52 protein-coding genes and 1 other RNA gene (1 of these 53 only partly in view) are annotated in these 56563 nt (G+C 67.5%); 29 read left to right on the top strand and 24 right to left on the bottom strand.

Going from position 1 to position 56563, the window contains the following annotated elements:
- Window positions 1–80: 80 nt before the first annotated feature.
- Window positions 81–1562, bottom strand: a complete 1482-nt coding sequence (locus M9799_RS02710; RefSeq protein WP_231044304.1) for a Ppx/GppA phosphatase family protein — start codon at window positions 1560–1562, stop codon at window positions 81–83.
- A 1190-nt stretch (window positions 1563–2752) separates the two neighbouring features.
- On the opposite strand from M9799_RS02710, the gene M9799_RS02705 reads away from it, so the two are divergent.
- The 8 genes from M9799_RS02705 to phoR all read left to right on the top strand — a co-directional run bounded on the left by M9799_RS02705 (window position 2753) and on the right by phoR (window position 13032).
- On the top strand, window positions 2753–6070 hold the full coding sequence (locus tag M9799_RS02705; RefSeq protein WP_263725585.1) for an autotransporter family protein: 3318 nt from the start codon (window positions 2753–2755) through the stop codon (window positions 6068–6070).
- A gap of 118 nt (window positions 6071–6188) precedes the next feature.
- Window positions 6189–7229 carry a phosphate ABC transporter substrate-binding protein PstS gene (gene pstS, locus M9799_RS02700; RefSeq protein WP_231044305.1) on the top strand — a complete coding sequence of 347 codons (1041 nt, stop codon included), beginning with the start codon at window positions 6189–6191 and terminating at the stop codon, window positions 7227–7229.
- 108 nt (window positions 7230–7337) lie between these two features.
- A complete protein-coding gene (pstC, locus tag M9799_RS02695; RefSeq protein WP_231044306.1) occupies window positions 7338–8336 on the top strand; it encodes a phosphate ABC transporter permease subunit PstC in 999 nt (332 codons plus the stop codon).
- A complete protein-coding gene (gene pstA, locus M9799_RS02690; RefSeq protein WP_231044307.1) occupies window positions 8333–9232 on the top strand; it encodes a phosphate ABC transporter permease PstA in 900 nt (299 codons plus the stop codon). Before pstC ends, pstA begins: the two co-directional genes overlap by 4 nt.
- Window positions 9233–9248: 16 nt before the next feature.
- The gene (pstB, locus tag M9799_RS02685; protein ID WP_231044308.1) at window positions 9249–10034 is read left to right on the top strand and encodes a phosphate ABC transporter ATP-binding protein PstB; all 786 of its coding nucleotides are present in this window, start codon (window positions 9249–9251) and stop codon (window positions 10032–10034) included.
- Between the two features lie 13 nt (window positions 10035–10047).
- The gene (phoU, locus tag M9799_RS02680) at window positions 10048–10749 is read left to right on the top strand and encodes a phosphate signaling complex protein PhoU (protein ID WP_231044309.1); all 702 of its coding nucleotides are present in this window, start codon (window positions 10048–10050) and stop codon (window positions 10747–10749) included.
- Between the two features lie 17 nt (window positions 10750–10766).
- Window positions 10767–11474 (top strand): phosphate regulon transcriptional regulator PhoB, encoded by a 708-nt coding sequence (gene phoB / locus M9799_RS02675; RefSeq protein ID WP_231044310.1) that lies wholly within the window; start codon window positions 10767–10769, stop codon window positions 11472–11474.
- A gap of 199 nt (window positions 11475–11673) precedes the next feature.
- Window positions 11674–13032, top strand: a complete 1359-nt coding sequence (gene phoR / locus M9799_RS02670) for a phosphate regulon sensor histidine kinase PhoR (RefSeq protein WP_231044311.1) — start codon at window positions 11674–11676, stop codon at window positions 13030–13032.
- Here phoR and M9799_RS02665 read toward each other — a convergent pair.
- From M9799_RS02665 to trxA, 5 genes are all read right to left on the bottom strand, one after another.
- Window positions 13027–14388: an MATE family efflux transporter gene (locus tag M9799_RS02665; RefSeq protein ID WP_231044312.1), complete on the bottom strand. Its 1362-nt coding sequence runs from the start codon at window positions 14386–14388 to the stop codon at window positions 13027–13029. The genes phoR and M9799_RS02665 overlap by 6 nt on opposite strands.
- Window positions 14385–16097 (bottom strand): hypothetical protein, encoded by a 1713-nt coding sequence (locus M9799_RS02660; protein WP_231044313.1) that lies wholly within the window; start codon window positions 16095–16097, stop codon window positions 14385–14387. The genes M9799_RS02665 and M9799_RS02660 overlap by 4 nt, the downstream gene beginning before the upstream one ends.
- A gap of 132 nt (window positions 16098–16229) precedes the next feature.
- The gene (locus tag M9799_RS02655; RefSeq protein ID WP_231044314.1) at window positions 16230–16487 is read right to left on the bottom strand and encodes a type B 50S ribosomal protein L31; all 258 of its coding nucleotides are present in this window, start codon (window positions 16485–16487) and stop codon (window positions 16230–16232) included.
- 151 nt (window positions 16488–16638) lie between these two features.
- Window positions 16639–17901, bottom strand: coding sequence for a transcription termination factor Rho (gene rho, locus M9799_RS02650; protein WP_231044315.1), 1263 nt, complete (start codon window positions 17899–17901; stop codon window positions 16639–16641).
- A 264-nt stretch (window positions 17902–18165) separates the two neighbouring features.
- Window positions 18166–18498: a thioredoxin TrxA gene (gene trxA, locus M9799_RS02645; RefSeq protein ID WP_231044316.1), complete on the bottom strand. Its 333-nt coding sequence runs from the start codon at window positions 18496–18498 to the stop codon at window positions 18166–18168.
- 238 nt (window positions 18499–18736) lie between these two features.
- On the opposite strand from trxA, the gene M9799_RS02640 reads away from it, so the two are divergent.
- The 3 genes from M9799_RS02640 to M9799_RS02630 all read left to right on the top strand — a co-directional run bounded on the left by M9799_RS02640 (window position 18737) and on the right by M9799_RS02630 (window position 22084).
- The gene (locus tag M9799_RS02640) at window positions 18737–20083 is read left to right on the top strand and encodes a TIGR03862 family flavoprotein (RefSeq protein WP_231044317.1); all 1347 of its coding nucleotides are present in this window, start codon (window positions 18737–18739) and stop codon (window positions 20081–20083) included.
- 358 nt (window positions 20084–20441) lie between these two features.
- On the top strand, window positions 20442–20948 hold the full coding sequence (locus M9799_RS02635; RefSeq protein WP_231044318.1) for a hemerythrin domain-containing protein: 507 nt from the start codon (window positions 20442–20444) through the stop codon (window positions 20946–20948).
- Window positions 20945–22084 carry a glutathione-independent formaldehyde dehydrogenase gene (locus tag M9799_RS02630; RefSeq protein ID WP_231044319.1) on the top strand — a complete coding sequence of 380 codons (1140 nt, stop codon included), beginning with the start codon at window positions 20945–20947 and terminating at the stop codon, window positions 22082–22084. The genes M9799_RS02635 and M9799_RS02630 overlap by 4 nt, the downstream gene beginning before the upstream one ends.
- 134 nt (window positions 22085–22218) lie before the next feature.
- On the opposite strand, the gene M9799_RS02625 is transcribed toward M9799_RS02630, so the two are convergent.
- Both M9799_RS02625 and ffs read right to left on the bottom strand, forming a co-directional pair.
- The gene (locus M9799_RS02625; RefSeq protein WP_231044320.1) at window positions 22219–22977 is read right to left on the bottom strand and encodes a type 1 glutamine amidotransferase domain-containing protein; all 759 of its coding nucleotides are present in this window, start codon (window positions 22975–22977) and stop codon (window positions 22219–22221) included.
- Window positions 22978–23414: 437 nt separating this feature from the next.
- Window positions 23415–23511, bottom strand: an RNA gene (gene ffs / locus M9799_RS02620) — signal recognition particle sRNA small type.
- A gap of 167 nt (window positions 23512–23678) precedes the next feature.
- Here ffs and dnaX point away from each other — a divergent pair.
- The 4 genes from dnaX (at window position 23679) to M9799_RS02600 (ending at window position 27079) form a co-directional block, all read left to right on the top strand.
- Window positions 23679–25607 carry a DNA polymerase III subunit gamma/tau gene (gene dnaX, locus M9799_RS02615; protein WP_231044321.1) on the top strand — a complete coding sequence of 643 codons (1929 nt, stop codon included), beginning with the start codon at window positions 23679–23681 and terminating at the stop codon, window positions 25605–25607.
- A 20-nt stretch (window positions 25608–25627) separates the two neighbouring features.
- On the top strand, window positions 25628–25960 hold the full coding sequence (locus M9799_RS02610; protein WP_231044322.1) for a YbaB/EbfC family nucleoid-associated protein: 333 nt from the start codon (window positions 25628–25630) through the stop codon (window positions 25958–25960).
- Between the two features lie 85 nt (window positions 25961–26045).
- Window positions 26046–26636: a recombination mediator RecR gene (recR, locus tag M9799_RS02605; RefSeq protein WP_231044481.1), complete on the top strand. Its 591-nt coding sequence runs from the start codon at window positions 26046–26048 to the stop codon at window positions 26634–26636.
- Window positions 26637–26665: 29 nt separating this feature from the next.
- Entirely contained in the window at window positions 26666–27079 is a 414-nt protein-coding gene (locus tag M9799_RS02600; protein ID WP_231044323.1) for an MAPEG family protein, read from the top strand.
- Window positions 27080–27089: 10 nt separating this feature from the next.
- On the opposite strand, the gene M9799_RS02595 is transcribed toward M9799_RS02600, so the two are convergent.
- Window positions 27090–28598: a transglycosylase SLT domain-containing protein gene (locus M9799_RS02595; protein ID WP_231044324.1), complete on the bottom strand. Its 1509-nt coding sequence runs from the start codon at window positions 28596–28598 to the stop codon at window positions 27090–27092.
- Entirely contained in the window at window positions 28598–29371 is a 774-nt protein-coding gene (gene gloB / locus M9799_RS02590; protein WP_231044325.1) for a hydroxyacylglutathione hydrolase, read from the bottom strand. The genes M9799_RS02595 and gloB overlap by 1 nt, the downstream gene beginning before the upstream one ends.
- A gap of 19 nt (window positions 29372–29390) precedes the next feature.
- Here gloB and M9799_RS02585 point away from each other — a divergent pair, with 19 nt between their 5' ends.
- Entirely contained in the window at window positions 29391–30194 is an 804-nt protein-coding gene (locus M9799_RS02585) for a class I SAM-dependent methyltransferase (RefSeq protein WP_231044482.1), read from the top strand.
- 11 nt (window positions 30195–30205) lie between these two features.
- Window positions 30206–30655, top strand: a complete 450-nt coding sequence (gene rnhA, locus M9799_RS02580; RefSeq protein WP_231044326.1) for a ribonuclease HI — start codon at window positions 30206–30208, stop codon at window positions 30653–30655.
- Window positions 30656–30662: 7 nt separating this feature from the next.
- Here the strand turns inward: rnhA and M9799_RS02575 are convergent, their stop codons facing one another.
- From M9799_RS02575 to M9799_RS02550, 6 genes are all read right to left on the bottom strand, one after another.
- Entirely contained in the window at window positions 30663–30992 is a 330-nt protein-coding gene (locus tag M9799_RS02575) for a thioredoxin family protein (protein ID WP_231044327.1), read from the bottom strand.
- Between the two features lie 142 nt (window positions 30993–31134).
- The gene (gene moeA, locus M9799_RS02570) at window positions 31135–32424 is read right to left on the bottom strand and encodes a molybdopterin molybdotransferase MoeA (RefSeq protein ID WP_231044328.1); all 1290 of its coding nucleotides are present in this window, start codon (window positions 32422–32424) and stop codon (window positions 31135–31137) included.
- Entirely contained in the window at window positions 32421–32990 is a 570-nt protein-coding gene (mobA, locus tag M9799_RS02565; RefSeq protein WP_231044483.1) for a molybdenum cofactor guanylyltransferase MobA, read from the bottom strand. The genes moeA and mobA overlap by 4 nt, the downstream gene beginning before the upstream one ends.
- A gap of 58 nt (window positions 32991–33048) precedes the next feature.
- Window positions 33049–34197 carry a GTP 3',8-cyclase MoaA gene (moaA, locus tag M9799_RS02560; RefSeq protein ID WP_231044329.1) on the bottom strand — a complete coding sequence of 383 codons (1149 nt, stop codon included), beginning with the start codon at window positions 34195–34197 and terminating at the stop codon, window positions 33049–33051.
- 80 nt (window positions 34198–34277) lie between these two features.
- Window positions 34278–34874: a DUF2889 domain-containing protein gene (locus M9799_RS02555; protein ID WP_231044330.1), complete on the bottom strand. Its 597-nt coding sequence runs from the start codon at window positions 34872–34874 to the stop codon at window positions 34278–34280.
- A gap of 93 nt (window positions 34875–34967) precedes the next feature.
- Complete coding sequence (locus M9799_RS02550; RefSeq protein ID WP_231044331.1) at window positions 34968–35711, bottom strand: Crp/Fnr family transcriptional regulator; 744 nt, start codon at window positions 35709–35711, stop codon at window positions 34968–34970.
- 203 nt (window positions 35712–35914) lie between these two features.
- Between M9799_RS02550 and ppa the strand changes: the two genes are divergently transcribed.
- The 4 genes from ppa to M9799_RS02530 all read left to right on the top strand — a co-directional run bounded on the left by ppa (window position 35915) and on the right by M9799_RS02530 (window position 40980).
- Window positions 35915–36442 carry an inorganic diphosphatase gene (gene ppa, locus M9799_RS02545; protein ID WP_231044332.1) on the top strand — a complete coding sequence of 176 codons (528 nt, stop codon included), beginning with the start codon at window positions 35915–35917 and terminating at the stop codon, window positions 36440–36442.
- Window positions 36443–36603: 161 nt separating this feature from the next.
- Window positions 36604–38412 (top strand): methyl-accepting chemotaxis protein, encoded by a 1809-nt coding sequence (locus tag M9799_RS02540; RefSeq protein ID WP_231044333.1) that lies wholly within the window; start codon window positions 36604–36606, stop codon window positions 38410–38412.
- A gap of 171 nt (window positions 38413–38583) precedes the next feature.
- Window positions 38584–39099: a chemotaxis protein CheW gene (locus tag M9799_RS02535; protein ID WP_231044334.1), complete on the top strand. Its 516-nt coding sequence runs from the start codon at window positions 38584–38586 to the stop codon at window positions 39097–39099.
- 138 nt (window positions 39100–39237) lie between these two features.
- Window positions 39238–40980: a methyl-accepting chemotaxis protein gene (locus tag M9799_RS02530; RefSeq protein WP_231044335.1), complete on the top strand. Its 1743-nt coding sequence runs from the start codon at window positions 39238–39240 to the stop codon at window positions 40978–40980.
- A 13-nt stretch (window positions 40981–40993) separates the two neighbouring features.
- Here M9799_RS02530 and M9799_RS02525 read toward each other — a convergent pair whose 3' ends face one another.
- Window positions 40994–42220 carry a GNAT family N-acetyltransferase gene (locus M9799_RS02525; protein WP_231044336.1) on the bottom strand — a complete coding sequence of 409 codons (1227 nt, stop codon included), beginning with the start codon at window positions 42218–42220 and terminating at the stop codon, window positions 40994–40996.
- Window positions 42221–42291: 71 nt separating this feature from the next.
- On the opposite strand from M9799_RS02525, the gene M9799_RS02520 reads away from it, so the two are divergent.
- Entirely contained in the window at window positions 42292–43938 is a 1647-nt protein-coding gene (locus tag M9799_RS02520; RefSeq protein WP_231044337.1) for an NAD+ synthase, read from the top strand.
- A 46-nt stretch (window positions 43939–43984) separates the two neighbouring features.
- Window positions 43985–44323, top strand: coding sequence for a P-II family nitrogen regulator (locus tag M9799_RS02515; RefSeq protein WP_231044338.1), 339 nt, complete (start codon window positions 43985–43987; stop codon window positions 44321–44323).
- 236 nt (window positions 44324–44559) lie between these two features.
- Here the strand turns inward: M9799_RS02515 and M9799_RS02510 are convergent, their stop codons facing one another.
- From M9799_RS02510 to M9799_RS02485, 6 genes are read right to left on the bottom strand one after another with little or no spacing between them, the layout of a single operon-like run.
- Window positions 44560–45162, bottom strand: a complete 603-nt coding sequence (locus M9799_RS02510; protein ID WP_231044339.1) for an LOG family protein — start codon at window positions 45160–45162, stop codon at window positions 44560–44562.
- On the bottom strand, window positions 45159–45542 hold the full coding sequence (locus M9799_RS02505) for a diacylglycerol kinase (protein WP_231044340.1): 384 nt from the start codon (window positions 45540–45542) through the stop codon (window positions 45159–45161). Before M9799_RS02505 ends, M9799_RS02510 begins: the two co-directional genes overlap by 4 nt.
- A 16-nt stretch (window positions 45543–45558) precedes the next feature.
- Window positions 45559–46053 carry an RDD family protein gene (locus M9799_RS02500; RefSeq protein ID WP_231044484.1) on the bottom strand — a complete coding sequence of 165 codons (495 nt, stop codon included), beginning with the start codon at window positions 46051–46053 and terminating at the stop codon, window positions 45559–45561.
- A 38-nt stretch (window positions 46054–46091) separates the two neighbouring features.
- Window positions 46092–46964: a DUF3106 domain-containing protein gene (locus M9799_RS02495; RefSeq protein WP_231044341.1), complete on the bottom strand. Its 873-nt coding sequence runs from the start codon at window positions 46962–46964 to the stop codon at window positions 46092–46094.
- 27 nt (window positions 46965–46991) lie between these two features.
- Window positions 46992–47441, bottom strand: a complete 450-nt coding sequence (locus M9799_RS02490) for a DUF3619 family protein (protein WP_231044342.1) — start codon at window positions 47439–47441, stop codon at window positions 46992–46994.
- Entirely contained in the window at window positions 47438–48007 is a 570-nt protein-coding gene (locus tag M9799_RS02485; RefSeq protein WP_231044343.1) for an RNA polymerase sigma factor, read from the bottom strand. Before M9799_RS02485 ends, M9799_RS02490 begins: the two co-directional genes overlap by 4 nt.
- A 303-nt stretch (window positions 48008–48310) precedes the next feature.
- Between M9799_RS02485 and M9799_RS02480 the strand changes: the two genes are divergently transcribed.
- The 6 genes from M9799_RS02480 (at window position 48311) to pbpG (ending at window position 56097) form a co-directional block, all read left to right on the top strand.
- Entirely contained in the window at window positions 48311–50089 is a 1779-nt protein-coding gene (locus M9799_RS02480) for an acetolactate synthase 3 catalytic subunit (RefSeq protein ID WP_231044344.1), read from the top strand.
- Window positions 50090–50220: 131 nt separating this feature from the next.
- Complete coding sequence (gene ilvN / locus M9799_RS02475) at window positions 50221–50712, top strand: acetolactate synthase small subunit (RefSeq protein WP_231044345.1); 492 nt, start codon at window positions 50221–50223, stop codon at window positions 50710–50712.
- A gap of 52 nt (window positions 50713–50764) precedes the next feature.
- Window positions 50765–51781: a ketol-acid reductoisomerase gene (ilvC, locus tag M9799_RS02470; RefSeq protein ID WP_231044346.1), complete on the top strand. Its 1017-nt coding sequence runs from the start codon at window positions 50765–50767 to the stop codon at window positions 51779–51781.
- A 242-nt stretch (window positions 51782–52023) separates the two neighbouring features.
- Window positions 52024–52857, top strand: a complete 834-nt coding sequence (pssA, locus tag M9799_RS02465) for a CDP-diacylglycerol--serine O-phosphatidyltransferase (RefSeq protein WP_231044347.1) — start codon at window positions 52024–52026, stop codon at window positions 52855–52857.
- 237 nt (window positions 52858–53094) lie between these two features.
- Entirely contained in the window at window positions 53095–54762 is a 1668-nt protein-coding gene (gene leuA, locus M9799_RS02460; protein ID WP_231044348.1) for a 2-isopropylmalate synthase, read from the top strand.
- A 225-nt stretch (window positions 54763–54987) separates the two neighbouring features.
- Window positions 54988–56097 (top strand): D-alanyl-D-alanine endopeptidase, encoded by a 1110-nt coding sequence (gene pbpG, locus M9799_RS02455; RefSeq protein WP_231044349.1) that lies wholly within the window; start codon window positions 54988–54990, stop codon window positions 56095–56097.
- A gap of 167 nt (window positions 56098–56264) precedes the next feature.
- Here pbpG and M9799_RS02450 read toward each other — a convergent pair whose 3' ends face one another.
- A protein-coding gene (locus M9799_RS02450) for an IclR family transcriptional regulator (RefSeq protein ID WP_231044485.1) crosses the window boundary here: on the bottom strand, window positions 56265–56563 show its end. 520 nt of this gene lie beyond the right edge of the window; the window shows 299 of its 819 coding nt (coding positions 521–819); its start codon lies off the right edge, out of view — the gene reads right to left on this strand; its stop codon occupies window positions 56265–56267.

Here is a 56563-nt window from a genome sequence, read left to right as displayed (position 1 = left end):
GCAGCGGGTGCTTTTTCATTCAAGGCACCCGCGCAGCAGGTGCTTTTTCATTCAAGGCACCCGCGCAGCAGGTGCTTTTTTTATTGCCAGTCCAGATCCAGCTGCCAGGAGGTCCTGAGCCAGGCCTGCTGCTCTTCCTGCAGCAGGAAAGCGGACTGGGGATAGGCCTGGGACCAGGCGCTGCTGGCGCTGAGCCTGAAGCGCTGGCCCTCGGCGGCGATCCGCAGGCTGGCGAGTTCGGGCGGGCGCCGGGCATGGCACAGCAGCACCGCCAGGCGCAGGGCCAGCAGTGAATGGACGCGCTGGGGCTCGGTCAGCATTTCGGGCTCCAGCTTGCGCAGCTTGCCGCGCTGCCCGCACACCAGCTGGGCCAGCAGCCCGCGCTCGGCCTGGGTGAAGCCCGCGGCCGAGGTGTTCTGCAGCACGTAGGCGCCATGGCGGTGGTAGTTGCTGTGCGCGATGTGGCTGCCGATCTCGTGCAGCAGCGCCGCATGGCGCAGCGCTTCATGGTGTTCGGGCGCGGTGTGGGGCGCCAGCTGCTCCAGCAGGTTGCGCGCCACGCCGGCCACGCGCTGCGCCTGGCCCGTGTCGACGCAGAATTTCTGCATCAGGCCCTGCACCGCCGCGCTGCGCAGGTCGGTGCAGGGCGGTGCCTGCTCGACGAGCGTGTAGAGCACCCCCTGGCGCAGCGCGCCTTCGGCCACCTGCAGCGAGCGCAGCTGCAAGAGGTCGAACAGCGCCTGCATGATGCTCACGCCGCCGGCAATGACGGCGCGGCGCTCTTCCTTGAGGCCGGCCAGCCGGATCTGGTCGGTGGTCTGGGCGCGCACCAGGCAGTCGTGCAGCCATTCGAGCCCTTCGGCGTCGATGACGCCGCTGGTGCGGCCATTGGCCGCCAGGATGTCGCCGATGGCCGCCGCCGTGCCTGAAGAGGCATAGACCGCGTCCCAGTCGCCCGCATGCAGCGTGTCCAGCGCCTCGTCGAGCACTGCGCGCGCTGCCACGGCCGCCAGCGAGAAGGCGGCGCGGCTCAGTTCGCCCTTGGGGAAATAGCGCTGCGACCAGGCCACGCTGCCCAGGCGCAGAGACAGCGCCTGCTGCGTCTCCTGCTGGCGCCCGAGCACCAGCTCGGTCGAACGTCCGCCGATGTCGATGACCAGGCGGCGTTCATCGGAGGCCGGCAGCAGGCTGCTCACGCCGCGGTAGATCAGCCGGGCTTCCTCCTCGCCGCCGATGATCTCGATCGGATAGCCCAGCAGCTCGGCGCCGCGGCGCACGAAGGCCTCGCGGTTGCGCGCCTCGCGCAGGGTCTGGGTCGCGACCGCGCGCACCTGGGTCGCGGGAAAGCCGGCCAGGCGCTCGCCGAAGCGCGCCAGGCAGTCCCAGCCGCGCTGCATCGCTTCTTCGGAGAGATAGCGGTCGGCATCGAGCCCGCCGCCCTGGCGCACCGTCTCCTTAAGGTATTCCACGCGCTGGAAGTGGTGATGGGAAAAGTTGCCGATCTCCAGCCGGAAGCTGTTGGATCCAAGGTCGATGGCGGCGAACAGGTTCTGAGCGGTCATTCTGCGCCTGGGTTGAGTGCAAAGAAATGCGGCGCGTGCCGCATGGCACTCGCCGTGGGGCACAAGCGTACACCACGGACGATGGCAGCTTTGTGAAAGGGCCACAGAAAATTGTGACAGCTCGCCCTTGCTGCGCCCGCTTGCCGTGCGACGCAAGGGCCTGGCGTTCCTCGGCAGTGCAACGGGACTACGTCCAGGTGCATGAGGCTTTCAATCAACGATGTACAATAGACAAAAACTATTAAACTGATTATATTAATAGAATTACTTAAATTCGGGCAATCATGATGGGTTAGGCAACTCCTGCAAAACCTTGCTGACAAGCGCCCTCTTAGCTATTGGAGATGACCATGTCAAAGGTGGAGTCGTTTGGTTTCAGGAAAAGTTCCATGGCAGTCGCTGTGACCTGCACATTGCTGGGATACAGCAGCATTGCGTTGGCGGGGAACTCTTCCTCCCGGCCAGCGCGCAAGCAACAGGATGTGGGGGCGCCAGCGAATCCGCAGGCGGCTGCTTCGGCGCGGCCGCTCAATGCTCCCTTCGGGCCAGCCGGCCCGCTGGATGGCCACAGTGCGTCGGCAGCCGCTGCGTCTGGAGTCGATATGCCGACAGCCGCTGCATCGGCAGCCGCTGCATCGGCAGCTGTCCAAAAGCCAGCGATACGAACAAATGTGGGGGCATCGTGGAGCCTTCTTGACAGATTGATGCTGCCGCCGAGCCAAATTTCTCAGCGCCACCGACCAGAACAGGATTCTGGAAATGATGGATGGGAGTCGGATGCGGACGCGGAGCAATATGCCAAGCAGAACCGGGCTGAGATCCAGAAAATGTTTCAGGCTGAAAAAGAGCTGGAACTCAAGGCACGGGAAAACACGCAGAAAAACGAGCAGAAAAGGGCACTGCGAGCGGCAGCGAAGCACAATCGCAGCTTGCAGGTTTCGGACGATGAAGAAAAAAAAGAGCAGGAACGCAAGGCACCAGGAACTACACAGAAAAGGGCGGAGAAAAAGGCACCGGGAGTGGTGAAAGACGGTGGTCAAAGCTTGCAGGACTTATTGCGTGCGACCCTGCAGAGCAATAGGCGTCGAGTCCATGACCCGGATGACGTTCCAACTGCACCCGCGCCCAGGACAGATGAGCGGCCCCCGAAGCTAGCGCCCGAAAGGCGAGATATACCGGCACTGCTCAACGTGATTTCCCCCCAAAGAGTGGCGCAGGCGCAGGCGCGGGCCGAGGCGCAGAAGCAGGCACAGCCAATAGCACCGCAAGCACCGGATGCACCGGATGCACCGGGACTTGCAGCCGACGTTCCGCCCGCACCGCCACTGGCACCCGGCATGTCGTTTGCCCCGGCACCCGCAGCAGCGCAGCCCGCGCAGGTACCGCCCGCACCGCCGCTGGCACCCGGCATGTCGTTTGCCCCGGCACCCGCGGAAGCGCCGCCCGCGCAGGTACCGCCCGCACCGCCACTGGCACCCGGCATGTCGTTTGCCCCGCCACCCGCAGCAGCGCAGCCCGCGCAGGTACCGCCTGCACCGCCACTGGCACCCGGCATGTCGTTTGCCCCGGCACCCGCGGAAGCGCCGCCCACGCAGGTACCGCCCGCACCGCCACTGGCACCCGGCATGTCGTTTGCCCCGCCACCCGCAGCAGCGCAGCCCGCGCAGGTACCGCCCGCACCGCCACTGGCACCCGGCATGTCGTTTGCCCCGGCACCCGCGGCGGCGCCGCCCACGCAGGTACCGCCCGCACCGCCACTGGCACCCGGCATGTCGTTTGCCCCGGCACCCGCGGCAGCACAGCCCGCGCAGGTACCGCCAGCACCGCCGCTGGCACCCGGCATGTCGTTTGCCCCGGCACCCGCGGCAGCGCCGCCCGCGCAGGTACCGCCCGCACCGCCGCTGGCACCCGGCGTGTCGTTTGCCCCGCCACCCGCAGCAGCGCCGCCCGCGCAGGTACCGCCTGCACCGCCACTGGCACCCGGCATGTCGTTTGCCCCGGCACCCGCGGAAGCGCCGCCCGCGCAGGTACCGCCCGCACCGCCTCTGCCACCCGGCGTGTCGTTTGCCCCGCCACCCGCAGCAGCGCCGCCCGCGCAGGTACCGCCCGCACCGCCTCTGCCACCCGGCGTGTCGTTTGCCCCGCTACCCGCGGCGGCGCCGCCCGCGCAGGTACCGCCCGCACCGCCTCTGCCACCCGGCGTGTCGTTTGCCCCGGCACCCGCGGCAGCGCCGCCCACGCAGGTACCGCCCGCACCGCCGCTGGCACCCGGCATGTCGTTTGCCCCGCCACCCGCGGCAGCGCCGCCCGCGCAGGTACCGCCCGCACCGCCACTGGCACCCGGCATGTCGTTTGCCCCGCCACCCGCGGCAGCGCAGCCCGCGCAGGTACCGCCTGCACCGCCACTGGCACCCGGCATGTCGTTTGCCCCGGCACCCGCGGAAGCGCCGCCCACGCAGGTGCCGCCCGCACCGCCGCTGGCACCCGGCATGTCGTTTGCCCCGGCACCCGCGGCAGCGCAGCCCGCGCAGGTACTGCCCGCATCGCCGCTGGCACCCGGCATGCCGTTTGCACCGGCGCCTCGGGTGGCACAGCCCGTTTTGGCCGTCACTGTTCCGGTAGCCACGGCTGCGCCAGCGACGCCTGCGGCCTTGCCGGTCAAGGCTTCGCGCAAGCGGCCCGCCGATATGCTCATCGACACCGATACCCGCCTGGAGTTCGACGGCAGGATGGGCCGCGCGGTCAAGCTCATCAAGCTGGGAACTGGCACGCTGGTGCTGAACCATGCGGGCGAGATGCGTGAGGGCGTGCATCTCAAGAAAGGCCGCATCGAACTGGGGCATGCCCAGGGGCTGGGTACGGGCACCCTGTTCATGGACGATGGCAGTACCATTGATCTCGTGGCCGATGGCATGCACATTGCCAATCCGCTGCACATGACCGGCAGCGATGATCCGGAAATCCATACCAGCGGCAACCATGCGACCTGGGATGGCGCCATCACCGGCGCCGGCTTCCTGACCAAGCAGGGCGCCGGCAGCCTGACTTTGACGAGCGTGCATAACCGCTACACCGGGGCGACCGAGATCGCCCAGGGGACGCTGCAAGCCGGCGCGCCGAATACCTTCAGCGCGGCCTCGGCGCACAGCATTGCCGCGGACGCCGCGCTGAACCTTGCGGGGTTCGATCAGAGCATTGCCGGTCTGCACAACGGCGGCGTGGTCCAGTTCGGTGCCGCGCCGGGAGCACCAGGCACCGTGCTCACCGTCAGCGGCCCCTATGTGGGCCAGGGCGGCGAGCTGGCTGTTTCCGCCAACGCCAATGGCAGCGACCGGATGCGGCTCAGTGGCGCGGCGGCCGTGGCCAGCGGCAATACCACCGTGCGTGTCACCAATCCCGGTGACCTGGGGGCGCCCACCACGGGCGAGGACATCGAAGTCGTCGGCACCGAGAACGGCGCGCGCCTCGAGCCCGGGGCTTTTGCCCTCGCAGGCGAGCATGTGGATGCAGGCGCCTACGAATACCGCCTGCATCAGACCGACCGCAGCGCGAACCTGAAGTCGGCCTACCGCGCGGAAGTCCCGCTGGTTTCTGCGCTGCCGGCGCAGCTGCGCCAGGCCGACATCGCCATGCTCGGCAGCATGCACCAGCGCCAGGGAGGCGAACCGGGCGGCGCAGCCTCCGACCGCCGCGCCTGGGGGCGCATCCTGCGCACCGAACCCCGCATTCGCCAGCAAGGCACGGTGAGCCCGCAAAGCAGCGGCCACCTCGACGGTTTCCAGGCGGGCCTGGACCTGTATGCGGCAAGCAACGCCCAGGCCGGCGTCTATCTGGGCCAGCTCAAGGGCGATATGAGGGTCCAGGGCCTTGCCAGCGGCGTGGCCGGTAAGCATGTGGGTTTCAACCACCTGCGGGGCCGCTACCTGGGTGCCTATGCCAACTGGAAGGGCGATACCGGCCTGTATGCCGACACCGTGGTGCAGTGGGGCGAATACCGCAGCCATCTGCATGCGCAGGATAGCCACGCAACGACCAAAGCCCACAGCCGGCTGGCATCCTTCGAGGTGGGTCAGCCCCTGGCCATCGACAGCCGCTGGCAGATCGAACCCCAGGCCCAGCTGGTCTATCGCCAGCTCAGCCTGGGCGACACGGCGTTGACCCATGCAACGGTGAAGCACAAGACCCCCAGCGACTGGACGCTGCGCCTGGGCGCACGCATCAAGGGCAGCCTGATCACCAGCGCGGGCGCACTCCAGCCCTACGGAAGTGTCAATCTGTACAAGACCAGCAGCACCAGCGATGTCGCCCGCTTTGTGGCTCCTGCCATCACGACCGACATCAAGGCCCGTGGTGGCCACACGAGCACGGCGCTGGCAGCGGGTGCGGCATTGCAGGTGAACCCGCGTACCGGCTTCTACGGCGAAGTCAGCCGGCAGTGGGCCAATGGTGGGCATGCCACTGTCAAGAGCGGCGTACAAGCCGCCGTGGGGGTGAAACTGCTCTGGTGACAGCGGGGGCCCCTGAGCCGCTGCTGTCACAGACAACCATCAGTTTGTCACAGGGCCGTCATATAACGTTTTTAAAGTAGCGCACATCACAGTTTTTTCCAACCTGAGAGGTGTGTTCATGAAGTGGTCCGTGATTCAAATCCTGGCGGCTGGTGTCGTTGCCGGCTCCGGCGCGGGCAGCGCCTTCGCGCAGCAGGAAGCCACCGGCGCGGGCGCCAGCTTCCCCGCACCCCTGTACTCCAAGTGGGCGGCCGACTACAACAAGGCCACCGGCGTGAAGATCAACTACCAGTCGGTGGGTTCGAGCGCCGGCCTGAAGCAGATCGAAGCCAAGACCGTTGATTTCGGCGCTTCGGACGAGCCGATGAAGGACGCCGAACTGGCGCAAAAGGGCCTGGTGCAGTTCCCCACCGTGATCGGCGGCATCATCCCCGTGGTCAACATCGCCGGCGTGCAGCCCGGCCAGCTCAAGCTCAACGGCCAGGTGCTGGGCGACATCTACCTGGGCAAGATCACCAAGTGGAACGACGCGGCCATCGTCGCGCTGAACCCCGGCCTGAACCTGCCCAACGCCACGATCGCTCCGGTGCGCCGCGCCGACGGTTCGGGCACGACCTTCGGCTTCACCAACTACCTGAGCAAGGTCAACGCCGAGTGGAAGGAAAAGGTCGGTGAAGGCAAGGCCGTGAACTGGCCCACGGGCGCGGGCGGCAAGGGCAACGAAGGCGTCGCCGCATTCGTCGGTCGCCTGCCCAACTCCATCGGCTATGTCGAGTACGCCTATGTGAAGCAGAACAAGATGACCTACGCGCTGCTGCAGAACGCTGCCGGCAACTTCGTCGCCCCTGAAGAAGCTTCGTTCAAGGCCGCCGCCGCCGGCGCCGACTGGAGCAAGAGCTTCTACCAGATCCTGGGCAACCAGCCCGGCAAGGATGCATGGCCCATCACTTCGGCCACCTTCATCCTGATGCACAAGGTGCAGGACAAGCCGGCCCAGGCCGCCGCCGCCCTGAAGTTCTTCGACTGGGCCTTCAAGTCGGGCGACCAGACCGCCAGCGGCCTGGACTACGTGGCCATGCCCCAGGACGTGAAGAACGTGATCTACAAGTCCTGGAATGAGATCAAGGACACCTCCGGTAAAGTGATCGCTGTCAAGTAAGCAGCTCCATGGCGGTGCACTCCGGTGCACCGCCTTTTTGGTGCTTGTATTGATGAACCCCATTTTGTAGAGGCGCTCAGCGTGTCCACTCCATCGACTGCTCGTCCGATGCCCGGGTCTGTGAAGACCGCGGCAGCGTCACGCGCTCCCACTCCCCGCCGCCTGGGCCTGCTGTCCGGCGCCTGGGCCGACCGCATTTTTGCCCTGCTCGCGCGCGCTGCAGCCGTGCTGACCCTGGCGCTTCTCGCGGCCATCCTGGGCTCGCTGCTGGTGGGCGCCTGGCCCGCGATCCGCGAATACGGCCTGGGCTTCTTCACCAGCAGCGTCTGGGACCCGGTGCAGGACCAGTACGGCGGGTTGGTGATGATCTACGGCACGCTGGCCACCTCGTTCATCGCGCTGGTGATCGCCGTACCGGTGAGCTTCGGCATCGCGCTGTTCCTGACCGAGCTGTCCCCCGCCTGGCTCAAGCGCCCGCTGGGCACCGCCATCGAGCTGCTGGCGGCCGTGCCCTCCATCGTCTACGGCATGTGGGGCCTGATGGTTTTCGGCCCGGTGCTCGCCACCTACGTGCAGGCGCCGCTGCAGTCGCTGTTTTCAGGCGTGCCCTATCTCGAGGCCTTCGTGTCCGGCCCTCCCGTGGGCATCGGCATCCTGTCGGCCGGCATCATCCTGGCCATCATGATCATTCCGTTCATCGCCTCGGTCATGCGCGACGTGTTCGAAGTCACGCCGGCACTGCTCAAGGAATCGGCCTACGGCCTGGGCTCCACCACCTGGGAAGTGGTGTGGAAGGTCGTGCTGCCCTACACCAAGACCGGCGTGCTTGGCGGCGTCATGCTGGGCCTGGGCCGCGCGCTGGGTGAAACCATGGCCGTCACCTTCGTCATCGGCAACATGAACCAGCTCAACTCGGTGTCGATCTTCGAGGCCGCCAACAGCATCACCTCGGCGCTGGCCAACGAATTCGCTGAAGCCGGCGCGGGCCTGCACCAGGCCTCGCTGATCTATCTGGGCCTGATCCTGTTCTTCATCACCTTCGTGGTGCTGTCGATGTCCAAGGTGCTGCTGTCGCGGCTGAAGAAAAGCGAAGGAGCGCGTTCATGAGCCAGCTTCCTGCAAACGGCACGGCCCACCGGGTCCTGCAGGCGGCCGAGCTGGCCGCTGAACGCCAGGCGCGCTACGCCGGGCGCAAGCGCCTGAACCAGATCGCGCTGACGCTGGCGCTGGCCGCCATGGCCTTCGGCCTGTTCTGGCTGATATGGATCCTCTGGGAAACCATCCGCCTGGGCCTGGGCGGCCTGAGCATGATGCTTTTCTCGGACATGACGCCGCCGCCCAATGAAGCCGGCGGCCTGGCCAATGCGATCTTCGGCTCGGTGGTCATGGTGGGCCTGGCGACGCTGATCGGCACGCCCATCGGCATCATGGCCGGCATCTACCTGGCCGAGTACGAGCAGCGCGGCTTGCTCGCGCGCACCACGCGCTTCGTCAACGACATCCTGCTGTCCGCGCCCAGCATCGTTATCGGCCTGTTCGTCTATGCCGTGGTCGTGGCCCGCTTCAAGAGCTTCTCCGGCTTTGCCGGTGTCGTGGCGCTGGCGCTGATCGTGATTCCGGTGGTGATCCGCACCACGGAGAACATGCTGGTGCTGGTTCCGGCCAGCCTGCGCGAGGCCGCCTATGCCCTGGGCACGCCCAAGTGGAAGGTCATCACGATGGTGACGCTGCGCGCGGCGCGCGCCGGCGTGATCACCGGCGTGCTGCTGGCCGTGGCGCGCATCGCGGGCGAGACCGCGCCGCTGCTGTTCACCGCGCTGAACAACCAATTCTGGAACGCCGACCTGAGCAAGCCCATGGCCAGCCTGCCGGTGACCATCTTCAAGTTTGCCATGAGCCCCTACGAGAACTGGCAGCAGCTGGCCTGGGCCGGCGTGTTCCTGATCACGGTGGCGGTGCTGGGCCTGAACATCCTCGCACGCACGCTCACACGCCAGAAATAAGGCCAAGGAAATCTCCATGTCGACCCCTCACTCTCCCGTTTCCCCCCTGTCCTCGAAGCTGACGGTGCGCAACCTGAACTTCTACTACGGCAAGTTCCACGCCCTCAAGGGCATCAACCTGGAAATCCCCGAAAAGAAGGTCACGGCCTTCATCGGCCCCTCGGGCTGCGGCAAGTCGACGCTGCTGCGCACCTTCAACCGCATGTTCGAGCTCTACCCCGAGCAGCGCGCCCAGGGCGAGATCCTGCTGGACGGCGAGAACCTGCTGACCAGCAAGCAGGACGTTGCGCTGATCCGCGCCAAGATCGGCATGGTCTTCCAGAAGCCCACGCCCTTCCCGATGTCGATCTACGACAACATCGCGTTTGGCGTGAAGCTGTTCGAGCGCCTGAGCGCCACCGATATGGACGACCGCGTCGAGTGGGCGCTGCGCAAGGCGGCGCTGTGGAACGAAGTGAAGGACAAGCTGCAGCAAAGCGGCGCCGGCCTGTCCGGCGGCCAGCAGCAGCGCCTGTGCATCGCGCGCGGCATCGCCATCAAGCCCGAAGTGCTGCTGCTCGACGAACCCTGCTCGGCGCTCGACCCGATCTCCACGGCCAAGATCGAGGAGCTGATCGCCGAGCTGAAGAACGACTACACGGTGGTGATCGTCACGCACAACATGCAGCAGGCGGCGCGCTGCAGCGACTACACCGCCTACATGTACCTGGGCGACTTGATGGAGTTCGGCGAGACCGAGCAGATGTTCTTCAAGCCCCAGCGCAAGGAAACCGAGGATTACATCACTGGCCGCTTCGGCTGAGGAGACAACAAGCATGACCGACAAACACCTCTCGTCGCAATTCGACAGCGAGCTCAACCGCATCTCCACGCGGGTGATGGAGCTCGGTGGCATGGTGGAAGCGCAGATCCGCCTGGCGGTCTATTCGCTCGCGGAGCTGAGTGTCGAGGCCGCCGAGCAGGTGGACGCGACCGAGCAGCAGATCAACGCGATGGAAGTCGAGATCGACCACGAGCTGTCCTCGATCATCGCGCGGCGCCAGCCGACGGCGCGCGACCTGCGCCTGCTGATGGCCTTCTCCAAGGCCATCACCAACCTCGAGCGCATGGGCGACGAGGCGCACAAGATGTCGCGCATGGTGCGCTCGATCATCAACAGCGGGGCGGCGCGCGTGCTGCCCTCCAACGAGCTGCGCGTGGCTGCCGACCTGGCCTCGGGCCTGCTGCGCAAGACGCTCGATGCGCTCGCGCGCCTCGACACCAAGGGCGCGGTGGCGATCCTCAAGGAAGACGACCTGATCGACCAGGAATTCGACGGCTTCGTGCGCAAGCTCATCACCTACATGATGGAGGACCCGCGCACCATCTCGGCAAGCCTGGATCTGCTGTTCCTGGCCAAGGCCATCGAGCGCATCGGCGACCATTCGAAGAACCTGGCGGAACAGATCATCTACCTGGTGGAAGGCAAGGACGTGCGCCACCAGACCATGGCGGCCATTGAATCGGCCGTGCTTTGAGCGGGAAGACAACAGGGATGAAGAAATTGCCCTTGGTTCTCATTGTCGAGGACGAACCAGCGATTGCCGAGCTGATTGCGGTGAACCTGCGGCACAACGGCTTCCAGCCGATCTGGGCCGAAGACGGGGTGTCGGCCCAGCGCGAGCTCGATGCGGTGCTGCCCGACGTGATCCTGCTGGACTGGATGCTGCCCGGCACGAGCGGACTGGCGCTGGCGCGCAAGTGGCGCGCGGATGCCCGCACCAAGCCCGTGCCGATCCTGATGCTCACGGCGCGCGGCGACGAGCCCGACAAGGTCGCGGGGCTGGATGCGGGCGCCGACGACTACATCACCAAGCCCTTTTCCACCCAGGAGCTGCTGGCGCGCATCCGCGCCGTGCTGCGCCGGCGCGCGCCCGAGCAGCTGCAGGACCAGGTCAGCGCCGGCGCGCTGGTGCTGGACGCGGCGGCCCACCGCGTGAGCTACAGCGGCGAGCCGCTCAAGCTCGGGCCGACGGAGTTCAAGCTGCTGCATTACTTCATGAGGCACCCCGAGCGCGTGCACAGCCGCTCGCAGTTGCTGGACAAGGTCTGGGGCGACCATGTCTTCATCGAGGAGCGCACGGTCGACGTGCATGTCAAGCGGCTGCGCGAGGCGCTGGGCGAAGCCAGCGGGCTGGTCGAGACGGTGCGCGGCGCAGGCTATCGCCTGAGCCTTCCTCCGGCAAATCCAAGCACCCCCTGAGCCGCTTACGCGGCTTTCCCCTCCCATCCTTCGGGGGAGGGGGCGGCCCGCGTAGGGGCGGCACTCTCGGTGCGGGGCGGCCCTTCCTCGGTGCCTCTGTGATGGGGCATGCCAGTGAGCAAGCCGCGCCCGATACCGACAGCATGTGGGACTGAGAATCGATAGGAGCATGCTGCCGGCGCAGCAATGGGCAAAAAATATGGTCTCGCGTAGTTTGTGGTTTCTGGGGTTGCAGTTGGCGGGCAGCGCGGCGGGCTGCTGGCTGGGGGGCGTGCCGGGCGCGCTGATCGGCATGCTGCTGGGCAGCTGGCTTTGGTTCGCCCATGACAGCTGGGGCGCCCTGCGGCTGCTGGCCTGGCTGCGCAGCACCGAGCTGGCCCATGCCCCCGTGCAGCGCGGGCTGTGGGGCGAGGTCGGCGACCGCGCGCGGCGCTGGCTGCGCCAGCAGCGCCAGCAGACCCAGGCCAGCGACGAGCGCCTGAACGACATGCTGTCGGCGCTGCAGGCCAGCCCGAACGGCGTGGTGTTGCTCGACGAGGAAGGGCGCATCGAGTGGTGCAACCAGATCTCCAATATCCAGTTCGGCTTCGATGCGGTGCGCGACCGCATGCAGAACATCGGCAACCTGGTGCGCGATCCGGCCTTCAGCCACTACCTGCATGCGCAGGACTTCTCCCGCGGCGTGGTGCTGCAGGGGCGCGACAGCACGCCGGCGCGGCCCATGCGCCTGGCCGTGCAGCTCTACCCCTATGGCGATGGCCGGCGCCTGCTGCTGGCGATCGACATCACGGAGCACGAGCAGGCCGAGGCCATGCGCCGCGATTTCGTCGCCAACGTATCGCACGAGATCCGCACGCCGCTGACGGTGCTGGTGGGCTTCGTCGAGACCCTGCAGACCCTGCCGCTGGAAGAGGAGGAGCGCGCGCGCTACCTGGCGCTGATGGCGCAGCAGTCGGCGCGCATGCAGCATCTGGTCGAAGACCTGCTGGCGCTGTCGCGCCTGGAGGGCAGCCCGCCGCCGGGGCTGACGCAGTGGACGCCCGTGGGCCTGCTGCTGCGCCAGTGCGAGGACGAGGCACGCGGGCTGTCGGTGGCGCTGACGCGCGCCAACGCCCGGCCGCATGTCATCGAATTCCCGGATTCGGCGCCCGGCGTGGACCTGGGCGAGATCGCCGGCGCGGCCACCGAGCTGCAGAGCGCGTTCTCCAACCTGCTGGCCAACGCGCTGCGCTACACCCCGGCCGGCAAGCGCGTCACGGTGCGCTGGCAGGCGCATGCCGATGGCAGCGCCACCTTCTCCGTGCAGGATGAGGGGCCAGGCATCGAATCGACGCACCTGGCGCGGCTGACCGAGCGCTTCTACCGCGTGGACCGCAGCCGCTCGCGCGACACCGGCGGCACCGGCCTGGGGCTGGCCATCGTCAAGCATGTGCTGCAGCGCCATGGCGCGACGCTCGACGTGCGCAGCACGGTGGGCAGCGGCTCGGTGTTTTCCGTCACCTTTCCTGCGCAGCGCCTGCGCCCACCGGCGCTGCCGGCCCCCGCAGACGCCTCATGAGGGTTGGGCGCCCGGTGCGCGGTGCCGGCGCAGCGTGCGCCACAGCAGGGCGCTGAAGGCCAGCGCCGTGACCCACAGCGCCAGCGCGCTCATCGCCCAGAACGGCGCCGGCGTGGGCCGGCCGCTCCAGGGGCCGACGCCACCATAGGCCAGCCAGTAGCCGCCGGCCAGGCCGCCGCCCCACAGCAGCACGCAGTAGGTCAGCAGCGGCACCACGGTGATGCGGTAGCAGCGCAGCACGAAAACGCAGAAGCACTGCACGGAGTCGGCCACATGGTAGGCCGCGACCCACAGCAGCAGTGCGCCGGCCAGCGCCGCCACCTGGGCATCGCTGGTGTAGACCGTCGTCAGCCAATACCGCCCGGCCAGCAGCAGGCCGCCCAGTAGCAGGCCCAGCAGCGCCGCCAGGCGCCAGCCCAGCGCCACCAGCTGCTGCGCCTGCGCCTCGTTGCCCGCGCCGCGCCACCAGCTCACGCGCGCGCTGGTGGCGATAGCCAGCGACAGCGGCACCATGTAGCAGACGCCCGCGAGATTGGCCGCGATCTGGTGGCTGGCCGCGGCCAGGTTGCCCTGGCGCGCGACGAACAGCGCCACCAGCGTGAAGGAGGTCACTTCCACGAGAATCGCCATGCCTGCGGGCAGGCCCAGGCGCAGGAACTGGCCGATCCGGCGCCAGTCGATGCGCTCCATGCGCTGCCACAGCTGCAGCGGTACATAGAGCGGCTGCGTGCGCAGCAGCCACAGGCCCACGCCGAACAGCGTGTAGTTGACCACCAGCGTGGCCCAGGCGCAGCCGGCCACGCCCAGCGCCGGCAGGCCCGCGCCGCCAAAGGTGAACCAGACCGACAGCGGCAGCTTGAGCGCCAGCGCGCCGAGCTGCAGCCAGGTCACCAGCAGGGGCCGCCCCAGCGACTGGTTGAGCGTGCTGTAGATGCGAAACAGCATGGCCGCCGGCAGCCCCCAGGCCAGGATCGCGAGGTACCGGCGCACGTCGCCCTCGAGCGCCTCGGGCACATCGGTCCAGCGCAGCAGCGGCTCGGGCGACAGCAGCACCGACATGCCGACCACGCAGATGCCCAGACACAGGTACAGCGACTGGCGCAGCGAGCCGCCGATGGCCGCCAGCCGGCCCGCGCCGCGCTGCTCGGACCACAGCGGCAGAAGCGCCTGCAGGATGCCCATCAGCGAGATATAGACGCTGATGAACACCGCCGAGGCCACCGACAGCGCGGCAAGCGCCGCGGGGGAATAGCGCCCGGCGACGATGGTGTCGGTCACGCCGAAGGCCATGACGGCCAGCTGGCCCGCCAGCACCGTGAGCGCATGGCGGGCAATGGTCGAGAGCTCGGATCTCATCGGCCCGGTCGCTTGCGCAGCAGCACCAGCTGGTCGTTCCTCACCGTGGGCCGCGCGATGCGCGCCACCGGCTGCCAGTCGCGCTGCAGCGCGCGGTCCTGCGTGGCATCCCACATCTGCGCCTCGGCCACCAGCCAGTCGCAGGGCCGGCGGTTCGCGCTGGTCGTCGAGATCTGCGTGGTCGTCACCTTGCCGTGGAACTCCAGGCCCACCAGCTGCGCGCGGCTGAGCCCGTAGGTGGCCACGCAGCGCGGCGCCGGCTCGCCCATCGCCGCCATGACCTGCCGCACCTGCGGCGCGTAGCTGCGCGCGTAATCCAGCAGCGGCAACCACAGCGTCATCAGCAGGAGCCAGCCGAGCGTCGCGCCCGAGGCCGGCAGCACCAGGCTCTTCCAGATCACGGCGCGGTTGCGCGCGGTGCGCCAGACCACCAGCGCACACCAGGCAACGGTTGCCGCCAGCGCCACGCCCAGCGCCAGCAGCGAGAACTCGGGCACGAAGCCCGGCGCCAGCTTGGCGACGTTGGCGGCCGGCTTGGCGGGCACGCCGGTCTGCATGGAAATCCAGATCACCCAGATGGCAATGGCCGACACGCTGAAGAACAGCAGCGTGAACCAGTCGATCAGCGCGCCGATGCTGCGGCGCAGCGTGGGCAGCGCGAACGCGGCCAGCGTGGCGATGGCCGGCAGGCCCGGCAGCAGCGCGCGGTCGGCAGGCTGGGTCAGAACGGCGGCAACGATGGCGAGCCCGGCAAACCAGATCGGCAGCACCAGATGGCGGTGGCGCAGCGGATGCGCGATCTGCCGGCGCCAGCGCCACAGCGTCCACAGCGCCAGCGGCCAGGCGGGCCAGCTGAACCACAGCAGCAGGCGCAGCAGGCTGGGCCATTCGGGGCTGCCCCAGCCCGGCAGCGCAATGCGCCACTGCCAGATCTCGAGCCAGGTGGCGAGCAGGGCGGCCAACGCGGTGCTGGCCAGCCAGCCCAGCGCCCACCAGCGCGCGGCGCGCGTGGCTTCGACCGGCGACAGCCAGGCCAGCGCCGCCCCGCCCAGGCCCATCAGCACCGCCATCGTCGGCGCGCCGCTGAGCACCAGCCCGGCCAACCCCAGCAGCATGGCGACAGCGGGCGCGGCACGGCGGTAGGGCATGGCCGCGGCCGCGAAGAACACCAGCGTGGTGCAGGCCAGTTGGGTCACGTAGCTGGTGGTCTCGTGCGACAGCTGTGCCAGGCCCAGGCTGGCGATCAGCGCCAGCAGCCCGCCGTCGGCCATGGCGCGCGCGTAGTCGATGGGGTTGGCCTCGCCGCCAAAGGCAAAGGCCACCGGTTGGGCGCCAGGGCTGCGCGCCAGGCAGTACACGCCCCACCAGGTCGCGGCCATGGTCAGCAGCAGCAGCAGCATGAAGGGCACCCGCACGGCCATTTCCGGCGGCAGGGCGGAAGGCAGCAGCTGCAGCGCCCAGGCGCCGAGCCAATAGGCCAGCAGGCCGTCGGTCTGCGGCCCCATGCCGGCGAGCAGCGGATCGAGCCACTCGGTGCGGCCCTCGAACAGCGCGCGCATGTAGCCGAAGGCCGTGATGTCGGCGTTCCTCCAGGGCGCGCGGCCGACGAAGCCCGGCACCACGTAGGCCAGGCACAGCAGCACCAGGGCCCAGCGCGGCAGGCGGCGCACGGCCTGTTGCGAAACGATGGCGGGAGTAGGTTGGTTCACGCGGCGTTAGGACGTCAGGAAAAGAGCAAGAATACGCGAAGCCGGGCGGATGGCCGCGACAATGGCGCGCGACGCGGCCAAAGAAAAAGGCAGCCCGGTTGCCCGGGCTGCCTTTGGCATGGGAGCGCAGTATTACTTGGCTGCGGTCTTGCCGAAACGGTTGCGGAAGCGCTCGACGCGGCCGCCCATGTTGTCGACAGACTTCTGCGTGCCGGTGTAGAAGGGATGCGATTCGCTCGAAGTGTCCAGCTTGAACATCGGCAGTTCGCGACCGTCGTCGGTCGTGCCCATTTCCTTGGTGTTCACGCAGGAACGGGTCACGAACTTGAAGCCGTTGGACAGGTCAACGAACAGCACTTCGCGGTAGTTGGGGTGGATTCCTTCTTTCATGATCTTCCTTCAGGTCAAGTGCGGTAGCCGTGCCCAACCCAGTGCAACCTTTGCATTGGTTCAAATTGAACGTACTTTCCGCAATAGAAAAAGCCCCCGAGTATACCTCGGAGGCTTTTGGTGCAGGTACAGCCTTGCGCACGGGTGGGAATTAGCCGCCGCGGCGCATCATGTCGAAGAAGTCGTTGTTGGTCTTCGTCGCCTTCATGTTCTTGATCATCAGCTCGGTGGCCTCGATGTCGTCCATGTTGTATAGGAACTGGCGCAGGATGCGCGTCTTGTTCAGGATCTCGGTCGACAGCAGCAGCTCCTCGCGGCGCGTGCCGCTCTTGTTGAGCTCGATGGCCGGGAACACGCGCTTCTCGTAGAGGCGGCGGTTCAGGTGCAGTTCGCTGTTGCCCGTACCCTTGAACTCCTCGAAGATCACTTCGTCCATGCGGCTGCCGGTATCGACCAGGGCGGTGGCGATGATGGTCAGCGAACCGCCTTCCTCGACCTTGCGCGCCGCGCCGAAGAAGCGCTTGGGGCGCTGCAGCGCGTTGGAATCGACACCGCCCGACAGCACCTTGCCCGACGAGGGCACGACGTTGTTGTAGGCGCGGGCCAGGCGCGTGATCGAGTCCAGCAGGATCACGACGTCCTTCTTCAGCTCGACCAGGCGCTTGGCGCGCTCGATGACCATTTCGGCCACGTGGACGTGGCGCGTGGCCGGCTCGTCGAAGGTCGAGGCAATGATCTCGCCCTTGACCGAGCGCTGCATTTCCGTGACTTCTTCCGGGCGCTCGTCGACCAGCAGCACCATCATGTGCACGTCGGGGTGGTTGGCGGTGATGGCGTGGGCGATGTTCTGCATCATCATCGTCTTGCCGCTCTTGGGCGGGGCGACGATCAGCGCGCGCTGGCCGCGGCCGATGGGGGCGATGATGTCAATGATGCGGCCGGTGATGTTCTCGTCCGACTTGATCTCGCGTTCCAGGCGCAGCTGCTCCTTGGGGAACAGCGGCGTCAGGTTCTCGAACATCACCTTGTGCTTGTTCTGCTCCGGCGGGCCGCCGTTGACCTTGTCGAGCTTGGTCAGCGCGAAATAGCGCTCGCCGTCCTTGGGCGTGCGCACTTCGCCTTCGATCATGTCGCCGGTGTGCAGGTTGAAGCGGCGCACCTGGCTGGGGGAGATGTAGATGTCGTCCGTGCTGGCGGTGTAGCTGGTATCGGGGCTGCGCAGGAAGCCGAAGCCATCGGGCAGGATCTCGAGCACACCGTCGGCAAATACCTGTTCGCCGGCCTTCGCGCGCTTCTTGATGATGGCAAACATGATTTCCTGTTTGCGCATCCGGCCAACGTTTTCGATCTCGAGCTCTTCGGCCTGCTTCAGGACTTCAGACACGTGCTGTGCCTTGAGTTCATTAAGGTGCATGGGGTGACTCCTTGGCGGAGTGTTTGGAATCAGGAATGAGGCGGAAGGCTGGGCGGTACACGGAAAGTCGTGGGCCCTAGCTTGCCTGGTGATCTCGAAACGGCCGTCAATGCAGTGGGCCGGTGATCTGTGCAGATTATGACAGGAAAAGATCTGCGGGCAGGAAATAACGGAACTGGGACGCGTTGCGCGGCCGCAGGAAGGGGGCCCCAGGGTGGTGGATCAAGGCGATCGCACCACCCGGGAACCGGGGCTATCTGACGATCAGGCCAGTTGTTCGTCCAGGAACGCGGTCAGCTGGGCCTTGCTCAACGCGCCGACCTTGGTGGCGGCCAGCTCGCCGTTCTTGAACAGCATCAGCGTGGGGATGCCGCGGATGCCGAACTTCGCGGGGATCTCGCGGTTTTCATCGACATTCATCTTGGCGATGGTCAACTTGCCCTGGTAGGTGCCGGCGACTTCGTCAAGGATCGGGGCGATCATCTTGCAGGGGCCGCACCACTCGGCCCAGTAATCCACCAGCACCGTGGTGCCGGCTTGCAGCACTTCGGCTTCGAAAGAGGCGTCGGAGACATTCTTGATGAGGGCGCTTGCCATGGATTTTTCCTTGGGGTGTTGGCTGAATAAGGCGAATTCTCGCAAAACTGGCTTCGATTGTGACAGCAAACGCGCTTGCAGGCACTGATGAAGACGACATATGGCGCTATGACTGTCATAGCGTGGGGCGATGAGCCTGCAAAAGGCGCGGTCGCGTCCTGCATCTTTGGCGGCGACATGCCACATGGCGGTATGCTGCGCGCCTTGCACCCATGCGTTTCAACGAGGAATCCACCGAATGACCGAAGCCCCCACTCCCCATGCGCCACTGGACTGCGACGTCGCCATCGTCGGGGGCGGCCCGGCCGGCCTGATGGCCGCCCAGCGCCTGGCGCAGGCCGGCGTGCGCGTGCATCTGTTCGATGCCATGCCCTCGGTGGGGCGCAAGTTCCTGCTGGCCGGCAAGGGCGGCCTGAACCTGACCCATTCGGAGCCGGATGACGCCTTTGCCGCGCGCTTTGGCGCGCGCCGCGCGCAGATCGAGCCCATGCTGCAGGTCTTTGGCGCCGCGCAGGTCAAGGAATGGGCTGCGGGTCTGGGCATCGAGACTTTCGTCGGCACCTCGGGGCGCGTGTTTCCCGTCGGCATGAAGGCCGCGCCGCTGCTGCGCGCCTGGCTGGTGCAGCTGCGCTCCCTGGGTGTGCAGTTCCATACGCGCCACCGCTGGCTGGGATGGAAGACCGAGGGCGAAGGCGAGGGCGCGCTGCGCTTTGCCACGCCCGCAGGGGAGCTGCTGGTGCGCGCGCGGGCGCTGGTGCTGGCGCTGGGCGGCGCGAGCTGGCCGCAGCTGGGCTCGGACGGCGCGTGGGCGCCGTGGCTCGAGGCGCGCGGCGTGCACGTGGCTCCGCTGCAGCCAGCGAACTGCGGCTTCGACGTGCTGAACGTGGCGTCCGGCACCGCGGAGACACGGCGCACCTTCCTGCGCGAGCTCGTGGGCCTGGAGGCGGCGCCGGCGCGCGGCTGGACGCCGCATTTCCAGGAACGCTTTGCCGGCCAGCCGCTCAAATCGGTCGGCCTGTCTTTCACCGACAGCCAGGGCCATGCCTTTGCGCGGCGCGGGGAATTCGTCATCACCGCAACCGGCATCGAAGGCAGCCTGGTCTACGCCGCCTCGCAGTGGCTGCGCAACGAGATCGGGGGCCATGGCCATGCGACGCTGCATCTCGACCTGCTGCCCGAACACGGCGCCGAACGCGTCGCCGCCGAGGTCTGCCATCCACGCGGCGCGCGCAGCCTGAGCAGCCACCTCAAGAGCCGACTGGGCATCGATGGCGTGAAGATGGGCCTGCTGCATGAAGTGCTGGGGCGCGAGGGCGTCAACGATCCCGCAGCACTGGCACAGGCCATCAAGGCCCTGCCGCTGACGCTGGCGGCGGCCCGCCCGGTGGCCGAGGCCATCAGCACCGCGGGCGGCGTGGCCTTCGAGGCGCTCGATGCCAACGGCATGCTGCAGGCCATTCCCGGTGTGTTCTGCGCGGGCGAGATGCTCGACTGGGAGGCGCCGACGGGTGGCTATCTGCTGACGGCCTGCCTGGCCAGTGGCGTGTACACGGCCGAAGGCGTGCAGAAGTTCCTGGCAGCGTGAGAGCGGATCCGGCCGGCACCCTGCGCCGGCCGCAGCAAGGCAAATACCCACGCCAGATGGGTTGCCGTCTGAAGGAGAGGGGAAAGCGACGCAGCAGCGACCGATGAGGCCAGGTCGCATGGCCGGCGTTGGGGCGGGCATTGCTGCCAGCTGGGCGGGCCGACTGAGGATCCAGGCGAGCTTTGAAGACGCAGAGGGAGGGCAGCAGTGCTCCAGTTGGATGCCCTTCGAGTGGCCAGGTGCATCCAGCATCGCTAACTCATCTTCACGGGATCCTACGATGCTCCCGGCATCTTCCGACACCCGCTTTCAAACATGCCGCGCAAACTTCGATCCCCTCTCACAAAACGGAGTTCGTATGAGCTCAACCCTTGCTTTTGAAGATGCGGTCTACCTGCTGGATGCGGACCACAAGATGGCGCAGAAGCAGTTCCTCGACTACCAGGGCTTGTGTGACGATGGCGCGCCACCCGGAGCCCGGCAGCAGCTGGCCCTGAAGATCTGCCAGGACCTCAGCGTGCACACGCAGATCGAGGAGGAGATCTTCTACCCGGCTGTGCAGCAGGCGATCCAGGATGATGCGTTGATGGAGGAGGCGCTGAGCGAGCATGCCGAGGCGAAGGAGGCCATTGCCCGGATACGCGCCATGGAGCCCACGGACGCGGGTTACGACGACACCGTCATCCAGCTCGGCATGGCCATCATGGACCATGTGATGCAAGAGCGCGAGCAGATGTTCTTGAAGGCGCGCTACTCCACCGCCGACCTGCGCGGCATGGTCCCCGAGCTCTATGCGCGCAAGAAGGAACTGCAGACCGGCCAGCCGGCGCCCGCGCCGGCTGGAAAGAAGGAGATGGCGTCATGAAGGCCCTTGTCTACAACGGACCCTGCGATGTCCGGGTCCAGAACATGCCCGACGCCCGCATCGAGCGCCACACGGATGCACTGGTGCGCATCACACGCACCAACATCTGCGGCTCGGATCTGCACATGTACGAAGGCCGCACCGACATGAAGCCGGGCCGCATTCTCGGCCATGAGAACGTGGGCGAGGTGATCGAGGTCGGGCGAGCGGTGGATGGCGTCAAGGTCGGCGACATGGTGTCCGTGCCGTTCAACATCGGTTGCGGGTTCTGCGAGAACTGCGAGCGCGGTCTGTGCAATTACTGCCTCACGACGAATCCCGGGCTGGCCGGCGCCGCCTACGGCTTCGCCGACATGGGCCCCTACCATGGTGGCCAGGCCGAACTGCTGCGCGTGCCCTACGCCGACTACAACTGCCTCATCCTGCCGCGCGATGCCTCCGAGAAGCAGAACGACTACGTGATGCTCTCCGACATCTTCCCCACCGGCTTCCACGCCACCGAGATGGCGCAGCTGTGTGCCGGCGAGTCGGTGGTGATCTACGGCGCCGGGCCGGTGGGGCTGATGGCCGCCCTGTCGGCCACCGTCAAGGGCGCGAGCCTGGTGATGGTGGTCGACACCCACAAGGACAGGCTGGCGCTGGCCGAACAGATCGGCGCGGTTGCGATCGATGACAGCGAAGGCGGCGGCATAGAGCGGGTCATGGAGCTGACCGGCGGGCGCGGTGCGGACTGCGGCTGCGAATGCGTGGGCTACCAGTGCTGCAACATGCGGCATGAAGAAGTGCCGAACCTCACCATGAACAACCTCGTGCACGCGGTCAAGTTCACTGGCCGCATCGGCTGTGTGGGCGTGTTCGTGCCCCAGGACCCGAACGCCAAGGAAAAGCTCCAGCGCCGCGGACAGATGGCCTTCGACTTCGGCATGTTCTGGTTCAAGGGCCAGAAGCTGGGCACGGGCCAGTGCCCGGTGAAGGCATACAACCGCTACCTCAGCCGCCTCATCGAGCAGGAGAAGGTCAAGCCCTCGTGGATCGTGTCGCACGAGCTGCCGCTGGAGCAGGCGCCCGAGGCGTACAGGAACTTCGATGAACGCAAGGAGGGCTGGACCAAGATCACGCTGAAACCGAACGGTTGAAAGACCTGCCGATCTCTGGCGCGAGCACAAGCCGAGGTCACTTCCGGTGCCCTCGGCTATTGACAGAAATCGGGGGGGCCACTGTGCCGCGTCGGCTCGATCTGCAGCCCCTCCTGGCGCCAGCAGGCCCGGGTCTACTCGGCGTGGCGGCGGTCCGGTCCACCGCGCGGCCCGTGGTTCCTGTTGCGCGCGGCATAGAACACGGCGAATGCGCCGATCAGCACGAGGGTACGCAGCGAAGGCCGCGGCAGCCATTTCATCGCTTGCAGCACTGGCTGCGGAGGTGTCTCGCGCTGCGGTGACGAGCCGCAAGCGCCGCCCGTGCCTTCGGCTGCCACTGTGTGCGCCTGCCCGGCAAAGAAGGGCACGAGCTCCCGCACGAACGGCACCATGTCCTGCGGGCCGCGGCTGGTGAGCCAGTTGCCATCGCGCACGACCGGCTGGTCCAGCCAGATCGCGCCAGCGTTGACCAGGTCATCGCGCACTCCCGGCCAGGATGTCATCTGCCGGCCGGCTGTCAGTCCGGCCGAAGCCAATACCCAAGGCCCGTGGCACAGCGTTGCAATGGGTTTCGCCGAGGCGTCGAAGTTGCGCACGAACTCGCGCGCCGCCGCCGACTGGCGCAACAGGTCTGGATTGATGAAGCCGCCCGGAATCAACAGCGCGTCGTAGTCCTGCGGCGACACATCCGACAGCGTGTGATCCACTTTCACCCGGCTCGCCGGCTCGTGCAGGTTGACGCCACGGATGTGCCCTGCACGCAGGGAGATGACGTCGACCTCCGCGCGCGATAGGCGCAGGGCCGTGACCGGCACGGTCAGCTCGACCTTCTCGAATCCGTCCGCGGCGAGCACCGCGATGCGTTTTCCCTTCAACTGATGCATGACTTCCATGGTGACCTCCATTCAGACCTCGCGCGCGCGACCTGCGCGTTCCCGAGCGATCGGCAGAGCGCATCGCACTTCCATGCATGCGACCGGAGAGTGGGAAGGATCGCGGTGCTTGAGTGACAGCCAGGGTCCTGCGCATTCCCGCATGTCGATCCAGTCTAAGTCCGTGTGCAGGCAGCGCTGTAGGCGGCGAACTTGTCGTCTTATCGGAAGCTGAAAAGCTGCTGGCAGTCCGCGGATACAGTGGCAGATGGGCGCAGGATGAAGGAGTCCACGTGAAGCCAGGAGCTTGCGCGGCAAGCTTGGCGCTGGACGAAGGCGATCGCCGCATGGAGCGGGGGCGGACAATCGAGCAGGAGGAGTGGCGCCGAGCAGGCGGGAGGGCGCCGCCTGCATTGCCTTGCGCCGAGGACCTGCGAACGCAGACATCCAGAAAAGAAGTTGACGAGCCTTACCCCCGGCACTGGCTCCACAGTTAGGGCTGCTTGGTTCCCCACCTGACCCGGTTGGCTGCTTCACCATGCGGGGAGGCCCGTCATCGGCGATTGTAGCGCAGCCTGGAGGGAGCTGGCGGGAAATTGACCCCAGGCAGGCCCGTGCACCCTCCCTTGGTCAACCAACGCGCCGCCCCATTGCCCTGCCTGCCCGGGTAAAAATACCGTGCCCCGGTGCCGCCCGTGGTCGGCCCCCGTAGAATCGCTGCCATGTCCTACCTCGTGCTTGCCCGCAAATACCGTCCCCGCAATTTCTCCGAAATGGTGGGGCAGGAGCATGTCGTGCAGGCGCTTTCGAACGCCCTGACGCAGCAGCGCCTGCACCATGCCTACCTGTTCACCGGCACCCGCGGCGTGGGCAAGACGACGGTGTCGCGCATCCTGGCCAAGTCGCTCAACTGCCAGGGGCCCGACGGCCAGGGCGGCATCACCGCCACGCCCTGCGGCGTCTGCGCCGCCTGCACCGAGATCGACAGTGGGCGTTTTCCCGACTATACCGAGCTGGATGCGGCGTCCAACCGCGGTGTGGACGAGGTCCAGGGACTGCTCGAGCAGGCGGTCTACAAGCCGGTGCAGGGTCGCTTCAAGGTCTTCATGATCGACGAAGTGCACATGCTGACGAACACGGCGTTCAACGCCATGCTCAAGACGCTCGAGGAGCCGCCCGAATACCTGAAGTTCGTGCTGGCTACGACCGATCCGCAGAAGGTGCCGATGACGGTGCTCTCGCGCTGCCTGCAGTTCAACCTGCGGCCGATGGCGCCCGAAACCGTGCTCGAGCATCTGGGCCGGGTCCTGGAGGCGGAGAACATTCCCGCCGAGCCGCAGGCGCTGCGCCTGCTGGCGCGCGCCGCGCGCGGCTCGATGCGCGATGCGTTGTCGCTGACCGACCAGGCCATTGCCTTCGGCAGCGGCCAGCTGCTGGAAGCGGGCGTGCGCCAGATGCTCGGCAGCGTCGACCGCTCGCATGTGTTCCGCCTGATTGCCGCGCTGGCGCAGGGCGATGGCCGCAGCGTCGTCGAGACGTCCGATGCGCTGCGCGTGAATGGACTGTCCGCTGCCTCCACGCTCGAGGAAATGGCCGCCGTGCTGCAGCGCATGGCGGTGCTGCAGGCCGTGCCGCAGATGGCGCAGGACGCCAGCGACCCCGAGGCCGAGATGATCGCCCGTCTGGCGCAGGCCATGCCGGCCGATGAAACGCAGCTGCTCTACAGCATCTGCCTGCATGGCCGCACCGAGCTGGGCCTGGCGCCCGATGAATACGCGGCGCTGACCATGGCGCTGCTGCGGCTGCTGGCCTTCAAGGCACCGGCTGAAAAAAAAACTCCGGCAATAGCTGAGACTGCCCCAGCGCCAGCCCCAGTTGCGGCACCTGTGGCAGCGCCCGCGGCAAGGCCTGAGCCGCCAGCTCCGGCTCCCGTGCCCGTTCCCGCTGCGCGCCCCGCACCGGTCGCAGCGCCTGCGCCCGCTGCCGCGCCCGTGGCGCCGCCGCGCGCCGAGCCGCCCGTGCGCCAGCCGCTGGCCGAAGCCGTGGTGTCTGCCGAGGATGGCGAGGGCGAGCCCTTTGGCATCGACAACGTGGAATTCGCGCCGATGGAGGTGCCGCCCTGGGAGCCGCTGCCGCAGGAGTCGCCTCGGATGGCGCAGCGCCGGCCCGCCGCGCCCGAGCCTCAGACTGAACCCGAATCCCCACCCGAACCGATGGCCCGCGCCGCCTGGACTCCCTCCGAGCCTTCGGGCGAGCCGGTGCAGACCACGCCCGAGGGCGACCGCTGGTTTGCCGCCGTGCAGCAGCTGATCGCCAGCGAGGCCATCACCGCGCTGGTGCGCGAGCTGGCGCTGCAGTCGCAGCTCGTGGGCTGCGAGGGCGATCACTGGACGCTGTGCGTGCAGCGCCAGTCGCTGAACCAGGCCACGGCGCGCGAGCGTTTGCGCGCGGCGCTGGCTGAAGCCGGCCTGGCGCAGCAGCTGAGCGTCGAGATCGGCCCGGTCACCGACACGCCCGCGCGGCGCAATGCGGCCGCGGCGCAGGAGCGCCAGCGCGTGGCCGAGGACATCGTGATGAATGACCCCCTGGTGCAGACGCTGATGCGCGAGCATGGCGCACGCATCGTGCCGGGTAGTATCAAACCTGCTTAAACTTATCAAAAGGAAGAAACATGTTCAACAAAGGACAACTCGCCGGCCTCATGAAGCAGGCCCAGGCCATGCAGGACAACCTCAAGAAGGCCCAGGACGAACTGGGCAATGTCGAGGTCGAGGGCGAATCCGGCGCCGGCCTGGTCAAGGTGCTGATGACCTGCAAGCACGACGTCAAGCGCGTGACCATCGACCCCAGCCTGCTGGCGGAAGACAAGGACATGCTGGAGGACCTGGTGGCTGCCGCCTTCAATGCCGCGGTGCGCAAGGCCGAAGAGACTTCCCAGGAAAAGATGGGCAAGCTGACGGCCGGCATGCCGGGCCTGCCTGGCGGCATGAAATTCCCGTTCTGAGGGAACGGCCGAAGGCCGGCTTTGCCAGACACACGACCTGCCTTCGCGCAGGTCTTTTTTTCCGCGCAAGAAGGAAACGATGACCATTCCCGATGTACATCCACTGGATGATCTGATCCAGGCCCTGCGCCGCCTGCCGGGCGTGGGCGTGAAGTCGGCGCAGCGCATGGCCTATCAGCTGCTGCAGCGCGACCGCGAGGGCGCGGGCCAGCTGGCGCGCGCGCTCGATGCGGCGCTGGAGACGGTGCAGCATTGCGCGCAGTGCCATACCTTCACCGTGGGCCGGCTGTGCGCCATCTGCCAGGACGAAAGCCGCGACAGCGCGCGCCTGTGCGTGGTGGAAACCCCGGCCGATCTCGCGGCGATGGAGCGCACCGGCGCCTACCAGGGCCGCTACTATGTGCTGATGGGGCGGCTGTCGCCGCTCGACGGCATCGGGCCGCGCGACCTGGGCCTGCCCGAGTTGCTCGCGCGCACGGGCGAGGGCGGCGTGCAGGAGGTGATCCTGGCCACCAGCTTCACCGCCGAGGGCGAGGCCACGGCGCATGCGATCAGCGAGGCGCTCAAGAGCCGCGGCGTGCATGTGACGCGGCTGGCGCGCGGCGTGCCGGTGGGCAGCGAGCTGGAGTATGTGGATCTGGGCACCATTGCCCATGCACTTTCGGACCGGCGCTGAATCCCGTTGCAACACAAGGAGCGAATCCCATGGACCAGTCTTTCACCCTGGCCTACTGGTGCGTGTTGATTGCCGCGCTGCTGCCCATGGTCTGCGCCTATATTGCCAAGGGCGGCGGCGGCATCGGCCGCACCAGGGAGCAAGGCGGTTTCGACAACAACGATCCGCGCGGCTGGCTGCTAAGGCAGACCGGCCTGCCGGCGCGCGCCAATGCCGCGCAGGCCAACAGCTTCGAGGGCCTGCCGTTCTTCATCGGTGCGGTGATCATTGCCCATCAGCTAGGGGCGGCGCAGCACTGGCTGGACCTGCTGGCGCTGGCCTATGTGCTGCTGCGCGCGCTCTACATCGCGCTGTACGTGGCCGATCGCGCCACGCTGCGCAGCCTGACATGGGCTGCGGGCATGGCGGTGAATGTGGCGATTCTTTTTCTCGGCTATCGCTGAGCGCCCGCGCTCAGCGCTTCTTCACCTTCGAGGGCGTGCCGCCCTTCTTGGAAGTGGCGGCCGGTGCCTTGTTCGAGCGCGCCGCCACCGCCACCTTGCCGGCGCGCGTGCGCGAGGGCGTGACCGAAGTGCCGCGCAGCGGCACGAACAGCACGATCGACTGCCCGGCCTTGATCGCCGAGTTCACGTTCATGTCGTTCCAGTCGGCCAGGTTGGCGACGCTCACGCGGTGGCGGCGCGCCAGGCTGGCCAGCGTGTCGCGCTTTTGCGCCTTCACGGTGGTGCGGCGCGTCACGATCTCGGGCGCCAGCGACATGTAGCCGTTGTCCGCCACCTGGCTTGAGACATCGGTCAGCGTGCTGGCGGTGCGCGGCACCATCAGCGCCGAGCCGGCCTTGATCAGCATGCGCGGCGGAATGCTGTTGAGCGTGCGCAATGCTTCCTCGCTCATGCCCACGCGCTGCGCGGCATCGGCCGCAGTCAGCGTCGAGGGCGCGGTCCAGACGGTCCAGCTCGAATACTGGCCCTTGTCGTAGGCGGCGAGGTTGCGCTGGAACACCTTGGCGTTGTCCCAGGGCAGCAGGATCTGCGGCGTGCCGGCGGCAAAGATCACCGGGCGGCTGAGCGAGGGATTGAGCGCGCGGAAATCGGCCACCGACACGTCGGCCAGCTTGGCCGCGAGCTCGACGTCGATGTCGCGCGTGATGTCCACGGTCTGGAAGTAGGGGTGGTTCTCGATCAGCGGCAGCTCGGCGCTGAACACATCCGGCCGGTTGACGATGTTCTTCACCGCCTGCAGCTTGGGCACGTAGAGGCGCGTCTCGGCGGGCATGTTGAGCTCGGAGTAGCTGATGCCCAGGCCGGCCTTGCGGTTGCGCGCGATGGCGCGGCCGACGCTGCCTTCGCCCCAGTTGTACGCCGCCAGCGCCAGGTGCCAGTCGCCGAACATGCCGTAGAGCTTTTGCAGGTAGTCGAGCGCGGCGCGCGTCGAGGCCAGCACGTCGCGGCGGTCGTCGCGGAAGATGTTCTGCTTGAGGTCGAAGTAGGTGCCGGTGGCGGGCATGAACTGCCACATGCCGGCGGCCTTGGCGCTCGAGACGGCCTGCGGGTTGAACGCGCTCTCGATGTAGGGCAGCAGCGCCAGCTCGGTGGGCATGCCGCGGCGCTCGAGCTCCTCGACGATGTGGAACAGGTACTTGCTCGAGCGCTCGGTCATGCGCAGGATGTAGTCGGGCCGGCTCGAATACCACTGCTCGCGGTCGTGGACCAGTTCGTGCTCGAGGTCGGGCATGGCGAAGCCGCGCCGGATGCGGTCCCAGAGATCGGCTGGCGCCGACAGCGAGGCCACGCCCGGCGTCGTCAGCTCGGTGGTCTGCAGCGGGCTCAGCGAGCCATTCGGGTATTGCGGCGTATGGCTGAGCGAGGCCCCGGCATCGGAGGCGGAGCCGTCAGGGGTCACGGTGGCGCAGCCGGCCAGCCAGAGCACGCTGCTCAGCAGTGCGGGATAGAGAAGCTTCATCAGAAAACGTTTTTCCAGGCGCGCAATGCCGCAAGCACCTCATGGGCTTGCTGCGGGTGGATACGCGGGTCATGGCGCTGGGCACTGGCGGCCACGGCGCCATGGCGCGTACGAAGAAAGGGGTTGATGCTGCGCTCCAGCCCGAGGCTGGAAGGCAGGGTGGGCTCGCCCCGAGCCCGCAGGCCCCGGCAATGCTCCAGGTGGTGGAGCAGGGCGGCGTTGTTTGGTTCCACCGCCAGCGCGAAGCGAAGGTTAGAAAGTGTGTATTCGTGCGCGCAGCAGACCAGCGTGGCGTCCGGCAGGGCAGCCAGCGCGTCGAGCGATTGCTGCATCTGCTGCGGCGTGCCTTCGAAGAGGCGACCGCAGCCACCGGAGAACAGCGTGTCGCCGCAAAACAGCAGCGGCTGCTCCATGGCGCTGGCGCTGTAGAAGGCGATGTGGCCCGCGGTGTGCCCGGGCACGTCGATCACCTGCCAGGGGCCGCCCAGCGCATCGACCTGGTCGCCGCCGCGCACGCGCGCCACGGGTTCGGGCAGCTTTTCACGCGCCGGGCCCCAGACCGGCGCACCGGTCGCGGCGCGCAGCGCATCGACGCCGCCGACGTGATCGGCGTGGTGGTGCGTGATTAGAATGGCTTGCAGCTGCAGCGCGTGGCGCTCCAATGCCGCAAGCACCGGGCCGGCTTCGCCCGGGTCGATGACCAGGGCCTGGCGGCCGTCGTGCAGCATCCAAACATAGTTGTCAGAGAAAGCGGGCAGCGGCAACAGGTTCATGAGCGACAAAATTATAGGGATGCACCACTGGCTTGATTCCCCCACCGGGCGCTACCTGCTCGACTGGGAACAGCAGCGCTGCGACGAGGCCGTGGCGGATGTGTTTGGCTACCACAGCCTGCAGCTGGGGCTGCCTATGCTACAGGGCTTGCGCGCCAATCGCATGCCGCACCGCTGGCTGGCGCTGCAATCCACTGCCGCTGCTGCGGCATGGACTGGCAGCATACCCGTGGACGGCGGGCCGCGCGAGCCGGTGCACGCCGTGCTCGAAGCTTCCGCGCTGCCCTTTGCCGAAGCCAGCCTGGACCTGCTGGTATTGCCGCACACGCTGGAAACGACGCCCGATCCGCATGGCGCGCTGCGCGAGGTGGCGCGCGTGCTGGTGCCCGAGGGGCGGGTGGTGATCTGCGGTATCAACCCTGCCAGCTGGTGGGGAATGCAGTCGGCGCTCGCGCCGCGCGGCGCGCACCTGCCGGACGTGCGCAGCGCCATCGGCTACTGGCGGCTGCGCGACTGGCTGCGGCTGCTGGCGCTCGACGTGCAGGCGGTGGAGTTCGGCTGCCACCGGCCCGCGGTGCAGTCCGCGTGCTGGCATCAGCGCTGGGGCTGGATGGATCCGCTGGGCGAGCGTGCGTGGCCCATACTCGGGGGCGTGTACTGCGTGGTGGCCACCAAGCGCGTGGCCGGCATGCGGCTGCTCGAGCCGGCATGGCGCGTGCGCCCGCAGCCCGTGGCGGCCGGCGCCGCGGCGCCGGTGGCACAGCGCAGCGGTGGTAGCAATGGCTGCCACAGCCATGGCTGCCACAGCAATAGAAAAATCTAGAGGGAAGAAGTTTGAATCAAGTTGTGATCTACACCGATGGCGCCTGCAAGGGCAACCCCGGACCCGGGGGCTGGGGCGTGCTGCTGCGCGCCGGGGCCATGGAAAAGGAATTGTTTGGCGGGGAACTGGGCACGACCAACAACCGCATGGAACTGCAGGCGGTGATCGAGGCGCTGGCCGCGCTCAAGAGGCCCTGCGACGTGACACTGTTCATCGACAGCCAGTATGTGCTCAAGGGCATCACCGAGTGGATCCATGGCTGGAAGGCCAAGGGCTGGCGCACGGCGTCCAGGGAGCCGGTGAAGAACGCCGAGCTGTGGCAGAGGCTCGACGCGCTGGTCGGCAGCGGCGGCCACCGCATCGACTGGCGCTGGGTGCGCGGGCATGCGGGCGACCCGGGCAACGAGCGGGCGGACATGCTGGCCAACCGAGGCGTGGAAAAGGCGCTGGGGCGCCGTTGAACGCGCCTCAGCCCTGGGATAGTTTGGCCATTTCGGCTGCCAGGGCGGCACTGGAAGTCGGCCGAACGCTGCGTCCCACTTCCTGCCCATTGCGCAGGAAGATCAGCGTCGGCCAGAGCTTGACGCGGTAGTTGCGGCCCAGCGGGCGGCCCGGGCCGTCTTCCACCTTCAGATGCTGCACGTCCTCGCGCCCGGCCAGCGCCTCGCGGATCAGCGGCTGCGCGCCCTGGCAGTAGCCGCACCAGGCGGTGCCGAACTCCAGCACCGCATTGCCGCGCAGGGCCTCGACATCCTGTATCGCGGGGTTCTGGGCAAGTTGCTGGCTCTGGTAGGTCATGGGCGGGGCTCCTTCGTAGTGACTGGGGGTGCAGGGGCCGCGCGCGGCGTCCTGCCTGCTGGCACGTTACAGCAACCGGCCGGGGCGTCCAGTGGGACGATGCCGCTTCCTCACCGGATCCGGCAACGATGCAATGGACGGCTCAGAATGCGCCGTCGAACATCAGCACGCGGACCAAATCGCCCGCCTGCACCGTGCCCTGCCCATGGGGCAGCACGATCAGCCCGTTGGCCTGGAGCATCGAGCTGAGCACGCCTGAGCCCTGGCTGCCGGTGGTGCGCACCTGCAGCCGGCCGTCGGCGCCCAGGCTGACGATGCCGCGCTGGTATTCGGTGCGGCCCGGGCGCTTGCGCAGGGTCTCGCTGCTCACCGCCTGCAGCAGCGGCTGGGGCCGCGCGCGGCAACCCATCATCTGCAGCAGCGCCGGGCGCACCAGCGCCACGAAGGCCACCATGGCCGCGACCGGATTGCCCGGCAGGCCGAACAGCAGCGTGGGGGAAGGCTTGCCATGCAGGCGCCCCACGGCCAGCGGCCTGCCGGGGCGCATGGCCACGCGCCAGAACGCCACTTCGCCCAGGCGCTGCAACAGCGGGCGCAGATGGTCGGCGTCGCCGGTGCTCACGCCGCCGCTGGTGATCACGGCATCGGCCTCCAGTGCGGCACGCACAAGCGCCGCCTCGAGCAGCGCCGGATCGTCGCCCACCGGCTCGCCTTCGATGACCTCGACACCCAGCCGGCGCAGCAGCGCGCAGACGGTGAAACGGTTGCTGTCGTAGACCGCGCCGGGGCGCGGCGCGGCGCCCGGGCTCAGGATCTCGTCGCCGGTGGAGAAATACGCCACGCGCAGCCGGCGGAACACGCGCACCTCGGCCAGCCCCAGGCTGGCCAGCAGGCCCAGCGCCGCGGGGGTGAGCCGTTCGCCGCAAGCCAGCGCCAGGCTGCCCTGCTGCAGGTCCTCGCCGCGGCGGCGGCGGTTGGCGCCGGGCTGCAGCAGATCGGGAGCGATCCACAGCTGTCCGCCTTCTTCCAGCGCTGCCAGTTCCTGCGGCACGACGGTGTCCGCGCCCGCGGGCATGACGGCGCCGGTCATGATGCGCAGGCATTCGCCGGGCTGCAGCGCGCGCGGCCAGGTGGCTCCCGCATGCACGCTGCCGGCGATGCGCAGCCGCAGTCCCTGGCCCGGCTGCAGCGCGCTGCCGGCAAAGGCATAGCCGTCCATGGCGGAGTTGTCATGCGCCGGCACGTGGATGGGCGAGACCAGATCCTGGGCCAGCACCCGGTCCAGCGCGGCGCCCAGCGCCAGCACTTCGCTGTGCTCGGGCGCGGGCGCCAGGGCCTCGAGAAAGCGCCGGACGCTGTCCACATCCATGGCCTCGGGGTCATAGCCTTCGAGGCGGGCGGCAATTTCCTGCAGGGTGGGCGGCATTGTCATCGGGCGTGTTCCAGGGCGTGCAGTTCCTGCAGGGTATTGGCATTGGCAAACGCACGCGTGTCGTCCGCGGGCCGATCGAATGCCACGCTGATGCAGCGGTGCATGCGCGCCCAATGGTCGATCTTGCGTCCGCCTTCGGCCAGATAGCGCTGCAGGCTCGGCGCCAGCGCGGCCTGCAGCAGGCAAAACACCGGCTGATCGCGCCAGCGCACCTCGCCCCGGGCATCGGTTTCGGCGCCCGCGGCAAACACGATCTCGGCAGCTTCGGCCGCCGCCGCGCGCGCCAGGCGCTCGGCCAGGTTATGCGGAAACAGCGGCGTGTCGCAGGGCACCGTGAGCAGCCAGGGCGTGCCGCAGTGTTCAAGGCCGCACAGGAAGCCGGCCAGCGGGCCGGGATATTCCACCAGACTGTCTGGCCAAACGGATACGCCAAACGCCGCATACTGCGCCAGATTGCGATTGGCATTGAGCATGCAGCCGCCGACCTGCGGCGCCAGCCGCTGCAGGGCATGCAGCGCCAGCGGGACGCCGCGAAAAGGCTGCAGGCCCTTGTCGGCGCCGCCCATGCGCGTGCCGCGGCCGCCGGCCAGCACCAGGCCGGTGATGTCTTCGCGCGCCAGGGTTTCAGCCACCGATATAGCTCATCTCGATGCGCCGGCCGGAGGCGGCGCCGGGCGGGGCCATGTCCGCGGGCAGGCTGCTGCGCAGCTGCGAGTACTGGTCGCTGCGCTGCTGCCATATCGGCGCGATGGCGGCGGCCAGCTCGGCGTCGCTCGCGCCCGTGCGCAGCAGGCCGCGCAGGTCCCAGCCCTGCGAGGCAAACAGGCACAGGTACAGCTTGCCTTCGGTCGACAGCCGCGCGCGGTTGCAGTCGCCGCAGAACGCTTCGGTGACGCTGCTGATGAAGCCGACCTCGCCCAGCGCCGGGTCATGCGTGCCCTCACCATCGGCGTAGCCCCAGCGCGAGGCGGTCTCGCCGCGGCTGCCGGGCGCGAGCGGCACCAGCGAGAACTCGGATTCCAGGCGCTCGCGCACCTGCGCCGAAGGCAGCACCTGGTCCATGCGCCAGCCGTTGGTGGCACCCACATCCATGTATTCGATGAAGCGCAGCGCCACGCCGGTGCCGCGGAAAAAGCGCGCCATCGGCAGGATCTGGTCGTCGTTGGTGCCGCGCTGCACCACCATGTTGACCTTGATGCGATCGAAGCCCACGGCCTGCGCAGCCTCGATGCCATCGAGCACCTCGGCCACGCCGAAGTCGACGTCGTTCATGCGGCGGAACACGCTGTCGTCCAGCGCGTCCAGGCTCACCGTGAGCCGGTTCAAGCCCGCATCCTTGAGCGCGCGTGCCTTGCGCGCCAGCAGCGAGGCATTGGTGGTCAGCGTCAGATCGGCCGGCAGCCCCTCGGCGGTACGCAGCGCCGCCAGTTGCGCCACCAGTGCCTCCAGGTTCTTGCGCAGCAGCGGCTCGCCGCCGGTGAGGCGGATCTTGCGCACGCCATGCGCCAGGAACAGCCGCGCCAGCCGCGTGATCTCCTCGAAGCTCAGCAGTGCGCTGTGCGGCAGGTATTTGTAGTCCTTGTCGAAGACTTCCTTGGGCATGCAGTACTGGCAGCGGAAGTTGCAGCGGTCGGTGACGCTGATGCGCAGGTCGCGCAGCGGCCGGCCCAGCTGGTCCAGCAGCCGGCCGGTAGGGGCGGCAGCCAACGCCGGCACCGCCGCCGAAAGGGCCGCCGTGCGCTGATCTACCAGGGGAATCACTCGTACAGCCATGGGTGCATTTTGCCGCAAGCACCGGCTGGGCATGCGTAGGACGCAAGCATGCCCGGGCAGGCTCCGGGGCTGTCGCCGCGTCAGGAAGCCGGCTTCGCCACCGCGTCGCCCGCATCCTCGGGCCGGGCCGCGCGCGCATGGGCTTGCCAGCGGACGAACTGCGGATAGTAGGCGGCGATGCCCGGGCCGTTGAAGTCCCAGCCCAGGCACTGGCCCAGATGGCGCGGCGGCTGCGAGGGATCCTCGCTGGCAAAGACATTCGGCACCGACTGGAACGCGGCCGTCGCCATGTTGAACAGCAGCTCGCGCAGGTGGGTGCAGCTGGCGACGCCGCCCAGGTGCTCCTGGATCGCCTTGCGCCAGCCGCGGCCCATCTGGCAGCCGACCATCTTCTGCAGCGCGGCCGCGGCCTCGGGGCAGTGGCCCAGGGGGTGCGAGTCCATCGCCACCTCGATGGCTTTCACCTGCAGCGAGGTGTCGACGGTGGCGCGGATCCACATGTGGTGGATGGCCTTGCCCGCGGGCACGCGCCGGTTGCCTTGCAGGGTCAGGTCCACGGCCTTGCGGTCATGGAGCTCGCCTTCGATGTCCCAGAGGCCATCGGGGCGGGAGAAGCTGCGGTAGCGCACGTCGCGCAGGTGCTGGGGAGAACGGCCGGGAATTTCTGTCAAGGGCATCGTGGATTCTTCGGGAGCAGGGCGCCGCGGTGCGGCTGCCGCCAGCCTCGACCCTAGCGAACAATGGCCCGGCAGGCAAGCACCCGGGCGCCTTCAGTGCGGCTCGGCGAGGGCGATGCCGCGCAGGCCGGGCAGATCCAGGATTTCGAGCCGCCCGCGGTGCAGGCGCAGCAGGCCGCGCTGCTGCAGCTCCTGCAGCATCTGGTTGGTGGTCTGGCGCGACAGCGCCAGCATGTGCGCCAGCTGCTCCTGCGACAGGTGCAGCACGCGGCGCGACTGCGTGCTGTCCAGCCGCTGGCCGTGGTCCAGCGCCAGCGACACCAGCCAGCGCGCGAGCCGCTGGGGCGCGGCCAGCGTGGCCTGGTCTTCCAGCATGGCCAGGGCCTGGCGCAGCCTGAGCGTCACCAGCAGCGCCAGCGGCCGCCAGTGCTCGGGGTGCTGCTGCAGCCAGTCCAGCAGCGGCGCCTGCGGCACCTGCAGCACGCTGCTGCCCTGGACCGCAATCACGTCATGTGCACGCGGGGACTGGTCGAACAGCGATGGCTCGCCAAACCATGACGGCGCCTCCAGCAGCATCAGCAGCGTGCCGCGCGCGCGGGCGCCCGTGCCGGCGCCGGACATGCGCAGCGTGCCGCGCAGCACCGCATGCAACCCGTCCGGCGGATCGCCGCGCCGGAACACGGCCTCGCCAGGCGCGAGGCACCGCACGCGCGCCAGCTGCGCGAGCTGCTGCGCCAGCGGCCTGGGCAGTCCGTGGAACCAGCGGCCCGAACGCAGGATGGGAAGATGCTCGGGCAGCAGCGGCGAGAAGGAGGGCGGTGGCACGGGTGTGGGCATCGCTGCAGGCGGGGCGGTAAAAGGGCACGGCACTATTGACGCATGCCGGCGCGTTTTCGCCGCTGCAGGGAAACCCTGATGGCGCAAATGCAGCGGGTGCCCGCCGCATGTGCGGGCCTATTTGCCGGCAGGCTTCGAGGCTGCGCCTAGAATCACGGCCAAGCCGCTTCGCGCGCTTCGTTCCATTCAACTCCCTACCCATCATGTCCCTCGACAAAGTCTCCCCCGGCAAGAACGCTCCCGACACCTTCAACGTGGTCGTTGAAATCTCGATGAACGCCGATCCCGTGAAATACGAAGTGGACAAGGAGTCGGGCGCGATCTTCGTCGACCGCTTCATGACCACCGCCATGCACTACCCCACCAACTACGGCTACGTGCCGCAGACGCTGTCGGGCGACGGCGACCCGGTGGACGTGCTGGTGATGACCCCCTTCCCGCTGCCCCCGGGCGTGGTCGTCCCCTGCCGCGCGCTGGGCATCCTGATGATGGAAGACGAAGCCGGCATCGACGGCAAGGTGCTGGCCGTGCCCACCGCCAAGATCCTGCCGCAGTACGCCAAGATCGAATCGATCGAGGACCTGCCCGAGATCACGCTGGCGCAGATCTCGCACTTCTTCGAGCACTACAAGGACCTGGAAAAGGGCAAGTGGGTCAAGGTCCAGGGCTGGCAGGGCGTGGACGCGGCCAAGAAGGAAGTGGCCGACGGCATCGCCAACTACCAGGGCTGATGGCGCGTTGCACGCGCCTTGCGCCGGGGGCCGGGCCAGGTCCCCGGCGTTGAGTTCACAGCGTGTTGCCAGCAATGGCAGCACGCTGTTTTGATTGGGGCACCCCGGGCGCAGTGCGCGGGGGTGGAGGGATGGCAGCATTCAACAAAAGAGAGATGCACATGAAATTGGCTGATATGCGCCTGGGCGTCAAACTGGGCCTGGGATTTTTTCTGCTGGTGCTGCTGACGGTCGCCGTGGGTGGCCTGGCGCTGTGGCAGATGAAGAACATCGATGCCACGACGCGCTTCCTGGGCGGTCACGCGCTGCAGAGCGTGGCCGACACTGGCGATATCCGCGTGCAATGGAACCGCCTGCGGCGCATGGACGCCGGGGTGGCAGCTGCCAAGAGCCTGGAGGAAGTCTCGGGCATCGCATCGCGTACGACCGCGGTCATCGAGCTGGTGCAGGCGGCGGAGCGTTCCTATGAATCGGCGGAGCATGACGAGGAGGAACGCGCGCTGATGTCGCAGTACCGCACGGAGCGCGACAACTACATGAACAGCCACCAGGCCCTGCTGCAGGCCGCCAGGAACAAGGATTACAGCCTGGGCGAACAGGATTCCCTGCTGGGCGATGACGTCAGCAATCTCTACAGCGGCGCTTCGGAAGCAGCGTTCACGGCCCTGACCGAGACCATCGGCCGGCTCAACCGGCTGAGCCGCGAGCGCGCCAAGAGCGCCCAGCAGGCGGCAGCCGAAGTCTATGACACGGCGCTGATCTGGCTCGCGGCCGGCGTGGCGCTGAGCGCGCTGATCGCAGCCTTCTTTGGTGCGCTGGTGACGCGCGCGGTGGTGCGGCCGGTGCGCCAGGCGGTCGATGCCGCCAACCACATCGCGCAGGGCGACCTGTCGCAGTCGATCGAATCGGGCAGCCGCGATGAAATGGGCGAGCTGCTCGAAGCCCTGCAGCGCATGCAGGGCAGCCTGGCGCAGACCGTCAACAGCGTGCGCAGCAACGCCGAAGGCGTGGCCACGGCCAGCGCGCAGATCGCCTCGGGCAACAGCGACCTGTCGGGCCGCACCGAGGAGCAGGCCAGCGCGCTCGAGCAGACCGCCGCCTCGATGGAACAGCTGGGCTCCACCGTGCGCCAGAACGCCGACAACGCGCGCCAGGCGAACCAGCTGGCGCTCAATGCCTCCACGGTGGCGGTGCAGGGCGGCGACGTCGTGGCCCAGGTGGTCGGCACCATGAAGGGCATCAACGACAGCAGCCGCAAGATCGCCGACATCATCGGCGTGATCGACGGCATTGCCTTCCAGACCAACATCCTGGCGCTGAACGCGGCCGTCGAGGCGGCGCGCGCCGGCGAGCAGGGCCGCGGCTTCGCGGTCGTGGCCAGCGAGGTGCGCAGTCTGGCGCAGCGCAGCGCCGAGGCGGCCAAGGAGATCAAGGCGCTGATCACGGCCAGCGTCGAGCGCGTCGAGCAGGGCACGCAGCAGGCGGACCGCGCGGGCGAGACCATGACCGAGGTGGTGAGTGCGATCCGCCGCGTCACCGACATCATGGGCGAGATCAGCGCCGCCAGCAGCGAGCAGAGCACGGGCGTGGCGCAGGTGGGCGAGGCTATCACGCAGATGGACCAGGCGACGCAGCAGAATGCGGCGCTGGTCGAGCAGAGCGCGGCGGCGGCAGACAGCCTCAAGCGCCAGGCGCAGGAGCTGGTCGATGCAGTGGCGGTGTTCCAGTTGGCCCAGGGCGCGCAGGCGCGCGCGCTTGCGTCCATGGACACTGCGGCCACCGCGGCGCAGCGCCTGGGCGCGCGTGCCAGTGGCCTGCCCGCGGCGCCACGGACCCCGGCGCGCGCCCCGCGGGTCGCTGCGGCGCCTCTGGCTGCACCGGCCCCCGCGGCGCAGCCGCCTGCTCCGGCGCCTGCTGCCCCGGCACCCGCGCTACGCAAGGCCGCGGAAGACGAGTGGGAAAGCTTCTGAAGCCCGTGCCGCGCAAAGTTCTTTGCGCGGCCGCGCCCGGTTTTAGTGACAATATGTAATTCGGTTGGGCTGGCGCCCGCGGCGCTTTCCACCGAGCCCTTTTCTCCACGCCATCACGCAGGTGATGCAGATACTGCCGCATCGCGGCGAACCCCATTCCAGGGAGCTCCCATGCTTTCGAATTTTTCCTCTTCCGGCGCGCAGCGCTCGCGCAGCCAGGCCACGGCCCAGGTGGCACGCGCCGAATTCCTGACCTTCCAGCTGGGCCAGGAGGAGTACGGCATCGACATCCTGCGCGTGCAGGAAATCCGCTCCTATGAAACCCCCACGCGCATTGCCCATGCGCCCGATTTCATCAAGGGCGTGGTCGATCTGCGTGGCGTCATCGTGCCCATCGTCGACCTGCGCATGAAGCTCGGCTGCCCGACCGTGGAGTACACGCCCTTCACCGTCGTCATCATCCTCAATGTCGCCGATACCGTGCTCGGCGTAGTGGTCGACTCGGTGGCCGACGTGGTCAATCTGGCGCTGGATGCGATCCGCCCCACGCCGCAGTTCCAGTCGCAGGTCGATGCGGCCTTCATCAAGGGCATTGCCAATGTGGACGAGCGCATGCTGATCGTCATGGACATCGAGGCGCTGCTGAGCTCGGCCGACATGGGGTTGCTCAAGGCCGCCGTCGCCTGAAAACGCTGTGCCGGCAGGTCCGGTTTGCGTTGCTTTTGCGCCTGGCACCTGCACACAGCGCCACGCGCTTGATACATTTTATTACATTGTCCCTGGACTGCTTTGCAATACCGGGGCGCTTCCACAGAGACAGGAACCATGCGCTACGCTCATCTGAAGATCGGCACCCGCCTCACGCTGGCTTTTTCGTTGCTTTTGTTGATCACTGCGGTCCTTGCCGGCCTGGGCGCATGGCGCCTGGAGGTGCTCAAGGATGCCAACCAGGCCATTGCCACGGTGGAAATGCAGCGCAGCCTGCTGTCGCAGCGCTGGGCATCGTCCATCGATATCAATTGGGTGCGCACCTCGTCGCTGATGCAAAGCCGCGATCCGCTGTATCAGGCGGCTTTGCGCAAGGACATGGCGGCTTCGACGGAGTTCGTCAACAAGACCCTGAAGCAGCTCAATGAGATGACGCAGGACAGCGAGGCCCAGGCGCTGATGGCCGAGGTCGCCAAGCAACGCAAGACCTATTCGGATCTGCGCACGCAGCTGCAGCAACGCCAGGCGCAGGGCGAAGACATCACGCAGGCGTTGGATGAACAGCTGCGCCCCCTGGCGCAAAGCTATCTCAGGGCCGTGACCAACGTGTCCGATGACGCCGCCAGGACGCTGGCCGAGGTGCAGGCCGCCGCGGCCGATTCGGCCACGGCAAGCCAGATCGCGCTGGCCGTGGGCGCCGGACTGGCCCTGCTGCTGGGCCTGCTGCTGGCGACGCTGACCACGCGCTCGATCACGCGCCCGATCCACCGCGCGGCCGAGGTCGCCGACGCCATCCGCAAGGGTGACCTGACCTCCGAGATCCACGCACAGGGCGACGACGAAACCGCGCAGATGCTGCGCGGCCTCGCCGGCATGCAGGACAACCTGCGCAGCATCGTGGCGCACGTGCGCGGCGGCTCCGAGGCCGTGGCCACGGCCAGCGCGCAGATCGCCTCGGGCAACAGCGACCTGTCGGGCCGCACCGAGGAGCAGGCCAGCGCGCTCGAGCAGACCGCCGCCTCGATGGAACAGCTGGGCTCCACCGTGCGCCAGAACGCCGACAACGCGCGCCAGGCGAACCAGCTGGCGCTCAATGCCTCCACGGTGGCGGTGCAGGGCGGCGACGTCGTGGCCCAGGTGGTCGGCACCATGAAGGGCATCAACGACAGCAGCCGCAAGATCGCCGACATCATCGGCGTGATCGACGGCATTGCCTTCCAGACCAACATCCTGGCGCTGAACGCGGCCGTCGAGGCGGCGCGCGCCGGCGAGCAGGGCCGCGGCTTCGCGGTCGTGGCCAGCGAGGTGCGCAGTCTGGCGCAGCGCAGCGCCGAGGCGGCCAAGGAGATCAAGGCGCTGATCACGGCCAGCGTCGAGCGCGTCGAGCAGGGCACGCAGCAGGCGGACCGCGCGGGCGAGACCATGACCGAGGTGGTGAGTGCGATCCGCCGCGTCACCGACATCATGGGCGAGATCAGCGCCGCCAGCAGCGAGCAGAGCACGGGCGTGGCGCAGGTGGGCGAGGCTATCACGCAGATGGACCAGGCGACGCAGCAGAATGCGGCGCTGGTCGAGCAGAGCGCGGCGGCGGCAGACAGCCTCAAGCGCCAGGCGCAGGAGCTGGTCGATGCGGTGGCGGTGTTCCAGTTGGCCCAGGGCGCGCAGGCGCGCGGGCCCATGCCCGCAGCCGCGCCCGCCGCGCCGGGCGCCGTCGCGCCGGGCGCCACGGTGCCACGCCCGGCCGCGCGGGTCATGCCGGCGCCCAAGCCGGCGCCCAAGCCCGCCGCCCCCGCGCCACGCATTGCGCGCGCGCCGCAGGCCCGCGGCGCCGAAGCCAGCGACGACTGGGAAAGCTTCTGACCCGGGCCGCAGCTCAGGCAGCCGCCGCTGCGCTGCTCTGAAGCGGCGGCGCCAGACGCAGCGGGCTGTGCGCGTGCAGTTCCTCCAGATAGGCCTGCACGCCGCTGCCCTCGCGCTCCAGGAAGCGGTCCACGGCATCGGCAAATGCCGGGTGGGCAATCCAGTGGGCGCTGGCCGTGGGCGTGGGCAGCAGCGCCCGCGCCATCTTGTGCTCGCCCTGCGCGCCGCCCTCGAAACGCGCGATGCCCTGCGCGATGCACCATGCGATGGGCTGGTAGTAGCAGGCCTCGAAATGCAGGCAGTCGACGCGCTCGAGCGCCCCCCAGTAGCGGCCGTAGGCGACACTGCCTTCCACGCGGCCGCCCGCGGCTTCTGCATTGAGCGCGATCAGGCTGGCGGCGATGCGCCGGCCTGCGTGCTCGGCGATGAACAGCAGCCAGTGCTCCGGCATCTGCGCGGCCATGGCGCCGAAGAATTCGCGCGACAGGTAGGGCGCGTTGCCATGCTCCAGATAGGTGCGCTCGTAGCAGCGGTAGAAGAAGTCCCAGTCCTCGGTTCCGATCTCGGCGCCGCGCAGCGCGCGGAACACCACGCCGGCCTCGGCCACCTTGCGCCGCTCCTGGCGGATCTTCTTGCGCTTGGACTGCTGCAGCTGCGCCAGGAAGTGCTCGAAGTCGCGCAGCGGCTGGCGTGTATCGGCGGCACTGTTGGTCCAATGGAACTGCACGCCGCCGCGCTGCATCCAGCCGTCGGCGCGGCAGGCGGCCAGATCGGCGTCCTCCGTGAACAGCGCGTGCAGGGAAGACCAGCCATCCTGCGCCTCGACCCAGCGGCGCACGGTCCGCGCCAGCAGCGCGCGCGTGGCGGCATCGCGCGCCAGCAGCCGCGTGCCCGGCACGGGTGTGAACGGCACCGCGATCACCGCCTTGGGGTAGTAGTCGAGGCCATGCTCGGCATAGGCACGCGCCCAGGCCCAGTCAAAGACGTATTCGCCCGAGGAGTGGTTCTTGGCGTACACCGGGCAGGCGGCAATCAGCGCATCGCCCTCCCAGAGCGTGACGAAGCAGGGCTGCCAGCCGGTTGCAAGCGTCGCGCTGCCGCTCGATTCCAATGCCGCGAAGTACTCATGGCGCATGAAAGGCGTGGGCACGGGCTGCCGCGCCAGCAGCGCGTTCCAGGCCGGCGCGGGGATCTGCTGCACCTCGGTGAACACGCGGGTGATAATTGCAGCTTCATCCATGCCTGCTCCCCTTGTCCCGGGCCCGCGGGCCAGCGCTTTTGCAATGGGCCTTGCCGGCCAGATTTCTATCCATGACGTTCTCCATCTGCACTGCTCAGCGCAATTTTGTTGTGGGCGACCTGCCTGGCAATGCGCAAAAAATCATCGAAGCCGCGCGCGCCGCGCATGCGGCCGGCGCGCGCCTGCTGCTCACGCCCGAGCTGGCGCTGTGCGGTTACCCGCCCGAGGACCTGCTGCTGCGTCCGGCATTTCTCGACGCCTGCGAGCAAACGGTGCATACCGTAGCACGGGAGACGGCCGGGCTCACGGGCCTGGTCATTGTCCTCGGTCATCCGCAGCGCGCGGCGGGCGCCGGGCTGTGCCACAACATGGCCAGCGTGCTGCGCGACGGCGTGATCGAGAGCAGCTACTCCAAGCAGGCGCTGCCGAACTACGCGGTGTTCGACGAGCTGCGCTATTTCCTGCCGGGGCAGGCGCCCTGCGTCATCGACATCGACGGAGTGCGCGTCGGCCTGCTGATCTGCGAGGACGCGTGGGTGCCCGGCCCGTCACGGCAGGCGGCCGAAGCCGGTGCGCAGCTGCTGGCGGTGATCAATGCCTCGCCCTTCCACGGCGAGAAGCAGCAGGTGCGCGAGTCGGTGCTGCGCGAACGCGTGCAGGAAACCGGCCTGCCGGCCATCTATGCCCACATGGTCGGCGGCCAGGACGAGCTGGTGTTCGATGGCCACTCCTTTGCCATGAGCGCGCAGGGCACGGTGGTGGCGCGCGCCGCGGGCTTCGAGGAATGCCTGGCGAGCGTGCAGGTGACTGCCGGGGCCGCAGGCGTTGCGCTGCAAGGCGAGCTCCAGCCGCTGGCCGGCACCCACGAGCAGCTGTGGCGCGCGCTGGTGCTGGGCGTGCGCGACTACGTGGGCAAGAGCGGTTTTCCCGGCGTGCTGCTGGGGCTGTCGGGCGGCATCGACTCGGCGCTGGTGCTGGCCATTGCCGTCGACGCGCTGGGTGCAGGCAAGGTGCGCACGGTGATGATGCCCTCGCCCTACACGGCCGATATCAGCTGGATCGATGCACGCGACATGGCCGCGCGCCTGGGCGTGGCCTACGAGGAGATTTCCATCGCGCCGCAGTTCGAGGCCTTCAAGGCCGCGCTGGCCACCGATTTCGCGGGCCGGGCGGAAGACACGACCGAGGAGAACCTGCAGGCACGCATCCGCGGCACGCTGCTGATGGCGCTGTCGAACAAGTTCGGCTCGCTGGTCGTCACCACGGGCAACAAGAGCGAGATGGCGACGGGCTACTGCACGCTCTACGGCGACATGGCGGGCGGCTTCGCGGTGATCAAGGACCTGGTCAAGACCCAGGTGTTCGCGCTGGCGCGCTGGCGCAATGCGCACGATCCCTTCGGCACCGGCAGCAACCCGATTCCCGAGCGCATCATCACGCGCCCGCCCAGCGCCGAGCTGCGCCCCGATCAGAAAGACCAGGACAGTCTGCCGCCTTATGAAGTGCTCGATGCCATCGTGCAGCGATACATGGAAAATGACGAGTCCGTGCAGGACATCGTGGCCGCGGGTTTTGCCGCCGCCGATGTCGAGCGCGTGACGCGCCTGATCCAGATCAACGAACACAAGCGCCGCCAGGCGCCGATCGGCCCGCGCCTCACGCGCCGCAGCTTCGGCAAGGATTGGCGCTACCCGATCACCAACCGCTTCCGCGCCTGATGCCGCAAGGCCGGGCGCCCATGCATTCCCACATCCAGGAGTTCCCATGAAAATGATCACCGCCGTCATCAAGCCCTTCAAGCTCGAGGAAGTGCGCGAGGCACTGGCCGATTGCGGCGTCACCGGCCTCACGGTCACCGAGGTCAAGGGCTTCGGCCGCCAGAAGGGCCACACCGAGCTCTACCGCGGCGCCGAATATGTCGTGGATTTCCTGCCCAAGGTGAAGATCGAGGTCGTGGTGCAGACGGAGGACGTCGAGCGCTGCGTCGATGCGATCGTCAACGTGGCGCGCACCGGGAAGATCGGCGACGGCAAGATCTTTGTCACGCCGGTGGAGCGGGTAGTGCGGATTCGGACGGGGGACCTGGACGCTTCGGCGATTTGAATCCTGGACTTGAGGTTTGCAGGATCGGTGGGTTGTAGCCTTATGAACCTGCACCATGCCAGGCATGCGTCACGGTATCCCGAGCGCAGGACGTCCATCGTTCGACGGGGCCGCCGAGGCAGGCTCAGGACGAACGGTTCACCTCCCCTGAATTCAACTCCCCAAATACCGTTCGCCCTGAGCTTGTCGAAGGGCGCTTTGGGGCGTGCTCCGCGTGGTGAGACAGGCCTAAATGCTCAAATCACCGCCCGCAGCGCTCTGGTTTCCCGCGCAGTCCCCGCCGCCTCGACCAGATTCGGCAGCAGCACCTCGGCATCCGTCTGCGTCTCGATCAGTCCCATCTGCCACTCCCCCATCAGCCCGCTCTGCACGCTGGAGGCCAGGAAAGTGAGCAGATTGTCGTAATAGCCCGCGGCGTTGAGCACGCCGATCGGCTTGTCGTGGTAGCCCAGCTGGCGCCAGGTCCAGACCTCGAACAGTTCCTCGAAGGTGCCGATGCCGCCGGGCAGCGCCAGGAAGGCATCGGCGCGCTCGGCCATCATGGCCTTGCGCTCGTGCATGGTCTGCACGATGTACAGTTCGTCGCAGGCCCGGTTGGCATGCTCCTTGTCGACCAATGCCTGGGGAATGACGCCGACCACGCGGCCGCCCGCGCGGCGCGTGGCCTCGGCTACCGTGCCCATCAGGCCGGAGCGGCCGCCGCCATAGACCAGCTGCCCGCCATGTTCGCCGATCCAGGTGCCGACCTGGGTGGCGACTTCGGCGAACCGCGGATCCACGCCGGGACGCGAGCCGCAATAGACGCAGAGGGAGAAAGCGGGTGTCGAAGGTTTCGTCATAGGAATCTTAGGTAAAGGGCGGACAGCCAGGTGCCCGCGCACAGCAGCAGCGCCAGCAGCACCGCCGCGCTGCCCATGTCCTTGGCGCGCTTGGACAGCGCATGCCATTCGGGGCCGATGCGGTCGATGGCGGCTTCGATGGCGCTGTTGAGCAACTCGACGATCAGCACCAGCACCACCGAGCCCACCAGCAGTATGCCCTCACTCCAGCTGCGCGCAAGCCAGGGCGCCAGCGGCAGCAGGCAGATTGCGCACACGGCCTCGGTGCGAAAGGCCTTCTCGCCCCAGGCCGCGCGCAGCCCCTGCAGCGAATAGCCGCCCGCATGCCAGATGCGCTGCAGGCCGCTGCGGCTTTTCTGCGGGTTGCTTTCCAGCTGCATGCGTCTGCAGTCCGGCTCAGGCCAGGCCATCGGCCTTGCGCTGCTTGAGGCGCGCGCGGGCTTCGCCAGGCGCATCGTGCACCAGCCGTGTGCCGGCCAGCGCATCGTGCAGGAACTGGCGCTGTGGGTGCAGGCGGCTGAGCAGCGCCCAGACCGCGATCCAGCCCAGCATCAGCACCGCGGTCTCGCCGGCGGGCAGATGGAAGGGGCCGATCACCGTCAGCGGCGGCAGGAACCAGAGCCAGCTCAGCAGATAGCGCAGCAGCGCCCGCCCCTGGGTCAGCGGCCGGCCGGCCCGGTCGGTGACGCGGATATGCCAGGTCTTCATGGCCAGCGTCTGGCCTTTGGACCAGAGCCAGGTGAAATAGATGCCGAACACGACAAACACGAAGGCTTGCAGCAGATGACGGTTGTCCAGGGCATGGCGCGTCTGGCTCAGCGTGCCGAAAAGATAGCCGGCAATGAACACCACGCCGAACAGCAGCAACCCTTCATAGAGCCAGCAGGCCATGCGCCGGCGCAGGCTGGGGGTGGGCGGCAGGGGCTGCGTCACGGTGCCAGCGGTTCGGAGGCCGCTGGCGCAGCCGGGACCTCGCCACCCAGCGGCGCCAGCGGCGGCAGGGGCAGCGCCGTGGCGGTCGAAAGGTTCACCGGCGCCGTCTCCACGACGTTGGGCATGGGCACCGGCCGGGTCTCGACGACGACCGCAGGCGGCGGCGGGGGCACCGGGGCCGGCGCCGCGATGTGGTGGGTGGGCTGCGGCGCCGGACGCGGAATCTTCGGCAGGTTGGCGACGTTGCCGCCGCCGGCCGTCGCCGCGGGCACGCGCGCCAGCTTCTTGGCCGGCACCGGGCGCAGCGCGGGGGCGGCGCCGACGGGCCGCGCGGCCGCGGCCTTGGCCGCCAGCGCGCGCTTTTCTTCTTCGGTCAGCGCCTGGTAGGCCTCCCACTGCGCCCATTTGTCCTTGGGCGCCATGCGGTTCGTGATGGCGTAATTGAGGCGCGCCTGGCTGCGCTGCTGTGCGCTCAGGCTGGCCCAGGACACCATGCGGTCGCGCAGCTTGAGCTGCTCGGTCGCAGGCAGGGTGTCGAAGCTGTCGGCCAGCACCATCCAGCGGTTCTTTTGCACCTCGCCCATGAAGGACCAGCGCTTCTCCAGCGGTTGCAGCACGCGCTGCTGCGCGGCGCTGAGCTCGCCCCAGTTCGGGCCCGAGGCCAGCAGGCGGCGCTGCGACAGGCCATTGCGCGGCGCATCGGAGCCGGGCGCAGGTGCCTGCGCCACCGCAGGCATCGGCAGCGCGCTGGGGGCCTGGCGCACCAGCGGCACGATCCAGCCGGCCAGCAGCGCCAGCGCCAGCAGTATCGCCGAGGCCAGCGCAACGCCGACGGGGCTGCTCGATTCAGTGCGCTGGACAGGGGGCATGCAACCGCAATATCTCGGGCAAGGGAATCAGAGCGTGGATCCCGAAGGCGCTGTCTGGATGAACTGCACGAAGCCGGGGTCGGCGTAGGCCGAGGGCGGCAGGTCGTCAGTGAGCAGGGCGGCGTCGACTTCGGCCACCTCGTGCATGCCCAGATCGGTCTGCGAGGTGATGAACACTGCCAGGCTGATGGCCAGCCCGGCCAGCGGCGCCGCCGTCAGTGCGCTGCGCCACCAGCTTTGCCGGCCGGGCCCGCCCAGGGTGGCCACGCCGCCCTGGTGCTGCACCGCAACGGCGGGCGCGCGCTGGTGCACCTGCACCTCGCGGCGGCGCTCGGACAGCGCGCGTTCGCGCCCGGCGCGCAGCCGCTCGCTGATGTCGTACGCGAGCAATTCGTTGTTTTGGCTCAGACGCGCAGTGACGCGGCGCGCAAAGCGGTCGGCGGCCTGCTCGAGCGAAGGTGATGCTGCAATGTTCATAACTGGATTCCTTTGGCCTTCAGTGCCTTGCTGAGGGTCTGAATGGCACGAAAGCAGTGCGTCTTGACACTGCCTTCCGAACAACCCATGGCGGCTGCCGTCTCTGCGACATCCATTTCCTCCCAATAACGCATCAGGAATGCTTCCCGTTGACGTGGTGGCAGCTCCTGTACCTCTTTTTCTATGCTCTGTAGAGTCTGTGCGCGCTGCGTTTGTTCCTCGGCGCTCTGCACGGTTTCCTCGTTTGCGTCGCCAGCATAGGACTCCAGCAGATCAAAGTCCATGCCGTCGTCCCCTTCGGGCTCGAAATCGCTCATCCGCGTGAACACCGCATTGCGTGTCTTCTGCCGCCTGAACCAGTCCAGCGTGCAGTTCGACAGGATGCGCTGGAACAGCATCGGCAGCTCGGCGCGCGGCTTGTCCCCGTAATGGTGCGACAGCTTGAGCATACTGTCTTGCACGATGTCGAGCGCCGCCTCCTCGTCGCGGACATGGTAGAGCGCGCGCTTGAAAGCGCGTTTTTCCACATCCTTGAGAAATTGCGATAGTTCTTGTTCGGTTGCCAAAGAGGTCAGCCTGGCGCGACGAAAACGGGAAGAAGGGCGGCTGCGGCGCGCCCGGTTCCGGGTCCCCGCCAGCCTGGGCTCGGGGCGAATTATCGCACCGCAGGATAATTTTGCCGCACTGCGGCCCCCAAGCTTTTGCTGCAGTGCGATAATCCGGGCGCACATCAAAAAAGCAAACGGGTCTCGGTCCGGCGTCCACACATTTCGCCCATGACCATGGCCTCAAGTCCCAAACCGGCCCCACAAGGGCACAGGCCAGGGGCACCCAAGGTTTTTCGTTAGAGAAATTCACAAAGGTTGATCATGGAAATTTCCAGGGCAGAGCTTTCTTCCGCTGCCGCAGCAGCGTCTTCCGCGCGTCCTCCCGAGCTCATGGGCGCCGAGATCCTCGTCAAATCGCTCCAGGCCGAAGGCGTGCAGCATCTGTGGGGTTATCCGGGCGGCGCTGTGTTGTATATTTACGACGCGCTTTACCGGCAGGAATCCATCCAGCACGTGCTGGTGCGCCACGAACAGGCCGCAGTGCATGCCGCCGATGGCTTCGCGCGCGCCACCGGCGAAGTCGGCGTGGCCCTGGTGACCTCCGGCCCTGGCCTGACGAACGCCGTCACCGGCATTGCCACGGCCTATACCGACAGCATTCCGCTGGTCGTGATCAGCGGCCAGACCTCGACCGCATCCATCGGCACCGACGCCTTCCAGGAATGCGACACCGTGGGCATCACGCGCCCCATCGTCAAGCACAACTTCCTGGTCAAGGATGCGCGCGACATCGCCGCCACCATGAAGAAGGCCTTCCACATCGCGCGCTCGGGCCGCCCTGGCCCGGTGGTGGTGGACATCCCGAAGGACGTGTCCTTCAAGAAGGCCGCCTGGACCGGTTATCCGCAGGGCGTGGAGATGCGCTCCTACAACCCGGTCAAGAAGGGCCACAGCGGCCAGATCCGCAAGGCGCTGCAGCTGCTGCTGAGCGCCAAGCGCCCCTACATCTACACCGGCGGCGGCGTGCTGCTGGGCAATGCCTGCAACGAGCTGCGCACGCTGGTCGACATGCTGGGCATGCCCGTCACGCACACGCTGATGGGCCTGGGCGCCTATCCCGCCAGCGAGCGCAAGTACCTGGGCATGCTGGGCATGCACGGCACCATCGAGGCCAACAACGCGATGCAAAGCTGCGACGTGCTGCTGGCCGTGGGCGCGCGCTTCGACGACCGCGTCATCGGCAACCCCAAGCACTTCCTGTCGGTCGAGCGCAAGATCATCCACATCGACATCGACCCCTCGTCGATCTCCAAGCGCGTGCGCGTCGACGTGCCGATCGTGGGCGACGTCAAGGACGTCCTGGGCGAGCTGATCGCCATGCTGCGCGAGACTTCGGCACGCCCCGATGCCGGTGCGCTGGCCGCCTGGTGGGACACCATCGAGGGCTGGCGCGGGCGCGACTGCCTGCGCTACGACAACAGCAACCCCGAGGTCATCAAGCCCCAGTACGTGGTCGAGACGCTGTTCAACATGACGCGCGACTCCGACACCTACATCACCTCCGACGTGGGCCAGCACCAGATGTGGGCGGCGCAGTACTACCGCTTCGACAAGCCGCGCCGCTGGATCAACTCCGGCGGCCTGGGCACGATGGGCGTGGGCATTCCCTACGCCATGGGCGTGAAGCTGGCCAGGCCCGACGCCGAGGTGTTCTGCATCACCGGCGAAGGCTCGGTGCAGATGAACATCCAGGAGCTGTCGACCTGCCTGCAGCACAACACGCCGATCAAGATCTGCTCGCTCAACAACCGCTACCTGGGCATGGTGCGCCAGTGGCAGGAGATCGAGTATTCCGGCCGCTACAGCCATAGCTACATGGACGCCTTGCCGAACTTCGTCAAGCTGGCCGAAGCCTACGGCCACGTGGGCCTGCTGATCGAGCGCCCCGAGGACGTGGAGCCGGCACTGCGCGAGGCGCGCCGCCTCAAGGACCGGACCGTGTTCCTCGACTTCCGCACCGATCCCACCGAGAACGTGTTCCCGATGGTCCAGGCCGGCAAGGGCATCACGGAGATGCTGCTCGGCAGCGACGACCTCTGAGCGGCAGGGCCCCGGGCCCTGCTGTCGCATACTTCCGGCTGCCCTTGCGGCAGCTCCCCTTAGACGAATCTATTGTCCGCCAAGCCCGCGCATTACCGTGCGCGGGGGAGGGCGGCGAAAAGAGGAATCCCATGAAGCACATCATTGCGGTCCTGCTCGAGAACGAGCCCGGCGCGCTGTCGCGCGTCGTCGGCCTGTTCTCGGCGCGCGGCTACAACATCGAGTCCCTCACCGTGGCGCCGACGGAAGATCCGTCGCTGTCGCGCATGACCATCCAGACCACCGGGTCGGAAGACGTCATCGAGCAGATCACCAAGCACCTGAACCGCCTCATCGAGGTGGTGAAGGTCGTGGACCTGACCGAAGGCGCCTACGCCGAACGCGAGCTGATGATGGTCAAGGTCCGCGCCGTGGGCAAGGAGCGCGAGGAAATGAAGCGCCTGGTGGACATCTTCCGAGGCCGCATCATCGACGTGACCGACAAGAGCTACACCATCGAGCTCACCGGCGACCAATCCAAGAACGATGCCTTCCTGCAGGCCATCGAGCGCACGGCCATCCTCGAGACCGTGCGCACCGGCGCCAGCGGCATAGGCCGCGGCGAGCGCATCCTGCGCGTGTGACATCTGCCTTTTCCCTTTTTTGACCCCCAAGAACCCATCCACTGGAGCCAACATGAAAGTTTTCTACGACAAAGACTGCGACCTGAGCCTGATCAAGGGCAAGACGGTGGCAATCATCGGCTACGGCAGCCAAGGCCATGCGCACGCACAGAACCTGAACGAAAGCGGCGTCAAGGTCGTGGTCGGCCTGCGCAAGGGCGGCGCCTCGTGGCCCAAGGTCGAGAAGGCCGGCCTGAACGTGATGGAAGTCAACGACGCGGTCAAGGCCGCCGACGTCGTGATGATCCTGCTCCCCGATGAAGACATCGCAGCCGTCTACAAGAACAACGTCGAGCCCAACATCAAGCAGGGCGCCTCGCTGGTGTTCGCGCACGGCTTCAACGTGCACTACAACCAGGTCGTGCCGCGCGCCGACCTCGACGTGTGGATGGTCGCGCCCAAGGCCCCCGGCCACACCGTGCGCAACACCTACACCCAGGGCGGCGGCGTGCCCCACCTGATCGCGGTGCACCAGGACCAGTCGGGCAAGGCCCGCGACCTGGCGCTGTCGTACGCCATGGCCAACGGCGGCGGCAAGGCCGGCATCATCGAGACCAACTTCAAGGAAGAGACCGAAACCGACCTGTTCGGCGAACAGGCCGTGCTGTGCGGCGGTGCGGTCGAGCTGATCAAGATGGGCTTCGAAACCCTGGTCGAAGCCGGCTACGCGCCCGAGATGGCCTACTTCGAGTGCCTGCACGAGCTCAAGCTGATCGTCGACCTGATCTACGAAGGCGGCATCGCCAACATGAACTACTCGATCTCGAACAACGCCGAATACGGCGAGTATGTGACCGGCCCCGAGGTGATCAACGCCGAGTCGCGCGTCGCCATGCGCAATGCGCTCAAGCGCATCCAGGACGGCGAATACGCCAAGATGTTCATCCTGGAGGGCCGCACCGGCTACGCCAGCATGACCGCCCGCCGCCGCAACACGGCCGAGCATCAGATCGAAAAGGTCGGCGGCCAGCTGCGCGCGATGATGCCCTGGATCGCCAAGAACAAGCTCGTCGACCAGACCAAGAACTGATGCGAAGCAGGGCCCGGGCTCTGCCGTCGTCATGCGAAGCCACCGCAAGGTGGCTTTTTCGTTCCTGCGAACGGACGAACGGCTCCTACACCAGTTGCAGCCCGTGGGAGCCATATTTATCCATGTACCCGCAGGACACCCGGGTACACTGCAGCACACACGGAGCCCCTGACGGAGCTCCCTCTCATATATGACGGTTTCAACGGCCCGTGCGCACGGGCCCAGCGGTGGAGGTTTATTACATGCATGACGGCGACGAGTTGATTGATACCCCGGGCGTGGTGGTGCGCAAGCGCCGCAAGGGCATCTATATCCTGCCCAACCTGTTCACGCTGGCGGCGCTGTTTGGCGGCTTCTACGCCATCGTCATGGCGATGAACGGGCGCTTCGACCTGGCGGCCATCGGCGTCTTCAGCGCCATGGTGCTCGACAGCCTCGACGGCCGCGTGGCGCGCATGACGAACACGCAAAGCGCTTTTGGCGAGCAGATGGATTCGCTCTCCGACATGGTGTCGTTCGGCGTCGCGCCGGCGCTGATCGCCTATGAATGGGCGCTCAAGGGCCTGGGGCGCTGGGGCTGGATCGCGGCCTTTGTCTACTGCTCCTGCGCCGCGCTGCGCCTGGCGCGTTTCAATGTCAACACAGCCGTGGTCGACAAGCGCTATTTCCAGGGCCTGCCGTCGCCGGCCGCGGCGGCGCTGGTCACGGGCTTCATCTGGCTGCTCAGCGATTACGGCCTGCTGCGCGGCGCCGACGGCTGGCTCACCTGGACCCAGCTGACCTGGGCCATGTTCGCGCTGACGCTCTATGCCGGCCTGACCATGGTCACCAACGTGCCTTTCTACAGCTTCAAGGACATCCACATGAAGCGCAGCGTGCCCTTTGCCGCCATCGTGCTGATCGTGCTGGCCATCGCGGTGATCAACATCCACGCGCCCACGGTGCTGTTCGGCGTGTTCGTGCTGTATGGCTTCAGCGGCTATGCGGTCTATGCCTGGCGCAAGACGAAGGGGCTGCAGACCAGCGTCATCAGCACGTCGAAAGACGAGCCCGAGGAACGCGGCCTCCACAAGTGAGAAGCTGCTTCCTCCGGGAAGACCCGGGGGGAAATTCAAGCACCCGCTCCAAGGAACTTGTGCTAAAGTGAACCTCATGCAAAACCTGTCGCTAGCCCTACTAAGCATGTCCCCCGGGCAGATCTAGTAGCGCGCGCGCATTCCCCTACTTCACGGCCCGTAGCACCAGCGACGGGCCGTTTTGTTTTGTGGATCGCTGGTGCACAACCCCCTTTTCCATTTTCCGAAAGAGCCAAGATGTTGCAGAACCCCGCCAGCAAATACCGCGCATTTCCTCCCGTCCGCCTCGCCGACCGCACCTGGCCGGACGCGGTGATCAGCCAGCCTCCGGTGTGGTGCAGCGTGGACCTGCGGGACGGCAACCAGGCGCTGATCGAGCCCATGGACATCGCGCGCAAGATGCGCATGTTCGAGCAGCTGGTGGACATCGGCTTCAAGGAGATCGAAGTCGGCTTTCCCTCCGCCTCGCAGGTCGAGTTCGACTTCATGCGCAAGCTGATCGAGGAGAACCGCATCCCCGACGACGTCACGGTGCAGGTGCTGACGCAGGCGCGCGAGCCCTTGATCCGCCGTACCTTCGAGGCGCTGGCCGGCGTGCCGCGCGCCATCGTGCATCTGTACAACGCCACCGCGCCGGTGATGCGCCGCGTGGTGCTGAACATGAGCGAGGACGAGATCGTCGAACTCGCGCGCAGCAACGCCCAGCTGTTCCAGGACATCGCCGCCGACTATCCCGGCACCGAGTGGACCTTCCAGTACTCGCCCGAGATGTATTCGGACACCGAGCTGGCTTTTTCCAAGCGCGTGATCGACGCGGTCACCGCCGTGTGGCAGCCCACGCCCGGGAAGAAGTGCATCATCAACCTGCCGACCACGGTCGAGCACTCGACGCCCAACCTGTTTGCCGACATGGTGGAGTGGACCCACCGCCACCTCGAGCGCCGCGACTCGATCGTGCTGTCGGTGCACCCGCACAACGACCGCGGCACGGGCACGGCCACGGCCGAGCTGGCGCTGATGGCCGGCGCCGACCGACTCGAAGGCTGCCTGTTCGGCAACGGCGAGCGCACCGGCAACCTCGATGTGGTCAACGTCGCGCTCAACATGTACACCCAGGGCGTGCACCCGGGCCTGGATTTCTCGCGCATCGACGACATCCGCGCCACCGTGGAGCACTGCAACCAGTTGCCCGTGCACCCGCGCCATCCCTATGTGGGCGAGCTGGTCTACACCTCGTTCTCGGGCTCGCACCAGGACGCGATCAAGAAGGCCTTTGCCGCGCACAAGGAAGGCGACGTCTGGGACATGCCCTACCTGCCCATCGACCCCAAGGACCTGGGCCGCAGCTACGAGGCCGTGATCCGCGTCAACAGTCAGTCGGGCAAGGGCGGCATTGCCTATCTGCTGGAAAGCGAATACGGCCTCCAGTTGCCGCGCCGCCTGCAGATCGAGTTCAGCCAGGCCGTGCAGCGCGAGATGGACGCCAGCGGCAAGGAATTGACGGCGCAGGACCTGTGGAGCCTGTTCCAGAAGGAATACCGCCTGGATGCGGCTCGTCCCCAGTACCGCCTCAGCGGCGAAAGCGGCACGGTGGCCATCAGCGGCGAATTCCTGGTCCATGGGGAGAAATGCAGCCTCGAAGGCGAGGGTACGGGGCCCATCGATGCATTTGTCGCCGCGTTGAGTGAAGCCACGGGCCGCAGCATCCGCGTGCTCAACTATGCCGAGCATGCGGTCAGCGCCGGCGCCAATGCGCAGGCCGCGGCCTACGTCGAGCTGCGCGTCGACGATGCGCATGTGGTCTATGGCGTGGGCATGGATGCCAACATCGTCTCGGCCTCGATCAGCGCCATCGTGTCGGGCCTCGAGCGCGCGCCGCGTTCCACGGTGGCATCCCTCGCATGATCTGAGCCCCCAGCGGCCGGGCCAGCGCAGTGGACGCTGGCTCCGGCCGTTGCATGCACGCTGCAGGAATTGCTTGACCGGCGCAAAATGGTGGTAGCGCAAGGTCAAAGCCCCGGCCTATAATCTCGCTCACATTCTCATGAAAGTCGTGCAACTTGTTGCTGTTGTGCGACTTTTTCGATTCGGCTTTGCTGTTTTAATACTTTTGCTGCTTGGAGCATTTGGATGCACCACCGTCCCCGCACCGCGCTGGCCCGTATTTTCGAGGTTTCAGCCGTCCTCGCATTGAGTTGGTCCCTGGCCCTGCCGGGAGCCCACGCCGCAGAGAAAAAAGTCGCCAAGAAGCAGGCCAGCAGTGCCAGCAAGCCCGCGCGTTCGGCCAAGGTGGTCAAGGCTCCGCGCGCGGCCAAGGTCGTCAAGGCCAAGGCTTCGGCGCGCAAGCAACCGGTCGCGGCCCGCGCCGTCGCCAGCAGCGCGCGCGCGCCGGTGCGTGCGGTGGCCTATGCGCCCGCACGCCAGTCCTTTGGCCAGATGGCGGGCCTGCATGCAGTCCCCGATCCGCTGGACCTGAAGTCCAGCGTGGCGCTGGTGGTGGATCAGGACACGCATGAAGTGCTGCTGAGCAAGAACGACCATGCGGTGCTGCCTATTGCCTCGCTGACGAAGCTCATGACCGGGCTGATCATCTCCCAGGCACGCCTGCCGATGGACGAGATGCTGACCATCACCCAGGATGACGTCGACACCGAGAAGGGCAGCAGCTCGCGCCTGCGCGTCGGCGCCACGCTCACGCGCGGCGAGATGCTGCATCTGGCGCTGATGTCGAGCGAGAACCGCGCCGCGCACGCGCTGGGCCGCACCTATCCCGGCGGCCTCGCGGCCTTCGTGACGCAGATGAACGTCAAGGCCAAGCTGCTGGGCATGGTCGACACCAAGTATGTGGAGCCCACGGGCCTGTCGAGCCGCAACCAGTCGAGCGCACGCGACCTCGCGATCCTGGTGAACGTCGCGCATGGCGATCCACTGGTGCGCGAGCTCAGCACCTCGCCCGGCTATGAAGTGGCGCAGGGCCCGCGCACGCTGCAGTACAACAACACCAATCGCCTGGTGAAGAATCCGGCCTGGGAGATCGGCCTGCAGAAGACCGGCTATATCTCCGAAGCCGGCCAGTGCCTGGTGATGCAGGCCGAGGTCGCGGGCCGCAAGCTGATCATGGTGTTCCTGGACTCGGCCGGCAAGTTCAGCCGCCTGGCGGATGCGGAACGCGTGCGCCATTGGGTCGAGAACCAGGCCGGCGCGACCGCAACCCTCGCCAGCCACAAGATCAAAGGCTAAAGCACCCCCTGACCCTCTGAGCCGCTTACGCCCTAGGCGGGCCCCGGCTTCCCCCTCTCATCCTTCGGTGGAGGGGGTAGGGTCGGCGCAGGACCGGGGCCCTCACTGCGGGGCGGCCCTTGCTCGAAGCCCCTGGCTTTGGTTATGCCTTTTTCGAAATCGCGCGCTTAGCCAGCTGTACTGCTGGCCGGCATGCCCTGCGTGGAGCGCCAGCCGGCAAATCCCAGCGACATCGAGATTTCCGCGGCCGTGGCCTGCAGCCTGGGCAGCCAGCCGTCGTCGATGCGGTCGGCGGGCGCGGAGATCGACAGTCCGGCCACCAGCTTGCCCTGGTCGTCGTAGATGCCCGCTGCCATGCAGCGCACCCCCAGCTCCAGCTCCTCGTTGTCGCGCGCGATGCCATATTGCCGGGCCTTGGCCAGCTCGTGCTCGAGCGTGCCGAGCTGGGTGATGGAGTTGTGCGTGT

The organism is Comamonas endophytica, from assembly GCF_023634805.2.
In the GTDB taxonomy this organism is placed as follows: Bacteria; Pseudomonadota; Gammaproteobacteria; order Burkholderiales; family Burkholderiaceae_C; genus Comamonas; species Comamonas endophytica.
Note: the sequence above shows the minus strand (reverse complement) of the source record. Positions and strands in the feature narration are given on the sequence as shown.

Coding starts and splice junctions, on each gene's coding strand:
- moeA (WP_231044328.1), bottom strand. CDS start 32,424: ATGACAATGCCGCCCACCCTGCAGGAAATTGCCGCCCGCCTCGAAGGC.
- M9799_RS02525 (WP_231044336.1), bottom strand. CDS start 42,220: ATGGATGAAGCTGCAATTATCACCCGCGTGTTCACCGAGGTGCAGCAG.
- pstS (WP_231044305.1), top strand. CDS start 6,189: ATGAAGTGGTCCGTGATTCAAATCCTGGCGGCTGGTGTCGTTGCCGGC.
- M9799_RS02520 (WP_231044337.1), top strand. CDS start 42,292: ATGACGTTCTCCATCTGCACTGCTCAGCGCAATTTTGTTGTGGGCGAC.
- M9799_RS02640 (WP_231044317.1), top strand. CDS start 18,737: ATGACCGAAGCCCCCACTCCCCATGCGCCACTGGACTGCGACGTCGCC.
- pstB (WP_231044308.1), top strand. CDS start 9,249: ATGTCGACCCCTCACTCTCCCGTTTCCCCCCTGTCCTCGAAGCTGACG.
- ilvN (WP_231044345.1), top strand. CDS start 50,221: ATGAAGCACATCATTGCGGTCCTGCTCGAGAACGAGCCCGGCGCGCTG.
- M9799_RS02585 (WP_231044482.1), top strand. CDS start 29,391: ATGCACCACTGGCTTGATTCCCCCACCGGGCGCTACCTGCTCGACTGG.
- pbpG (WP_231044349.1), top strand. CDS start 54,988: ATGCACCACCGTCCCCGCACCGCGCTGGCCCGTATTTTCGAGGTTTCA.
- M9799_RS02500 (WP_231044484.1), bottom strand. CDS start 46,053: ATGGCCTGCTGGCTCTATGAAGGGTTGCTGCTGTTCGGCGTGGTGTTC.
- ppa (WP_231044332.1), top strand. CDS start 35,915: ATGTCCCTCGACAAAGTCTCCCCCGGCAAGAACGCTCCCGACACCTTC.
- M9799_RS02515 (WP_231044338.1), top strand. CDS start 43,985: ATGAAAATGATCACCGCCGTCATCAAGCCCTTCAAGCTCGAGGAAGTG.
- M9799_RS02630 (WP_231044319.1), top strand. CDS start 20,945: ATGAAGGCCCTTGTCTACAACGGACCCTGCGATGTCCGGGTCCAGAAC.
- pssA (WP_231044347.1), top strand. CDS start 52,024: ATGCATGACGGCGACGAGTTGATTGATACCCCGGGCGTGGTGGTGCGC.
- trxA (WP_231044316.1), bottom strand. CDS start 18,498: ATGGCAAGCGCCCTCATCAAGAATGTCTCCGACGCCTCTTTCGAAGCC.
- M9799_RS02535 (WP_231044334.1), top strand. CDS start 38,584: ATGCTTTCGAATTTTTCCTCTTCCGGCGCGCAGCGCTCGCGCAGCCAG.
- leuA (WP_231044348.1), top strand. CDS start 53,095: ATGTTGCAGAACCCCGCCAGCAAATACCGCGCATTTCCTCCCGTCCGC.
- M9799_RS02505 (WP_231044340.1), bottom strand. CDS start 45,542: ATGCAGCTGGAAAGCAACCCGCAGAAAAGCCGCAGCGGCCTGCAGCGC.
- M9799_RS02575 (WP_231044327.1), bottom strand. CDS start 30,992: ATGACCTACCAGAGCCAGCAACTTGCCCAGAACCCCGCGATACAGGAT.
- M9799_RS02550 (WP_231044331.1), bottom strand. CDS start 35,711: ATGCCCACACCCGTGCCACCGCCCTCCTTCTCGCCGCTGCTGCCCGAG.
- M9799_RS02595 (WP_231044324.1), bottom strand. CDS start 28,598: ATGAAGCTTCTCTATCCCGCACTGCTGAGCAGCGTGCTCTGGCTGGCC.
- M9799_RS02555 (WP_231044330.1), bottom strand. CDS start 34,874: ATGCCCTTGACAGAAATTCCCGGCCGTTCTCCCCAGCACCTGCGCGAC.
- M9799_RS02540 (WP_231044333.1), top strand. CDS start 36,604: ATGAAATTGGCTGATATGCGCCTGGGCGTCAAACTGGGCCTGGGATTT.
- M9799_RS02510 (WP_231044339.1), bottom strand. CDS start 45,162: ATGACGAAACCTTCGACACCCGCTTTCTCCCTCTGCGTCTATTGCGGC.
- moaA (WP_231044329.1), bottom strand. CDS start 34,197: ATGGCTGTACGAGTGATTCCCCTGGTAGATCAGCGCACGGCGGCCCTT.
- M9799_RS02710 (WP_231044304.1), bottom strand. CDS start 1,562: ATGACCGCTCAGAACCTGTTCGCCGCCATCGACCTTGGATCCAACAGC.
- phoB (WP_231044310.1), top strand. CDS start 10,767: ATGAAGAAATTGCCCTTGGTTCTCATTGTCGAGGACGAACCAGCGATT.
- M9799_RS02495 (WP_231044341.1), bottom strand. CDS start 46,964: ATGCCCCCTGTCCAGCGCACTGAATCGAGCAGCCCCGTCGGCGTTGCG.
- M9799_RS02625 (WP_231044320.1), bottom strand. CDS start 22,977: ATGGAAGTCATGCATCAGTTGAAGGGAAAACGCATCGCGGTGCTCGCC.
- ilvC (WP_231044346.1), top strand. CDS start 50,765: ATGAAAGTTTTCTACGACAAAGACTGCGACCTGAGCCTGATCAAGGGC.
- M9799_RS02655 (WP_231044314.1), bottom strand. CDS start 16,487: ATGAAAGAAGGAATCCACCCCAACTACCGCGAAGTGCTGTTCGTTGAC.
- gloB (WP_231044325.1), bottom strand. CDS start 29,371: ATGAACCTGTTGCCGCTGCCCGCTTTCTCTGACAACTATGTTTGGATG.
- M9799_RS02480 (WP_231044344.1), top strand. CDS start 48,311: ATGGAAATTTCCAGGGCAGAGCTTTCTTCCGCTGCCGCAGCAGCGTCT.
- M9799_RS02610 (WP_231044322.1), top strand. CDS start 25,628: ATGTTCAACAAAGGACAACTCGCCGGCCTCATGAAGCAGGCCCAGGCC.
- pstA (WP_231044307.1), top strand. CDS start 8,333: ATGAGCCAGCTTCCTGCAAACGGCACGGCCCACCGGGTCCTGCAGGCG.
- M9799_RS02490 (WP_231044342.1), bottom strand. CDS start 47,441: ATGAACATTGCAGCATCACCTTCGCTCGAGCAGGCCGCCGACCGCTTT.
- mobA (WP_231044483.1), bottom strand. CDS start 32,990: ATGGGCGGCGCCGACAAGGGCCTGCAGCCTTTTCGCGGCGTCCCGCTG.
- phoR (WP_231044311.1), top strand. CDS start 11,674: ATGGTCTCGCGTAGTTTGTGGTTTCTGGGGTTGCAGTTGGCGGGCAGC.
- rho (WP_231044315.1), bottom strand. CDS start 17,901: ATGCACCTTAATGAACTCAAGGCACAGCACGTGTCTGAAGTCCTGAAG.
- M9799_RS02530 (WP_231044335.1), top strand. CDS start 39,238: ATGCGCTACGCTCATCTGAAGATCGGCACCCGCCTCACGCTGGCTTTT.
- phoU (WP_231044309.1), top strand. CDS start 10,048: ATGACCGACAAACACCTCTCGTCGCAATTCGACAGCGAGCTCAACCGC.
- M9799_RS02635 (WP_231044318.1), top strand. CDS start 20,442: ATGAGCTCAACCCTTGCTTTTGAAGATGCGGTCTACCTGCTGGATGCG.
- M9799_RS02665 (WP_231044312.1), bottom strand. CDS start 14,388: ATGAGATCCGAGCTCTCGACCATTGCCCGCCATGCGCTCACGGTGCTG.
- dnaX (WP_231044321.1), top strand. CDS start 23,679: ATGTCCTACCTCGTGCTTGCCCGCAAATACCGTCCCCGCAATTTCTCC.
- M9799_RS02600 (WP_231044323.1), top strand. CDS start 26,666: ATGGACCAGTCTTTCACCCTGGCCTACTGGTGCGTGTTGATTGCCGCG.
- pstC (WP_231044306.1), top strand. CDS start 7,338: ATGCCCGGGTCTGTGAAGACCGCGGCAGCGTCACGCGCTCCCACTCCC.